The organism is Nonomuraea sp. NPDC049486, assembly GCF_040676925.1.
In the GTDB taxonomy this organism is placed as follows: domain Bacteria; phylum Actinomycetota; class Actinomycetes; order Streptosporangiales; family Streptosporangiaceae; genus Nonomuraea; species Nonomuraea ferruginea.
This window is the reverse complement of sequence record NZ_JBFAPV010000021.1, coordinates 54,202-108,720: the sequence shown is the minus strand read 5'-3', so window position 1 is coordinate 108,720 and position 54,519 is coordinate 54,202. Positions and strand designations below refer to the sequence as shown.

General features: G+C 72.4%; 54 protein-coding genes (2 of these 54 cut by a window edge). 27 read left to right on the top strand and 27 right to left on the bottom strand.

Annotated features, from left to right (window positions below; translation table 11 throughout):
* Both AB0K05_RS40230 and AB0K05_RS40225 read left to right on the top strand, forming a co-directional pair.
* Positions 1–107 carry the end of a universal stress protein gene (locus AB0K05_RS40230; RefSeq protein WP_364236537.1) on the top strand. It extends 736 nt beyond the left edge of the window, so 107 of the gene's 843 nt are visible here — the last part of the coding sequence; its start codon lies off the left edge, out of view; it ends in the stop codon at positions 105–107.
* Positions 108–184: 77 nt separating this feature from the next.
* The gene (locus AB0K05_RS40225; RefSeq protein ID WP_364236534.1) at positions 185–838 is read left to right on the top strand and encodes a CBS domain-containing protein; all 654 of its coding nucleotides are present in this window, start codon (positions 185–187) and stop codon (positions 836–838) included.
* A 52-nt stretch (positions 839–890) separates the two neighbouring features.
* Here AB0K05_RS40225 and AB0K05_RS40220 read toward each other — a convergent pair whose 3' ends face one another.
* Positions 891–3,497, bottom strand: a complete 2,607-nt coding sequence (locus AB0K05_RS40220; RefSeq protein ID WP_364236532.1) for a GNAT family N-acetyltransferase — start codon at positions 3,495–3,497, stop codon at positions 891–893.
* A complete protein-coding gene (locus AB0K05_RS40215; protein WP_364236530.1) occupies positions 3,490–4,452 on the bottom strand; it encodes a nitroreductase family protein in 963 nt (320 codons plus the stop codon). The genes AB0K05_RS40220 and AB0K05_RS40215 overlap by 8 nt, the downstream gene beginning before the upstream one ends.
* A 183-nt stretch (positions 4,453–4,635) precedes the next feature.
* On the opposite strand from AB0K05_RS40215, the gene AB0K05_RS40210 reads away from it, so the two are divergent.
* The 5 genes from AB0K05_RS40210 to AB0K05_RS40190 all read left to right on the top strand — a co-directional run bounded on the left by AB0K05_RS40210 (position 4,636) and on the right by AB0K05_RS40190 (position 10,476).
* Positions 4,636–6,009: a cytochrome ubiquinol oxidase subunit I gene (locus tag AB0K05_RS40210; RefSeq protein WP_271278798.1), complete on the top strand. Its 1,374-nt coding sequence runs from the start codon at positions 4,636–4,638 to the stop codon at positions 6,007–6,009.
* 10 nt (positions 6,010–6,019) lie between these two features.
* Entirely contained in the window at positions 6,020–6,979 is a 960-nt protein-coding gene (gene cydB / locus AB0K05_RS40205; RefSeq protein ID WP_364236527.1) for a cytochrome d ubiquinol oxidase subunit II, read from the top strand.
* 86 nt (positions 6,980–7,065) lie between these two features.
* Positions 7,066–8,052 (top strand): nitroreductase family protein, encoded by a 987-nt coding sequence (locus tag AB0K05_RS40200; protein WP_148031867.1) that lies wholly within the window; start codon positions 7,066–7,068, stop codon positions 8,050–8,052.
* Between the two features lie 127 nt (positions 8,053–8,179).
* Positions 8,180–8,707: a hypothetical protein gene (locus tag AB0K05_RS40195; protein ID WP_364236525.1), complete on the top strand. Its 528-nt coding sequence runs from the start codon at positions 8,180–8,182 to the stop codon at positions 8,705–8,707.
* Between the two features lie 80 nt (positions 8,708–8,787).
* Positions 8,788–10,476: a GAF domain-containing protein gene (locus AB0K05_RS40190; protein ID WP_148031865.1), complete on the top strand. Its 1,689-nt coding sequence runs from the start codon at positions 8,788–8,790 to the stop codon at positions 10,474–10,476.
* Here the strand turns inward: AB0K05_RS40190 and AB0K05_RS40185 are convergent.
* Positions 10,424–10,873, bottom strand: a complete 450-nt coding sequence (locus AB0K05_RS40185) for a pyridoxamine 5'-phosphate oxidase family protein (RefSeq protein WP_148031864.1) — start codon at positions 10,871–10,873, stop codon at positions 10,424–10,426. The two genes, AB0K05_RS40190 and AB0K05_RS40185, sit on opposite strands and share 53 nt — an antisense overlap.
* 52 nt (positions 10,874–10,925) lie before the next feature.
* The gene (locus tag AB0K05_RS40180) at positions 10,926–11,567 is read right to left on the bottom strand and encodes a response regulator transcription factor (protein WP_148031863.1); all 642 of its coding nucleotides are present in this window, start codon (positions 11,565–11,567) and stop codon (positions 10,926–10,928) included.
* 179 nt (positions 11,568–11,746) lie between these two features.
* Between AB0K05_RS40180 and AB0K05_RS40175 the strand changes: the two genes are divergently transcribed.
* Together AB0K05_RS40175 and AB0K05_RS40170 are read left to right on the top strand one after the other, a co-directional pair.
* The gene (locus tag AB0K05_RS40175; RefSeq protein WP_364236521.1) at positions 11,747–12,595 is read left to right on the top strand and encodes a universal stress protein; all 849 of its coding nucleotides are present in this window, start codon (positions 11,747–11,749) and stop codon (positions 12,593–12,595) included.
* An 80-nt stretch (positions 12,596–12,675) separates the two neighbouring features.
* Complete coding sequence (locus AB0K05_RS40170; RefSeq protein ID WP_364236519.1) at positions 12,676–13,584, top strand: sigma-70 family RNA polymerase sigma factor; 909 nt, start codon at positions 12,676–12,678, stop codon at positions 13,582–13,584.
* Positions 13,585–13,596: 12 nt separating this feature from the next.
* Here the strand turns inward: AB0K05_RS40170 and AB0K05_RS40165 are convergent, their stop codons facing one another.
* Together AB0K05_RS40165 and AB0K05_RS40160 are read right to left on the bottom strand one after the other, a co-directional pair.
* Entirely contained in the window at positions 13,597–13,833 is a 237-nt protein-coding gene (locus tag AB0K05_RS40165; protein WP_364236517.1) for a DUF4342 domain-containing protein, read from the bottom strand.
* 19 nt (positions 13,834–13,852) lie between these two features.
* Positions 13,853–14,344 carry a hypothetical protein gene (locus AB0K05_RS40160; protein WP_148031860.1) on the bottom strand — a complete coding sequence of 164 codons (492 nt, stop codon included), beginning with the start codon at positions 14,342–14,344 and terminating at the stop codon, positions 13,853–13,855.
* A 204-nt stretch (positions 14,345–14,548) separates the two neighbouring features.
* On the opposite strand from AB0K05_RS40160, the gene AB0K05_RS40155 reads away from it, so the two are divergent.
* The 4 genes from AB0K05_RS40155 to AB0K05_RS40140 all read left to right on the top strand — a co-directional run bounded on the left by AB0K05_RS40155 (position 14,549) and on the right by AB0K05_RS40140 (position 19,723).
* The gene (locus AB0K05_RS40155) at positions 14,549–15,748 is read left to right on the top strand and encodes an MFS transporter (protein ID WP_364236514.1); all 1,200 of its coding nucleotides are present in this window, start codon (positions 14,549–14,551) and stop codon (positions 15,746–15,748) included.
* A gap of 604 nt (positions 15,749–16,352) precedes the next feature.
* The gene (locus AB0K05_RS40150; protein WP_364236512.1) at positions 16,353–16,946 is read left to right on the top strand and encodes a DUF6461 domain-containing protein; all 594 of its coding nucleotides are present in this window, start codon (positions 16,353–16,355) and stop codon (positions 16,944–16,946) included.
* Positions 16,947–17,259: 313 nt separating this feature from the next.
* Positions 17,260–18,363 carry a type IV toxin-antitoxin system AbiEi family antitoxin domain-containing protein gene (locus AB0K05_RS40145; protein WP_364236510.1) on the top strand — a complete coding sequence of 368 codons (1,104 nt, stop codon included), beginning with the start codon at positions 17,260–17,262 and terminating at the stop codon, positions 18,361–18,363.
* A 478-nt stretch (positions 18,364–18,841) separates the two neighbouring features.
* Complete coding sequence (locus AB0K05_RS40140; protein ID WP_364236507.1) at positions 18,842–19,723, top strand: hypothetical protein; 882 nt, start codon at positions 18,842–18,844, stop codon at positions 19,721–19,723.
* A 4-nt stretch (positions 19,724–19,727) separates the two neighbouring features.
* On the opposite strand, the gene AB0K05_RS40135 is transcribed toward AB0K05_RS40140, so the two are convergent.
* The 3 genes from AB0K05_RS40135 to AB0K05_RS40125 form a co-directional block, all read right to left on the bottom strand.
* On the bottom strand, positions 19,728–21,161 hold the full coding sequence (locus tag AB0K05_RS40135; protein WP_364236505.1) for a serine/threonine-protein kinase: 1,434 nt from the start codon (positions 21,159–21,161) through the stop codon (positions 19,728–19,730).
* Between the two features lie 367 nt (positions 21,162–21,528).
* Positions 21,529–22,002 carry a hypothetical protein gene (locus AB0K05_RS40130; protein ID WP_364236503.1) on the bottom strand — a complete coding sequence of 158 codons (474 nt, stop codon included), beginning with the start codon at positions 22,000–22,002 and terminating at the stop codon, positions 21,529–21,531.
* Between the two features lie 254 nt (positions 22,003–22,256).
* The gene (locus AB0K05_RS40125; RefSeq protein ID WP_271278794.1) at positions 22,257–23,459 is read right to left on the bottom strand and encodes a transposase; all 1,203 of its coding nucleotides are present in this window, start codon (positions 23,457–23,459) and stop codon (positions 22,257–22,259) included.
* Positions 23,460–23,495: 36 nt separating this feature from the next.
* Between AB0K05_RS40125 and AB0K05_RS40120 the strand changes: the two genes are divergently transcribed.
* A complete protein-coding gene (locus AB0K05_RS40120; protein ID WP_148031854.1) occupies positions 23,496–23,654 on the top strand; it encodes a toxin-antitoxin system HicB family antitoxin in 159 nt (52 codons plus the stop codon).
* 79 nt (positions 23,655–23,733) lie between these two features.
* Here the strand turns inward: AB0K05_RS40120 and AB0K05_RS40115 are convergent, their stop codons facing one another.
* Together AB0K05_RS40115 and AB0K05_RS40110 are read right to left on the bottom strand one after the other, a co-directional pair.
* The gene (locus AB0K05_RS40115; protein WP_271278793.1) at positions 23,734–24,465 is read right to left on the bottom strand and encodes an ABC transporter permease; all 732 of its coding nucleotides are present in this window, start codon (positions 24,463–24,465) and stop codon (positions 23,734–23,736) included.
* The gene (locus AB0K05_RS40110; protein ID WP_271278792.1) at positions 24,462–25,145 is read right to left on the bottom strand and encodes an ATP-binding cassette domain-containing protein; all 684 of its coding nucleotides are present in this window, start codon (positions 25,143–25,145) and stop codon (positions 24,462–24,464) included. Before AB0K05_RS40110 ends, AB0K05_RS40115 begins: the two co-directional genes overlap by 4 nt.
* A 111-nt stretch (positions 25,146–25,256) precedes the next feature.
* On the opposite strand from AB0K05_RS40110, the gene AB0K05_RS40105 reads away from it, so the two are divergent.
* Positions 25,257–26,576, top strand: coding sequence for a histidine kinase (locus tag AB0K05_RS40105; RefSeq protein ID WP_271278791.1), 1,320 nt, complete (start codon positions 25,257–25,259; stop codon positions 26,574–26,576).
* A complete protein-coding gene (locus AB0K05_RS40100) occupies positions 26,573–27,637 on the top strand; it encodes a response regulator transcription factor (protein WP_345482565.1) in 1,065 nt (354 codons plus the stop codon). Before AB0K05_RS40105 ends, AB0K05_RS40100 begins: the two co-directional genes overlap by 4 nt.
* A 342-nt stretch (positions 27,638–27,979) precedes the next feature.
* Here AB0K05_RS40100 and AB0K05_RS40095 read toward each other — a convergent pair whose 3' ends face one another.
* Positions 27,980–28,333 (bottom strand): helix-turn-helix domain-containing protein, encoded by a 354-nt coding sequence (locus tag AB0K05_RS40095; RefSeq protein ID WP_219545834.1) that lies wholly within the window; start codon positions 28,331–28,333, stop codon positions 27,980–27,982.
* Between the two features lie 77 nt (positions 28,334–28,410).
* Here AB0K05_RS40095 and AB0K05_RS40090 point away from each other — a divergent pair, with 77 nt between their 5' ends.
* Entirely contained in the window at positions 28,411–29,304 is an 894-nt protein-coding gene (locus AB0K05_RS40090; protein WP_271280326.1) for an NAD(P)-binding domain-containing protein, read from the top strand.
* On the opposite strand, the gene AB0K05_RS40085 is transcribed toward AB0K05_RS40090, so the two are convergent.
* Positions 29,301–29,864 carry a TetR-like C-terminal domain-containing protein gene (locus AB0K05_RS40085; protein ID WP_271280327.1) on the bottom strand — a complete coding sequence of 188 codons (564 nt, stop codon included), beginning with the start codon at positions 29,862–29,864 and terminating at the stop codon, positions 29,301–29,303. The genes AB0K05_RS40090 and AB0K05_RS40085 overlap by 4 nt on opposite strands.
* Positions 29,857–30,693: an alpha/beta hydrolase gene (locus tag AB0K05_RS40080; protein WP_271280328.1), complete on the bottom strand. Its 837-nt coding sequence runs from the start codon at positions 30,691–30,693 to the stop codon at positions 29,857–29,859. Before AB0K05_RS40080 ends, AB0K05_RS40085 begins: the two co-directional genes overlap by 8 nt.
* A 107-nt stretch (positions 30,694–30,800) precedes the next feature.
* Between AB0K05_RS40080 and AB0K05_RS40075 the strand changes: the two genes are divergently transcribed.
* The gene (locus AB0K05_RS40075) at positions 30,801–31,364 is read left to right on the top strand and encodes a GPP34 family phosphoprotein (RefSeq protein WP_271280329.1); all 564 of its coding nucleotides are present in this window, start codon (positions 30,801–30,803) and stop codon (positions 31,362–31,364) included.
* Between the two features lie 38 nt (positions 31,365–31,402).
* The gene (locus AB0K05_RS40070; protein WP_364236494.1) at positions 31,403–32,134 is read left to right on the top strand and encodes a TetR/AcrR family transcriptional regulator; all 732 of its coding nucleotides are present in this window, start codon (positions 31,403–31,405) and stop codon (positions 32,132–32,134) included.
* 4 nt (positions 32,135–32,138) lie between these two features.
* Here AB0K05_RS40070 and AB0K05_RS40065 read toward each other — a convergent pair whose 3' ends face one another.
* Entirely contained in the window at positions 32,139–33,035 is an 897-nt protein-coding gene (locus tag AB0K05_RS40065; RefSeq protein ID WP_364236491.1) for an SMP-30/gluconolactonase/LRE family protein, read from the bottom strand.
* Positions 33,036–33,063: 28 nt separating this feature from the next.
* The gene (locus AB0K05_RS40060) at positions 33,064–33,627 is read right to left on the bottom strand and encodes a TetR/AcrR family transcriptional regulator (protein WP_219545841.1); all 564 of its coding nucleotides are present in this window, start codon (positions 33,625–33,627) and stop codon (positions 33,064–33,066) included.
* A gap of 50 nt (positions 33,628–33,677) precedes the next feature.
* On the opposite strand from AB0K05_RS40060, the gene AB0K05_RS40055 reads away from it, so the two are divergent.
* Positions 33,678–34,850 carry a hypothetical protein gene (locus AB0K05_RS40055; protein WP_364236488.1) on the top strand — a complete coding sequence of 391 codons (1,173 nt, stop codon included), beginning with the start codon at positions 33,678–33,680 and terminating at the stop codon, positions 34,848–34,850.
* Here AB0K05_RS40055 and AB0K05_RS40050 read toward each other — a convergent pair.
* The 3 genes from AB0K05_RS40050 to AB0K05_RS40040 all read right to left on the bottom strand — a co-directional run bounded on the left by AB0K05_RS40050 (position 34,831) and on the right by AB0K05_RS40040 (position 36,992).
* A complete protein-coding gene (locus AB0K05_RS40050) occupies positions 34,831–35,313 on the bottom strand; it encodes a GNAT family N-acetyltransferase (protein ID WP_364236486.1) in 483 nt (160 codons plus the stop codon). The two genes, AB0K05_RS40055 and AB0K05_RS40050, sit on opposite strands and share 20 nt — an antisense overlap.
* 55 nt (positions 35,314–35,368) lie before the next feature.
* Complete coding sequence (locus AB0K05_RS40045; RefSeq protein ID WP_261808579.1) at positions 35,369–36,274, bottom strand: alpha/beta hydrolase; 906 nt, start codon at positions 36,272–36,274, stop codon at positions 35,369–35,371.
* Positions 36,275–36,359: 85 nt separating this feature from the next.
* Entirely contained in the window at positions 36,360–36,992 is a 633-nt protein-coding gene (locus tag AB0K05_RS40040) for a TetR/AcrR family transcriptional regulator (protein WP_364236483.1), read from the bottom strand.
* A gap of 90 nt (positions 36,993–37,082) precedes the next feature.
* Between AB0K05_RS40040 and AB0K05_RS40035 the strand changes: the two genes are divergently transcribed.
* Positions 37,083–38,057 carry an aldo/keto reductase gene (locus AB0K05_RS40035; RefSeq protein WP_364236480.1) on the top strand — a complete coding sequence of 325 codons (975 nt, stop codon included), beginning with the start codon at positions 37,083–37,085 and terminating at the stop codon, positions 38,055–38,057.
* A gap of 7 nt (positions 38,058–38,064) precedes the next feature.
* Here AB0K05_RS40035 and AB0K05_RS40030 read toward each other — a convergent pair whose 3' ends face one another.
* Both AB0K05_RS40030 and AB0K05_RS40025 read right to left on the bottom strand, forming a co-directional pair.
* Positions 38,065–38,703, bottom strand: a complete 639-nt coding sequence (locus AB0K05_RS40030) for a response regulator transcription factor (protein ID WP_364236478.1) — start codon at positions 38,701–38,703, stop codon at positions 38,065–38,067.
* Between the two features lie 112 nt (positions 38,704–38,815).
* Positions 38,816–40,306, bottom strand: a complete 1,491-nt coding sequence (locus AB0K05_RS40025; RefSeq protein WP_364236476.1) for a sensor histidine kinase — start codon at positions 40,304–40,306, stop codon at positions 38,816–38,818.
* 388 nt (positions 40,307–40,694) lie between these two features.
* Here AB0K05_RS40025 and AB0K05_RS40020 point away from each other — a divergent pair, with 388 nt between their 5' ends.
* From AB0K05_RS40020 to AB0K05_RS40005, 4 genes are all read left to right on the top strand, one after another.
* Positions 40,695–41,618 carry an ATP-binding cassette domain-containing protein gene (locus AB0K05_RS40020; protein ID WP_271279129.1) on the top strand — a complete coding sequence of 308 codons (924 nt, stop codon included), beginning with the start codon at positions 40,695–40,697 and terminating at the stop codon, positions 41,616–41,618.
* A complete protein-coding gene (locus AB0K05_RS40015; RefSeq protein WP_364236473.1) occupies positions 41,615–43,141 on the top strand; it encodes an ABC transporter permease subunit in 1,527 nt (508 codons plus the stop codon). The genes AB0K05_RS40020 and AB0K05_RS40015 overlap by 4 nt, the downstream gene beginning before the upstream one ends.
* Entirely contained in the window at positions 43,138–43,899 is a 762-nt protein-coding gene (locus AB0K05_RS40010; protein WP_364236470.1) for an ABC transporter permease, read from the top strand. The genes AB0K05_RS40015 and AB0K05_RS40010 overlap by 4 nt, the downstream gene beginning before the upstream one ends.
* A 63-nt stretch (positions 43,900–43,962) precedes the next feature.
* Complete coding sequence (locus AB0K05_RS40005; RefSeq protein WP_364236468.1) at positions 43,963–44,601, top strand: GNAT family N-acetyltransferase; 639 nt, start codon at positions 43,963–43,965, stop codon at positions 44,599–44,601.
* Positions 44,602–44,616: 15 nt separating this feature from the next.
* Here AB0K05_RS40005 and AB0K05_RS40000 read toward each other — a convergent pair whose 3' ends face one another.
* A complete protein-coding gene (locus AB0K05_RS40000) occupies positions 44,617–45,813 on the bottom strand; it encodes a cytochrome P450 (RefSeq protein ID WP_364236465.1) in 1,197 nt (398 codons plus the stop codon).
* A gap of 148 nt (positions 45,814–45,961) precedes the next feature.
* On the opposite strand from AB0K05_RS40000, the gene AB0K05_RS39995 reads away from it, so the two are divergent.
* Positions 45,962–49,120, top strand: coding sequence for a BTAD domain-containing putative transcriptional regulator (locus AB0K05_RS39995; protein WP_364236463.1), 3,159 nt, complete (start codon positions 45,962–45,964; stop codon positions 49,118–49,120).
* On the opposite strand, the gene AB0K05_RS39990 is transcribed toward AB0K05_RS39995, so the two are convergent.
* The 4 genes from AB0K05_RS39990 to AB0K05_RS39975 all read right to left on the bottom strand — a co-directional run bounded on the left by AB0K05_RS39990 (position 49,104) and on the right by AB0K05_RS39975 (position 52,464).
* Positions 49,104–49,865, bottom strand: a complete 762-nt coding sequence (locus AB0K05_RS39990) for an ABC transporter permease (RefSeq protein WP_219545854.1) — start codon at positions 49,863–49,865, stop codon at positions 49,104–49,106. The two genes, AB0K05_RS39995 and AB0K05_RS39990, sit on opposite strands and share 17 nt — an antisense overlap.
* Positions 49,862–50,806 carry an ATP-binding cassette domain-containing protein gene (locus tag AB0K05_RS39985; RefSeq protein WP_364236459.1) on the bottom strand — a complete coding sequence of 315 codons (945 nt, stop codon included), beginning with the start codon at positions 50,804–50,806 and terminating at the stop codon, positions 49,862–49,864. The genes AB0K05_RS39990 and AB0K05_RS39985 overlap by 4 nt, the downstream gene beginning before the upstream one ends.
* Positions 50,807–50,881: 75 nt before the next feature.
* Positions 50,882–51,376: a signal peptidase II gene (locus AB0K05_RS39980; RefSeq protein WP_148031827.1), complete on the bottom strand. Its 495-nt coding sequence runs from the start codon at positions 51,374–51,376 to the stop codon at positions 50,882–50,884.
* A gap of 143 nt (positions 51,377–51,519) precedes the next feature.
* On the bottom strand, positions 51,520–52,464 hold the full coding sequence (locus tag AB0K05_RS39975) for a chlorophyllase (protein WP_364236456.1): 945 nt from the start codon (positions 52,462–52,464) through the stop codon (positions 51,520–51,522).
* A gap of 145 nt (positions 52,465–52,609) precedes the next feature.
* Here AB0K05_RS39975 and AB0K05_RS39970 point away from each other — a divergent pair, with 145 nt between their 5' ends.
* Positions 52,610–53,194: a TetR/AcrR family transcriptional regulator gene (locus AB0K05_RS39970; RefSeq protein ID WP_219545857.1), complete on the top strand. Its 585-nt coding sequence runs from the start codon at positions 52,610–52,612 to the stop codon at positions 53,192–53,194.
* Positions 53,195–53,207: 13 nt separating this feature from the next.
* Here the strand turns inward: AB0K05_RS39970 and AB0K05_RS39965 are convergent, their stop codons facing one another.
* Positions 53,208–54,519, bottom strand: partial view of a family 43 glycosylhydrolase gene (locus AB0K05_RS39965; RefSeq protein WP_364236453.1) — the 3' portion only. It continues 140 nt past the right edge of the window; only the last 1,312 of its 1,452 coding nucleotides appear in the window; the start codon falls outside the window, past its right edge; the stop codon is at positions 53,208–53,210.

Genomic DNA, 54,519 nt, shown 5'->3' with positions numbered 1-54,519 from the left:
TCGTCGGCTCGCACGGCCGCGGCGCGGTGGCCTCGGCGCTGCTCGGCTCCGTCAGCCGGGGCGTGCTGCACCAGGCCCGCTGCCCCGTGGCGGTGGTCCGGTCCTAGGTCCCGGCGGGATGGGACCTTCGCCGCTGCCGGTGGCCGGCCCCATGGCCGATCGTGGAAGTGGAAGGAGAGGCATCATGACCATTCACGTCAGGGACGTCATGGGGCGGGTCGCCATCGCGGTGCTCGAGGACGCGTCCTTCAGCGACATCATCGGCGCCATGAAACGCTACGCCGTGGGCGCCGTCACCGTCATCGACGCCGACCGCCGCCCCGTCGGCGTGGTGTCGGAGGATGACCTGCTGCTCAAGGAGATCGACCCGGTACGGCACAGCGTGTCCATCTTCGAGGGCCCGCGGCAGCGGCTGGAACACCAGAAGGCCGCCGGGGTCAGGGCCCGCCAGCTGATGACCTCCCCGGCCATCACCGTCACCCCCGGCATGACCGTCAGGGACGCCGCCCGGGTCATGCACGACCGGCGCATCAAGCAGGTGCCGGTGATCGACCCGGTCACCGGCCGCATCGCCGGCACCCTGCACCAGCGCGACGTGCTGCGGGTCTTCACCCGCCCGGCCGCCGACGTCGAGGCCGACGTACGCGCCCGGCTGCCGGAGGGCGACTTCACCGTCCGCGTCGAGCAGGGTGTCGTCACCCTCGGCGGCCGGGTGCGGTGGACCTCCGAGGCCGTCGCGCTCGTGGCGGCCGTCCGGGCCGTGGAGGGCGTCGTGGACGTCGTCTCCGAGCTCGAACACGACAGGGGAGACCTGATGGCAGTCCCGCCGCTGATGTGAGAGGAAACGCGGAAGGGGGGCCGCCCGGCCGGGCGGCCCCCCTTCTGATGGGTCAGCGCATGCGGCGCAGCAGTGGCGACGGCGGCGCCTGGGCCGGAGCGACCCGGATCCGGACGTCCACCGCCGCCGCGTCGTCCGGCGTCACGATGACCGGGTTCAGGTCCAGCTCGGCGACCTGGGGCAGGTCCTCCAGCAGGCGGCTGATCCGGGCGATCTGCCCCGACAGCGCCTCCACGTCGGCCGGCGGGGAGCCGCGGTAGCCGTACAGCAGCGGCGCGCACCGCAGCTCCCCGATCAGCTCGCGGGCGGCGGCCGCGCCCACCGGCGGCACCCGGAACGCGCGGTCGGCCAGCAGATCGGCCGTCACCCCTCCCATCCCGACCATGACCAGCGGCCCGAACGTCGGATAGTTGACCCCGCCGACGATGATCTCCACCCCGGCGGGGAGCATCCGCTGCACGATCGCGCCGGTCATCTCCGCCCCGATCCGGGCGGACATGTCCTGGTAGGCGTCGCGCACGTCCGCGGCCGTCTTCAGGCCCAGCCGGACGCCGCCGACGTCGCTCTTGTGCACCGGCCCCGTCACCTTGAGCACCGCGGGCAGCCCGACGCGGCAGGCGGCCTCGGCCGCGGCGTCGGCGTCGTGCACCGGCACCGCCTCGGCCACGTCGACGCCGTAGCAGGCGAGCAGCCGGTTGGCCGCGGCGGGGGAGAGCCACCCGCCGTCGGGGTTCTCGTGCAGATGCGCCCGTACGATCTCCTCGGCGGACTCCACGTCGGCGGCGGGCGGCTCCTCGTGCTCGGGCAGGGGGCGCTCGCGCCACTCGGCGTACCGCGCGGCCTGGGTCAGCGCCTTGATGGCCTGCTCGGGGAAGGCGTAGCTGGGCACCCTGCCGTCGATGACGCCGTCGTGACCGACCACGCAGGCCAGCACGGGCTTGGCGGAGCCGGCCGCGGCGGCCGCGATGGCCTCGCGCGTCTTCTCCAGCCCGGAGCCGAACGGCGGCGTGTAGACCACGAGGACCGCGTCCACCGCGTCCGAGCCCGCGGCCGCCTCGATGGCCGCGCCGAGCTCCGCCGCGCTCGCGTCGGCGGTGAGGTCGACGGGGTTGCCGACGGCGGCGTTGCCGCGCGCCTCGATCAGCCCGGCCGGCAGCTCCGGCACCGACAGCCCGGCCGCCTCGCACGCGTCGGCGGCCATCGCCTCCGGCCCGCCGGAGTTGCCGACGATGGCCACCCGCCGCCCGGCGGGCAGCGGCTGCGTGGACAGCAGCCGGGCGGTGTCGATCAGCTCGTGCACGCTGTCGAGCCGGATCACGCCGGAGGCGCGCACCAGCGCGTCCACGGCCACGTCCGGGGTGGCGGCGGCCGCCGTGTGGGAGCGGACCGCCCGGTCGCCGGCGCCCGTGCGGCCGCTCTTGACCAGCAGGATCGGCTTCTTGCGGCCGACCCGCCCGGCGATGCGGGCGAACTTGCGCGGGTTGCCGAACGACTCCAGGTACAGCGCGACGACGTCGGTGTTCGGGTCGTCCTCCCAGTACTCCAGCAGGTCGTTGCCGCTCACGTCGGCCTTGTTGCCGACGGACACGAACATGGACACGTCCAGCCGCTCCAGCAGCGCGGCCGCCACCGCGCCCGACTGCGACACCAGCCCGACCCGGCCCTCGGTCGGGGTGACGGGCAGGAAGCTGGCGTTGAGCCGGGCGTGGCTGTTGACCACGCCCAGGCAGTTCGGGCCGATCAGCCGGATGCCGGCGCCCCGGCACACGCGCAGGATCTCCACCTCGGCGCCCGGCCGGCCCGCCTCGGCGAACCCGGAGGTCAGCACGATGAGCCCGGCCACCCCCGCCTCGGCGCAGTCGCGGGTCACGCGCAGCACGTGCTGGGCGGGCACCGCCACGATGGCCAGGTCGACGGGGCCCGGCGCGTCCAGCACGCTCGGGTAGGCGGTCAGGCCGGCGATCTCGCCGGCGCTCGGGTTGACCGGGTAGACGGGGCCGGCGAAGCCGCCGTCGACGAGGTTGCGCAGCGCCGTGTGCCCGACGGACGACGGGTCGCGGGAGGCGCCGATCACCGCGACGGAGCGCGGCCGCAGCACCCGGTCCAGCGAGGCGCGCTCCGCCGCGTGGTCGCGGGCCTCGATCTCGGCCCGCAGCCGCGGCGTGACGCGCGCGTCGACGACCATGTGCAGGCTGCCGCCGGCGAACTCATGGGTGGTGTCGAGCCCCAGGTCGCGCAGCACGTTGATCATCGGGCGGTTCTCGGCCAGCACGTCGGCGACGAGCGTGCGCACCCCGTTGGCGGCGGCGTTGACCGCCAGGTGCTCCAGCATGAGCGTGCCGAGGCCGTTGCCGTGCACCGCGTCGTCCAGCAGGATCGCCAGGTCGGCGCTGCCGTCACCGGCCGGGATGTACTCGGCGACCGCGACCAGCCGATCCCGGACGGTCGCCACCAGCGCGTGCCCGGCCCATTCCGGGCCGGTGACGCGGTCCATGTAGGCGTGCGCGGTGGCCCGGCCCCCGGTGAAGAAACGCAGGTACGCCGAGCGCTCGGACGAGCGGTCCACCAGCTCGTGCAGCGCCTCCCGGTCGCCGGGGCGCAGCCGGCGCAGGTGGGCGATGCCGCCGTCGCGGAGCAGGACGTCGTATCCGTCAAGCATCTTGCCTCTCCAGTTCGCTTGCTGGGCGGCGCGGGCTACCCGGCACCTGAGGTCCGTAACCCAGCCTAATGATCATCTGGGCGTGGCCCCGACGGTGGTGCGGGTCCCTGCGCCGGCGCATGTCGCGCAGGTCGAGCGGCTGGTTCAGGAACGAGGCGGACAGCCCGTGCCTGGTCGCGGTCAGCAGCACTCTCTGCAGTGCCTGCCCGGCGCGCAGCCAGTCGATCGGCCGGTCGCCCTGCGTGGTCAGCACCACCAGCTGCGGGTGCTCCTCGAACCGCGCGTCCCGCTCGTGCCGGCCGAAGTCGCGCACCGGCGCCGGGTCCCTGGCCGGGCGCGGGCCGTGCGCGTAGGCGGGCACCCCGTCGAAGCGGGCACCCGGCATGGTCCACGCCGCCAGCTCCGCCTGATAGTCGTGGTCGCGGGACAGCTCGTCCTCGGCCAGCGCCACGTGGTCCAGCATCTCGGCCACGCCCTCGGCGTCCAGCGGCACCAGGCTCGCGCCCTCGCGTGAGGCGGCGATGCGCAGGTCGCCGAGCACCGACGGCGGCACCGGCCGGTCCGAGAACGGCTCACGGCTGGTGCGGCGCACCGGGATCAGCTCGTACAGCTCGCGGTTCTCGCCCCGGACCGGGCGGCCGTCGGCGGTGCGCACGGCGGCCATGAGCAGCGGGTGCTCCTCCGGATCCGGCAGCAGCCACACGATGGGACGGCGGCCCACGTAACGCACCGCCAGCCGCAGGTTGAACAGCGCGGCCCCGCAGCTCACCATCATGGAACGGCCGCGCGGGTCGGCGACCCGCAGCCTGCGGTCGGGGTCGGCCAGCAGCTCGATGCGCCGGCCGGGCACGACGTGGAAGCGCCACGGCTGGGTGTTGTAGACCGAAGGCGCCTGACCGGCCGCGAAGAGCAGCCGCCGGACGCCGAGGTCGGCGCTGACGAGGGTAGGGGACATGACGCACCTCCTGCCTCCGAATCTGGCGGAGCCCTCGTGCCGTCAGGCAGAGCCGGAGGACCTTCGCGCGGGTGTCCAAAGTCCCTGCCCCCGGCGAGGGCCGTTCGGCCTGGCCGAAGGTCCTCGCGGGCGAGGCCGGCGGACCCTACACAGCGCCTCTGACCTGCCGCGATGCTGGCCCGCATGGATGTGCTCGATCTCTCCCGGTGGCAGTTCGGCATCACGACCGTCTACCACTTCCTGTTCGTGCCGCTCACCATCGGTCTGTCGATCCTCGTGGCGGGATGGCAGACCGCGTGGTACCGCACGAAGAAGCCGGAGTATCTGCGCCTCACCAAGTTCTTCGGGCGCCTCTTTCTGATCAACTTCGCCATGGGCGTGGTCACCGGCATCGTGCAGGAGTTCCAGTTCGGCATGAACTGGAGTGACTACTCCAGGTTTGTCGGGGACGTCTTCGGGGCGCCGCTGGCGATGGAAGGGCTCATGGCGTTCTTCCTGGAGTCGACCTTCCTCGGGCTGTGGATCTTCGGCTGGGACAAGCTGCCGCCGAAGGTCCACCTGGCCACGATCTGGACGGCCGCCATCGGCACCAACATCTCCGCCTACTTCATCCTGGCGGCCAACTCCTGGATGCAGCACCCGGTCGGCTACACGATCAACAACGGCCGCGCCGAGCTCACCGACATCTGGGCCGTGCTCACCAACCCGACCACGCTGGTGACGTTCCCGCACGTGATCTTCGGCGCGTTCCTCACCGCCGCCGCGTTCGTGCTCGGCGTCAGCGCCTGGTTCCTGCTGCGCAAGAGGGAGACCTCCCTGTTCCGTCCGGCCATGCGCCTGGGGATGGCCGTCGCCCTGGTCTCGGCCGCCGGCGTGTCCTTCACCGGACACTGGCAGGCCCAGCTGATGACCGAGCAGCAGCCGATGAAGATGGCCGCCGCCGAGGCGCTGTGGGAGGACGAGAAGGCCGCCGGCTTCTCCCTGTTCGCCGTCGGCGACGTGGAGAACGGCCGCAACCACGTCAACCTGCAGATCCCGTACGGGCTGAGCATCCTGGCCACCAACACCCCCGACGGCGAGGTCGAGGGCATCAACGACATCCAGAAGCGCTACGAGGCCATGTACGGGCCCGGCGACTACGTGCCCGCGGTCGGGATCGCGTACTGGTCCTTCAGGCTCATGATCGGGTTCGGCATGCTGGCCGCCGGGCTCGCCCTGCTCGGGCTCTGGCTGACCAGGAAGGGACGGCTGCCCGAGCGGCCGTGGTTGTACCGGCTGGCCGTCCTCGGCATCGGGCTGCCGTTCCTGGCCAACACCATGGGCTGGATCTTCACCGAGATGGGCCGCCAGCCGTGGACGGTGTTCGGCCTCATGCGCACCGCCGCCGCCGTCTCGCCCGGCGTCGACGTCACCTCCGTCGCCATCACGCTGGTCGGCTTCACCCTGGTGTACGCGGTCCTCGCCGTCATCGAGGTCCGGCTGCTGGTCAAGTACATCAAGCTCGGCGCCGAGGAACAGCCGGAAGCCGAGCCCGCGGCCCCCACCCTGAGCTACTGAGGATCACCCCATGGAAACGTTCTGGTTCCTGCTCATCGCCGTTCTGTGGACGGGCTACTTCGTCCTGGAGGGCTTCGACTTCGGGGTCGGCATCCTGATGCCGTTCGTGGCCCGCGGCGAGGCTCAGCGGCGCACCGTCGTGCGGACCATCGGGCCCGTCTGGGACGGCAACGAGGTGTGGCTGCTCGTGGCCGGCGGCGCCACCTTCGCCGCCTTCCCCGAGTGGTACGCCACCCTGTTCTCCGGTTTCTACCTGCCGCTGTTCCTCATCCTGCTGGCGCTGATCCTGCGCGGTGTGGCGCTGGAGTACCGGAACAAGAGCGACAGCCAGAAAGGGTGGGACCGGGCCTTCTTCTGGGGCTCGCTCGGCCCGGCCGTGCTGTGGGGCGTGGCGTTCGCCAACATCGCCGCCGGGGTGCCGCTGGACGCCGACCACGAGTACACCGGCACCCTGTTCACCCTGCTGAACCCGTTCGCGCTGCTCGGCGGGCTGGCCACGCTGCTGCTGTTCGCCCAGCACGGCGCCGTGTTCCTGGCCCTGCGGACCACGGGCGAGCTGCGCGAGCGGGCCAGGAGGATCGCCCGTGTGCTCGGCCCGCTCACCGTCGTGGCCGCGGCCGCGTTCCTGGTGCTGCTCGGCAGCGACAAGCCGGCCTACTGGGCGATCACCGGCGTGGCCGCGGCCGCGCTCGTCGCGTCGCTCCTGGCCACCGTGCGCGGCCGGGACGGCTGGGCGTTCACCGGCAGCGCGCTGGCCATCGCCGCCCTGGTGGCGGCCCTGTTCACCGCGCTGTTCCCGAACGTCATGCCCGCGCTCGACCCGGCCAACAGCCTCACCATCACCAACGCCGCCTCCAGCCCCTACACCCTCACCGTGATGACCTGGGTGGCGGTCATCTTCACCCCGGTGGTGCTCGTCTACCAGGGCTGGACGTACTGGGTGTTCCGCCGCAGGCTGACCGGGGCGTGAGACGGTGCGCAACGGCGGGACCTCAGGCCCTGCCCGGCCGCCTCCCGGTGTGATGCGCTGGGTTATCGTCAGTTGGAGGTGGAGTCATGAACCGTCCGGCCAGCCGCTCGCCCAAGGCGGCCGTGGAAGCCGCGGTCGAGGCCGCCCGCTGGGCGCCGTCGGTGCACAACACCCAGCCGTGGACCTTCGCCGTCACCGGTGAGGAGATCAGCCTGCGCGCCGACGCCGAGCGCCGGCTGCGCTTCGGCGACGCCGAGGGCCGCGAGATGATCGTCAGCTGCGGCGCGGCCCTGTTCACCATGCGGACCGCGATGCGCCGGGCCGGGTACGAGCCGGACGTGCGGGTCATGCCCGACCCCGACCGGCCCGCGCTGCTGGCCGTCGTCCGGGTCGGCGCCGAGTCCGACCCCGACGAGCGCACCTCGGTCCTCGCCGCCGAGATCGAGCGGCGGCGCACCCACCGGGCCGGGTTCACCGGCCTGCCGGTGCCCGACCGGCTGGTCGAGGCGCTGGTCAAGAGCGCCGCCGCGGAGGGCGCCCGGCTCACCCCCGTGGTCGCGCCCGACGCGGTCACCGTGGTCGCCGCGCTCACCCAGGCCGCGCAGGGCGTGCAGGCGCAGGACCGGCGCTTCACCCTGGAGCTGATCCGCTGGGCCCGCCCGCCGGGCAGCACCCGCACGGACGGCGTGCCCGCGGGCGCCTACCCCCGCGATCCGGTCCGCACGCAGCCGCACTTCGCCCAGCGCGACTACTCCTGGCGCCACCAGTGGGGCAGCGAGACCGGCGACCCCGGCGCCACCGGCACCGGCGTCGTGGCCCTGCTGACCACGCCGGGCGACACCCGCGAGGACTGGTTGGCCGCGGGCCAGTCGCTGCAGCGCGTCCTCCTGCACGCCTCCGCGTACGGGGTCAGCGCCGCCTTCCACACGCAGGTGCTGGAGATGCGCCATCTGCGGGAGTTCCTGCGCGAGGAGCTGTGCTCCGGCGAGTACCCGCAGATGATCATGCGGCTGGGCATCACCTTCGACGACAAGGACGCCGTACGGCGCCCGGTGGAGGACCTGCTGGGCTGAAGTGCCCGCCGGGCGGGGGACCAAGGTCACCACGCGGGAGGCCGTCCGGCACTGCCTGGGAAAGGGTTCGAAACGGTGTGATGGGGATGTGAGGGAAAGACCCAGCCCGACCTGAAAGGGGCCCGTCATGGCCACCACCACCCCCGCCAAGCCCGTCCACACGACCCTGACCGCCGACGGCAGACGCCCCGTCGACTACGTCTGGGCCATCGCCAGGATCGCGCTGGGCTGGACCTTCCTGTGGGCGTTCCTCGACAAGACCTTCGGCCTCGGCTTCGCCACCACCGCCGAGAAGGCGTGGCTGGCGGGCGGTAGCCCCACCACCGGCTTCCTGAAGGGCACCGAGGAGAACGCGCTCGGCGGCCTCTTCACCGCACTCGCCGGTCAGCCCTGGGTCGACTGGCTGTTCATGGCCGGACTGCTCGGCGTCGGCGCCGCGCTCATGCTGGGCGTGGGCCTGCGGGTGGCCGCCGTCGCCGGCGGCCTGATGCTGATGCTCATGTGGGCGGCCGCGCTGCCCCTGACCACCAACCCGTTCATGGACGACCACATCATCTACACGATCGTCCTCGCCGGTCTGGCCCTGGCCAACGCCGGCACCACCCTCGGCCTGGGCAACCTGCCGATCATCCAGCGGAACCCGTACCTGCGCTGACCTCCCGCCTCATCAGCACCGCCGCGCCCGCCCCCACCGGGGGTGGGCGCCCGTCGTGTGCGGGTGCGAGACTGACCCTTATGAGGGAGAGTGAGCAGAGCCCGTTGCTGCCCAGCATGCGTCTCGACGACCTCCTGGCGGAGCTGCAGGTGCGCCTGCAGGCGGTGCTGGCCACCCGCGACCGGGTGCACGCCCTGATGGAAGCGGTCGTCTCGGTGGGCAGCGACCTCGACCTGGAGACCGTGCTGCGGCGCATCGTGGAGACCGCCACCAGGCTCGTCGACGCCACCTACGGGGCGCTGGGCGTGGTCGGCCAGGAGAGCACTCTCATCCAGTTCATCCCGGTCGGGCTGAGCGAGGAGGAGATCGCCAAGATCGAGCACTGGCCCCACGGGCTCGGCCTGCTCGGCCTGCTCATCAAGGACGCCAGGCCGCTGCGGCTGGGCCGCATCTCCGACCATCCCGAGTCCTACGGCTTCCCGCCCGGCCACCCGCCCATGGGCACCTTCCTGGGCGTGCCCGTACGGGTGCGCGACGAGGTGTTCGGCAACCTCTACCTGACGGAGAAGCGCGGCGGCGGCGAGTTCGACGAGGAGGACGAGGCCATCGTCATCGCGCTGGCCACCGCGGCCGGCGTCGCCGTCGAGAACGCCCGCCTGTACGAGGAGACGCGCCGGCGCGAGACCTGGCTGCAGGCCTCCTCCGAGATCACCACCCGCCTGCTGTCCGGCGCCGCCCCGCACGAGGTGCTCAGCATGATGGCGACCCGCGCCCACCAGATGACCGGCGCCGACCTCGTCCAGGTCCTGCTGCCGGGTCCCGACGGGAAGCGGCTGCACGTCGAGTACGCCGAGGGCGACGGCGGCCAGGAGACCACCGGCATCACCTTCGGCCTCGACGACAGCCCGGCCGGCCAGGTGTTCCGCACCGGCCACGCCGCCACCGCCGACGACCTGCACGACCGCGACTCCGAGCTGCGCGAGCTGGGCTACGGCCCCGAGCTGCTGATCCCGCTCGGTTCCGGCCAGACGGTGCGCGGCGTGCTGGCCCTGGCCAAGTGGAGCGGGCGGCTGCCCTTCAGCGCCGCAGACCTGCGCATGCTGGAGGCGTTCGCCGGCCAGGCCGCCATCGCGCTGGAGCTGGCCGAGACGCGCCGCCACGCCGAGCGGCTCGGCCTGCTCGAAGACCGCGACCGCATCGCCAAGGACCTGCACGACGTCGTCATCCAGCGGCTGTTCGCGATCGCGATGACGCTCATGAGCACCGTCCGCCTGGTCGACCGGCCCGAGGCGTCCAACCGGCTCCAGCAGGCCGTCAACGAGCTGGACGAGACCATCCGCCAGATCCGCTCCACCATCTTCGCCCTCCAGGCCACCCCCGAGACCACCGGGCCCACCCTGCGCGGCCGGATCGTCGACCTGGTCGAGTCGGCCCGCGGCCACCTCGGCTTCATGCCCGGCCTGCGGATGGAGGGCCAGATCGACAACCAGGTGCCGGAGGAGGTCGCCGAGCAGGTGCTCGCCGTGCTGCGCGAGATGCTCTCCAACATCGTCAGGCACGCCAAGGCCAGCAGGGCAGGCGTGGCGGTGGAGGTCACGGGCGACGGGCTGACGCTGACCGTGCACGACAACGGGGTCGGCATCCCCGCCGAGGGCCGCCGCAGCGGCCTGCGCAACCTGGAAGAGCGCGCCACCCGGCTGGGCGGCACGTTCGAGATCAGCTCTCCGGACGAGGGAGGGTCGTCGCTGCGCTGGCGTGTCCCCCTATGATGCGCCGGCCGCTGATCCGCTCGGCCTCGACCACGATGTAGTGGTCCTTGCTGCCGGGCGCCCACGGGGTCAGCGGCAGCGAGGCCAGGCGCGACATCTCGCCGGGGTCGGTCACGGCGCGCGCGTGCCCGACGGCGGTCACGGACCAGCCGGTGCGCAGCTCCGGGTCGAACTCGTCGACCTCGAAGGCCACGACGGCCTGCCGGGTGGCGGCGGCCAGCTTGGAGCCGATGCCGGTACGGATGACGATCCGCTCGCCGTCCAGCAGGAACGCCACGGGCTGCACCGCGGGAAGGGCGCGATCGGTGAAGACGATCCGCCCGATGGGCGTCGACGACATCAAACGCAGGCACTCCTCCCGGGAGAGCACCTGCAGGCCGGACGAATCGAGTTGCATGGGATCCAGCATTCCCCATCAGGAACGCACGTCATTAGGGGCGAAGGTCCCTTCATTCGCCCCGACCGGCACGAAGGCGTGCCGCCAGCGCCGCGGCTTGGGTGCGCCGCTGCATGTTGAGCTTGGACAGCAGGTTGGACACGTAGTTCTTGACCGTCTTCTCGGCCAGGAACAGCCGCTCGCCGATCTGCCGGTTGGTCATCCCCTCGCCGATCAGGTCGAGGATGTGGCGTTCCTGCTCCGACAGGGCGGCCAGCGGGTCCTGCTTGGCGGCCTGGTCGCGCAGCCGCTGCAGCATCGCCGCGGTGGTCTGCGGGTCCAGCAGCGACTGGCCGGAGGCCACGGTGCGCACCGCGCCCACCAGGTCGGAGCCGTGGATCTGCTTGAGCACGTAACCGGCGGCTCCCGCCATGACCGCGTTGAACAGCGCCTCGTCGTCGGCGTACGACGTCAGCATCAGGCACGCCAGGCCGGGCACCTTGGAGCGGACCTCGCGGCACACGTCGACGCCGTTGCCGTCGGGCAGGCGCACGTCGAGCACGGCCACGTCCGGCCGGAGCGCCGGGATCCTGGCCACCGCCGACTCGGCGGTGCCCGCCTCGCCGATGACCTCGATGTCGTCCTCCGAATCGAGCAGGGCGGCGACACCGCGCCGGACCACCTCGTGATCGTCGACGAGGAACACGCGAATCATGCCTCCGACGTTAGCACCCTCACCCTGGACCGAAAGAGGCTTAGGTCCCCTTCGACCCAGGCAGTACGGCCCTGTCCATCGCTCCGGACCTCGTCGGACCATGAAAGCAAGGGCCCGCGTCCCGGCTGAGGATCTTGCCGGGGATAAGGTCGGGACCAGGGGAGAGGAAGGACACGTACATGATCATCGTGGGGGTCGACGGGTCGAGGGCCGGGCTGGAAGCCGCGGCGTGGGCCGCCAGGGAGGCGGCGCTGCGCGAGGTGCCGCTGACGATCGGGCACGCCATCGCCGGCTGGGCGGTCGAGACCGGCGCCGGCGGCCGCTACGCCGAGGTCGCGGCGTGGATGCGGCAGGGCGGCGAGTCCGTGCTGGCCACGGCCGCCGAGCGGGCCCGGCGCGAACGGCCGGGCATCTCCGTGAAGACCGTCCTGCTGCCCGGCGACCCGCGCGGCGCCCTGATCGACGCCGCGCGCGAGGCCCAGCTGCTCGTCGTCGGCAGCCACGGGCTCGGCGCCGTGCGCGGCCTGCTGGTCGGCTCGGTCGCGCACGGCGTGGCCGGCCAGGCCACCTGCGACGTCGTCGTGGTCCGCGAGCTGCCCGCGCAGCCGCGCGACGAGGTCGTGGCCGGCGTCGACGGCTCGCCCGCCTCCAGCCGCGTGCTCGCTTTCGCCTTCGCCGAGGCGGAGCTGCGCGGCCACGCCCTGCGCGTCGTGCACGCCTGGTCCTGGACCGGCCTCGAGCCGTCCGACGGCGAGGGACCCGAACGGGCCGTGCTGCGCGACGCGCTCGCCGGCCACCGCGAGAACCACCCTGGCGTGCACGTCATCGAGGAGATCGTCCAGGGACACCCCGTCGAGGTGCTCAGGGAGGCCGCGACCGGCGCCGGACTGCTCGTCGTCGGCACCCACGGCTACGGCACGTTCGCCGGCATGGTGCTCGGGTCGGTCAGCCAGGCGATGCTCCAGCACTCCCCGGCACCCCTCGCCGTGGTCCGGTGCCGCACCGAGGCCCAAGGTCCCCGCCCCTGAGGACCTTGGCCACCACCGCCGGAGGCCGCCGCCCGTCAAGGTGGAGGTGATCTCAGGACTCCGAGGACGGGGGAGCGGCGGTGTCAGCGCAGGCGAAGGCCGGGCCGGACCATCACGACCAGCTCAGCGGCTACCTGGCCGGGATCGGCGGCACCCCGCTGCTGACCGCCTCGGAGGAGGTCGAGCTGGCCAGACGGATGGAGGCGGGTGCCTACGCCGCCCACCTGGTCGCCGAGCGCGGCCCCGACCCCGAGCTCGCGGCCGTGGCCGCCGACGGCTGGGCCGCCCGCGACCACATGATCCGCGCCAACCTGCGGCTGGTCGTCGCCATCGCCAAACGGTACGCCCACCGCGGGTTGTCGTTCGCCGACGTCATCCAGGACGGCAACCTGGGCCTGATCCGCGCCGTCGAACGGTACGACCACACCAAGGGCTACCGGTTCTCCACCATCGCCGCCTGGTGGATCCGCAAGGCCATCCAGCAGGGCATCGAGCACGCCCACACGGTGCGGCTGCCCATCGGCCTGCAGGACCGCCTGATCGCCGTCACCCGGGCCGAGATCGAGGCCACCCACCAGCTGGGCCGCCTGCCCACCGAGGCCGAGGTGGCCGCCAGGGCCGGCGAGGAGACCGCCAGGCTGGCGGCCCTGCGGCGCACCCCGCAGGACTGCGTCAGCCTCGACCTGGTCGTCCAGGACGGCCAGCACGCGATGACCCTCGGCGACATGATCGAGGACCCCGACGGCGAGCGGGCCGAGCAGGCGGTCGAGCGCGCGGAGCTCAAGCGGGTGCTCGCCGCCGCCCTCAGCGGGCTCGCGCCCCGCCAGCAGCTGATCCTCAGGCTCCGGTACGGGCTCGACGGGTACGAGGAGCACACCACCCGGCAGATCGCCGCGCGGATGGGGCTCACCTCTCACTGGGTGCGCCGGCTGGAGAAGGAGTCGCTCACCAGGCTGCGCCGCTCCATGCGGCACCGCTGGACGCACTGAGGAAGGGCCGGCTCAGTCGTCCTCGTCAGATCGTTCGATCTTGATGGTCCACTGGGCGGCGAGCGCGCCCATCGCGCTCAGCGCGGTCACGACGGGAGCGAGGACCAGCGCCCCCACGCCGACCGTCACCGGCACCTGCATGACGGTGTGACCGCGCGTGTCCCTGACGATGATCATGCGGGTGTTGCCCTCGTGGATCACGTTCTTGATCCGGTCGGTCAGCTCCGGCTTCTCCTCGGTGACGCTCATGCGCCGTGGCTCCTCCCACTCACGGTACGGCGATCGCCGCACGGTGAGGCTTCCCCTCGGCGAGAGCCTTGACCGTGGCGAGCTGTCCTCGGACGGCCAAGAAGTCCGACGTATCGGACAGCAGCAGGTAGATCAGCCCGAGCACCCCCGGACGGCACAGGATCCGCTGCCGCAGGACCAGCCGCGTGTGGCCGTCCTGCTCCCGCAGCTCCACGGCCCAGGTCACGGTGACGTGGAAGGCGTGCACGGCCATCACCAGCGTCCGGCCGGGCTCCTCCTCCACGACCTCGGCGCCCCGCCCGGCCAGCTCCGGCAGCAGGGGCCAGACGTCCTCGGGCGCGGCGGCGATGGTGACGGCCCGGGTGGCGATGACGTGCGGGCGCGGGATGACGGCGTCGCCCGGCATCGGGGCGCGCGCCTCTCCGGCGGTGGCCCCCCAGCGCAGCAGCCGCGGACGGACCAGCAGCCGGAAGGCCGCCAGCCCGGCGAGCGTCAGAACCGTCCACCTCATGGCATTCGTCCTCATGCCTCCATTCCATCAGGCGCGGGAGGCCGAGCTGCAGGGCCTTCCGTCCCTTCTTCGGCCGGAAAACCCGGTGCGGCCCGCCACGGGTCATTGCTAGCCTCCGCGGCATGCGTACCGCTCCGATCGAATAGCGCCCGGCACGAGGTTTCAGCCGCCTTGTGTCCGTACGCGCTAACGGAGTGTAACCATATGAACACCGCCCTCAGGCGGAACAAGAACTTCGCCCTGCTCCTGTCCGGCCAGATCGTCTCCAACGCCGGCGACCACATCCAGGACTTCGCCTTCCTCCTCCTCGTGCTGGCCATGACCGGGTCGGCCGCGCAGAGCGGGCTCGTCCTCGGCGTCAACACCGCCGCCTACCTGCTCGTCGGGCTGGCCGCCGGCGCGCTCGTGGACCGCTGGGACCGCCGGCGCACCATGATCTGGTGCGAGCTCGGCCGCGCCGCCCTCGCCGCCGGCGTCGCCGCCGCGCTCTGGCTGGACCGGCTCACCTTGCCCCACCTGTACGCGGTCGCGGCGCTCGGAGGCGTGCTGCACGCGCTCTTCCAGTCGGCGAGCACGGCCGCGCTGCCCACCATCGTCGGCCCCGCCCAGCTCGCCCGCGCCCTCGCCGTCACCCAGGGGACGCTCAACACGCTGCGGGTCAGCGGCGCCACCCTCGCCGCGGCCGTCCACGGGCTGGGCCGGACCGTGCCGTTCGCCGTGAACGCCGTCTCGTTCGTCGCCTCGGCCGCCAGCCTGCGGCTCATGCGGGCGTCCTTCCAGGAGGAGACCCGCCCGCCGGGGCCCGGCCGCCTCGTCGCGGAGATCCGCGAAGGGCTGACCTGGCTGTGGCGGCAGCCGGTGATCCGCCTGTTCGGGCTGCTCCAGACCGGCGACATGCTCAGGTACGGGGCCGGCTACCTGGTCATCATCACCTTGGCACAGGGCGTGGGCGCCTCACCCCAGCAGATCGGGCTGATCTTCAGCGCGGCCGCCGCCGGGTCGCTGCTCGGCTCACTGCTGGCGGCCCGGCTCGCCGGCCGCTTCCCGATCGGCCGCCTCGCCGCGGCCATGCTGTGGGTGGAGGCCCTCGTCTTCCCCCTGTACGCGGCCGCGCCCGACGCCCTGCTCCTCGGCCTCGTCGCCTTCGCTGAATCGGTGCTGCCGCCCGTCTACTCGGTGGCCATGACCAGCCACCGCCTCGCCATCACCCCCGACCACCTGCGCGGCCGCACCTCGGCCGCCCTGGAGACGCTCACCATGGGCGCCCTGTCGGCGGGCACGATGGCGGGCGGCGCCATGATCGCCGCCTGGGGACCCAAGCCCGCCACCCTGACCCTGGCGGCCTGGCTCCTCCTCCTGGCCATCACCGCCACGACGGCCCCATCCGTCCGCCGGATCCGGTGACCCCTCGCCTCACTGGTTCGAATCCGGTGCTGTACACCATGGATATCCTCCGCACCCACCCGTTGCCCCGGGCTTCCCTTGACCCCGCACGCCCGCCCGTCCACGAAGGGCCTCGCCGTGCTCGGGCGTTCTTTGGTGCCGGGCCTCGCCCAGCCGGGACGGATGGCTCGAATTCCTTGACTCGGCGCGATGACGGGTGCGTCATCCGACGTCGTGCCGCTGACGCCGGGCGGCTGAACTTGATAGCCGTGCCCGCCTTCACCGGGCGACGTACTCTGCCAGCACGTTCGCCGCGCCCTCCGGATCGCGGCGGGACACCGGGCCGGGCACCGCACGCCTGCCCCGCCGTACCAGTCGAACGCTCGGACCGGGGTTGCCGCGCCGCCGCACAGATGCAGCCCTACGATCGCCACTGCATGGCTGAACCCCGTACGTGCTTGGGGGCGGTCGACGATCCAGGGTTCGTTTTCTCACCCTGGCTCACCGGAGAACGTGGCTCCAACTCCGTCCGTGCCTATTGTCGCTCAGGCGTATGTCGTCGAGGTGCTGCCCCTGTCGGTGACGGCTGCCATCATGCATGTGACTGATCACGGGAGTTACGGTGATGGACGTACACGAAGAATTTGGCTGGCTCGCAAAGCATGGCCCGTTCTATGACGTCTCCTGTGTCACCTTTGCCCGATCCCTCAGCCCTCGTGAGGCGTTGACGCGTCTAGGTGCAGACTGCAACGGGATCGGAGAGGTGACCTTCGAAGAGCACCAAGAACGAACGATGAGGTACATCGACTCGGACAACATGCGCACCAGCTATGTGGGCGCGCTGGAGATGAACGGCTGGACCGTTCTGATCCAGCTCTGGACTGGATCGATCGGCCTCAACAAGCGCCTACTCCGCAGCCTCTCTCAGGCGACTGAGGTGGTGTCGATCTATCGCAACCTCCATGCCACGGACTATTTCGTCTACGCGGTCGACAGTGAAGAGGTCACGAGCTTCGATCAATTGGTTCCTGATACACGCTGGGGCAGTGATCCCGACCGCCTGGCCAGCGAGATGCGCGAAGTCGGCCTGTCCTGGGAGGGGCCCGGTATCGACGCCCCCTTCCCCCGGTCTTTCGCTCTGGCGAAGAAGATCACTGGCTTTTCTTTCTCGGAGGACATGCTCAGCACACCATTCCTCGGTGCCGCGATCCGTGACTGATGACCGGATCCAACGCCCCTACAGTCGGTCGCGGTGGCAGGTCGATGAGAACGTGTCATCCGTGCCATTAGCGTGCCATTAGCTCCGACCGGGCGACATGACGATTGCTCGCCGGGGACGAGCGAGAGGGGAGCTGGGGCAGGTGTCGCGTTCGCCATGCTCCCGGTCCGTTTTCCCGACCTCCCGACGAACCCCTGAGGAGCCGCACCACGCCGCGTTCTGCCAAATCCGCCATCTGGCGCATCACGCCGACCGCAGTCTGTGTCAGGCCCGAGGGTCGACGTTCGGGTCTACTCTGGGGAAGGAGGACGACATGATCGACAAGAGCGACCAGGCGAACCCCGGCGCAGACGACACCGACGGGCAGCGCTGGAGGCAGCGGACCTTCAGCCCCGAGGTGGTCGAGCGAGCCCACGAGGAGATTCGCCGCCAGGAGGCGGAGCGCCGTCGGCGATTGTTCGGCGACCGGCAGCCGTTCGCGGTTCCCGAGGACATCATCGACTTCGACTTCGAGCCGGAGGCTGGTGTGCCCGTCGACTACGCCTTGAATACCGCGGCGGCAACGGACGCCACGGGAGGGCGCATGTCGCACGAGCGGTACTACGAGCTGTCGATCGCGGCGGCGCGGCAGCAGGGTTTCCTGACCCGTGCCCAACTGGCCCGGCTCGGGGTCGACGACGGCGAGCTGGACCGTCTCCGGGAAGCCGGGCTGCTGACCGAGCTCGACCACGGCGTCTACCAGCACGCCGCCAGCTCGGTGGCACTCAAATACGGCTATTCCTACGCCGCGTGGCTGGCGCTGGCTCCCGACCGGTTCAGCTGGGAGCGGCCGCAGACCGCGACCGACGACGCCGTGCTGTCGCACGAGTCGGCGGCCCGGCTGCTCGGCCTCGGGGCGCTCGCCGTGCCGCGGACGATCTTCACCGCGCCGGCCGAGCTGCCCGCGCCACGGGCCACGATCATCCATGTCGAACGGCTGGCGGCGGCGGACGTCACCGTCGTCGAAGGCATTCCGGTGACCACGCCGTTCCGGACGATCCTGGATCTGATGCGGGGCGGCACCGACCACGACGACTTCGGGCGCGCGCTCCAGGAAGCCGTCCGGCGCGATCTGGTGGACCTTCAGGAGGTCCATGACGCCATGCTGCCACTCGCTCCGGCCCACAGTTTCCCGACCGCCGGACCGGATTTCGTCGCCTACTTCCTGCCGGACCTCGACCCGTCCGGACTGACGCCGAGAAACTTGCGGGCCTATGCAGAGCTGACGGCTGCCGACAGCGTCGCTGAAGCGCAGAGCCGGGTCGCCGTCCTGTTGGCCGAGCTGCGTTATCCGACCGGTGCTCAGCACCCTGCCGACGACGGGCTGAGCCGGCAGATCGCCGCCGAGATCGTCGGGCGGCTGCGCCGGTCCCGGTAGCGTCGACTCCCTGAAAGGCGAGGCAGACTCAACTCTCTGAGTCTGCCCGTGCCGCTCCGTCGCCACCGCTACCGCACGCCGACCGGCCGCTCGCTGCGATGACGCGGGCGACTGACTCGCGAAGGTCAGCCGGCTCGGCCGCACTGAGCTGGAAGAGCAACTCGTCCCGGCCGCGGACCGCTCGCGCAGTCCCGGGTCGCCGCACAAACCCTCAAGCGCCGCCACCACCGCCGCGCCGCGCTCCTCGGGCGCCGCCGCGTAGGCCCGCACGAGGAGGTCGGCCTCGGACGGTACGCCGCGGTCGGTGTGCAAGGTGAAGTACGGATGCACGAGCGTGTTGTTGGGGATCTCCGGGTCTCGGTAGAGGCCGGGGTCCAGGACGCCGAGAGGTGATGGGAAACGGCCTTTCCCACGGCCTTCCGGCGCGAGGATAGTTGCGGGCAATCGGCTTGTAAGCGGGCTCCGAAGAATGGGTGACATGACAGATTTCTCTGTGGTGCGCAGAGTCGCCCCCGGCCGCACCAGTGCCGTCCTCGTACTCATCCTGCTTGTGCTCTCGGGATGCGGCTTCGCCGGTGGCGAGACCGGGGGCGCTGAGACCGCTCCAGCACCCGTGACCAGCCATACGACCAGCGTGCCCACGGAAAGCGCACCCGCTCAGGCGGAGAGCGCGCCGGCCCAGGAAGCGAATGACGAGCCTTCGACGGCGGTCGAGCCGGGCGGCACCCTGACCGACGGCAGCACGGTCTCGGCCGAACTGACCCGGGCGGGGCAGAAGGACAAGTTCACCCTGGACCTGGGCGACGCCAAGGAGTTCTACGTCGCCGACATGCAGGGTGCCGACATCCAGTTACAGGTGTTCTCCGAAGTCGACGGCGAACCGCTGGGCCCGTCCAGCGTCGCGATGAGCTTCGGCACCTCGCTCTTCAAACTGACCAAGGTGGGCGGGCACCGGCTGGAGGTCTGGGGGAACACGAACGTCATAGGCGCGTACAGCTTCCGGATCGCGACCGTCAAGGTCCGCACCTTCCCCGTGGCGGTCGGCCTGCAGATCGGTGAGGGCAGCCCCGACGGGGCCGGGCGGCTGGACGTTCCCGGACAGATCGACCGCTTCGAGTTCGACTCCGACGGCGCGACGGCTGTCAAGGTCCTCGGGGGCGCGGGGGCGTGCACGGCCATCCAGCTGGAACTGTACGACGCCGCGGAGAAGAGCGTCGCCGAAGCCCGGCAGCCTATCCCGCTGTGCGGCTACGAGTTCGACATCCCACTGTCGGGCGGGGACGGGCGCTATGCGCTGGTCGTCAGGTCGGGTGAGGCCAAGACCGGGGCGTACTCCTTCCAGATCGCGCGCGCCGGCTGAACGGTCAGGAACGGCGCAGGCTCCCGCGGTACTCCAGCGAGCCCGCGCCCTCCTGCCGTACGAGGTCCAGTGTCCCGGCGGCGTTCAGCGTGAGCGTCATGTCTCCGCCCACGCACCGATCCCGCTGCGCCACGGCCATGTCGAGCACGGTGTCGCTCCTGACGCGAGTCAGCGTGGCCTGCTGGTCACAGTCGCCGGCGGCCCACGTCCCGGCGCTCTGCCCGCCCGGCAGGGTGACCGTGACCTCGACGCTCTTCTTACGGTCGTCCTGCGAGATGACCTGTCCCGTCCAAGTCCCCGCGAAGGCTTCGGGGATCCCGCCCGTCCCGGCCGTAGCCGATCTGGACGACGATTCCGGAGATGACGTCGGTGTCCGCCCGGAGGCCGATTCCCGGTCAGCGGGCGGATCGGACGCCGTCTGCGTCGTCGCCTCGCCGCCCTCGGCCGGGACGCCGATCGTCCCCGTCGCGTACAGCACACCGGCCGTCGCGAGAGCCGCCAGGGTGACGGCGATCAACGGCAGGGCCGGCCGCGTCCTCCGCCGGGTGACCGTCTCGCCGTACGAGAAGTCGCCCTGCCCCCGCACCGTCGATCCGTCGACGGCCGGCAGCACCTTGGTCGGGCTCGGGGCCGGCCAGTCCGGGGGGACGTACGCGCTGGGAACCGGGCCGACGTCGGGAACCGTGACGGTGGAGGCCCCGGGGTCGACCAGGCGGATCAGCAGCGACCGGGCAGAAGGGCGGGCCCGGGGATCCTTCGACAGGCAAGCGGCCAAGGTCTCGCGCAGGCTCTGCGGAATGCCGGAAAGGTCGGGCTCCAGGGTGAGAATGCGGTGGAAGACGGCGGCAACGGTGTCGCTGCCGAACGGCGCCCGCCCGGTCGCCGCATAGACCATGGTCGCGGCCCAGGCGAAGACGTCGGCCGCTGAAGACCCGTGCTCTCCCTTGAGCTGCTCAGGCGCCATGTACGGTGGCGTCCCCGACATCGTCGAGGACGCCGTGCCGTCGCCGAGCGGCCGGGCGATGCCGAAGTCGACCACGCGTGGCCCGTCGGGACCGAGCAGCACGTTGGCGGGTTTGAAGTCCCGATGGACGACCCCGGCGCCGTGGATGGCCGCGAGGGCGCTGGCCGTGCCGACCGCCAGCCGCTCCAGGTCGCCGTCCCGCAGGGGACCGCCCGCGCGTACCCGCTCCTGTAATGACGGGCCCGCGACGAATTCGCTCACCACGTACGGCACCGGCCCGTCAGGCTCGGCCTCCAGCACGCGGGCCGTGCAGAAGGGTGCCACACGGCGGGCCGACTCCAGCTCCCTGGCCAGCCGGCGGCGGGTGTCGGGATCGTTTCCACCCCTGAGAACCTTGATCGCAACGCGACCGCCGGACGCGCTCCGCCCTTCGTAGACGACCCCCTGGCCGCCCTCGCCCAAGCGTGCGACCACCTGGAACGCCCCGAGCACACGTGGGTCTCCCGGCTCCAACGGGCCAGCGGACATGATCTCCTCCACGCACGTTGGGCGAGCTGCCACCGGCACGCCGGGATTCTCCAGGATCATGTCAGATTTTAGTGACGATTCGTGGATCAAGCAGAAACGCCGGCGGCCCGCCCGGGAGTCAGGGCAGGCACGCCGCAGTGCTTCCCTGTGTCCCACCTGAGGGCTGCCGGTCCGAGATCAGTGAGCTCCTCAGCGGTCGAGCCTGATGGAGGTGGGAAGACTCAGATTCACCGACCCTCGCCGAGGTTGATCGCCGGACACCTCCGGTGACTCGCCGACCGGCTTCACCCTCGTCCGAAGCCGGTCAGCCCTGTCATCGCTCGGCCGGCTCCTTGACCGCCACCGGAGCCTCGGCGTGCCTGCCCGCCGAGGTGCGGCCGGTGACGTAGGTGGCCAGCAGGAGCAGGAGGGCCGCCTGGGCGAGCATGCCGGGGGCCAGCGGCGGGGCGTCACCGACAGACTTGGTGAACGCGTGCCACCATTGCCCGATCATGGACACTCCGTCGAGCGCGCCCGAGAAGGACCCCACCGTCATGTTGGCCGACACGTGCGCGAACACGCCGAAGGCCGAGGCGAGCAGCACCACGGCGGCGATCACCCGCACCGTGCCGGAGAGCCGGGTGGCCAGCAGCAGGAGAACGCCGACGGCGAGCAGCGCCAGCGCCGCCCACGGCACGAGCTGCTGGACGCTGCGCCAGTGGCGCTCCACGGCGAGCTCGAAGCCGGCGCCGAAGATGGCGATGACGGTCAGCGCGGCCAGGGCGCGCCGCACGAGCGTCGGGTTCACCGCGCACCCGCCGACGCCGTGACGAGGCTCGCACCGGCCGTGTGAGCCATGAGAGGCGCGTTCATTCTCACCGTTTTCATCGTGAAACCGTCTTTCCACGTCAGAGGCCTGCGCAACCCATGTTCGCCGGGCCGCCTGAAGACGACCTCTGTGGAACATGAAGACCATCTGAGAAAACCGGTCAATTGACTGCTCCCCTCCCTGAAGGAAGGGGATTCTTCCCGGCCCTTCAGGGACTTCAGGGGATTTCTGGCTCACGCTGCCTCTTGCCCCAGCGGGACGAGAGGTCTTCCACGATCAGCACCAGCCGGGTTCAGACCAGCCCGGACGAGCATCACGCGGGCGGAGTTCTTGTCCCTGGGAGACACGGTTCCGCACGCGGTGCAGGTGTATGTGCGTTCCGACAGCGGGAGTGCGTGCTTGGTTCTCGCTCCGCACTGTCCGCAGTCCATGGTGGTGTGCGCGGGGTGCACGAGCCGGAGGTCCCTGCCGTGCTTGCGCGCCATGTTGATCAGTTCGTGCTTGGTGGCCGAGATCGCCGCGTCGGCCGCCTTGCGGGCCATGGTGGACTTGGCGAGGAACTTCGGCCGGAAGTCCTCCACGGCCAGCGCATCATGGTCACGCACGACCTTCTTGGCCCACTTGCGGGCAGTGTCGATCCGCTGCCGGGCGACCTTCTTGTGCGCCTTGGCGGCCTGCTGCCTGGCCTGTCGGTAACCGTTCGAGGCCGCCTTCCCTTTTGCGGGCTTCCGCCTGGCCATCTGCCGCTGGTATCGGGCCAGCCGGGCGGCGGCCTTCTTCCCATGCCCGGCGTAGGGCAGGTCATGGTCGCCGCTGGTGGTGGTCGCGGTCTCCGTGACGCCCCAGTCAATGCCGATCACGGCACCGGTCTGCGGGAGGGGCCGCATCTCAGCCCGCACGACGAAGGAGGCGTACCAGTGGCCGAGGCTGTCGCGGTAGATGCGCACGCTGGACGGCTCCTCGGGCAGATCCCGCGACCACACCACCGTCAACACGATCCCCCCGGCCACGTGCAGGCGACCGTCCCTCAACCGGAAACCGCGCCGCGTGTAGCTCAGCGTCGGCTTCGCCAGGTGTTTCATTTTGAACTCCGGCATCCCCGCGCGCTGCATGACGGGCAGCCGGGCCTTGATGTCCTTCAACGCTTTCGCCCGGGACTTGGCGAAATCCCGGATGATCTGCTGCTGCGGCACGCACGCGCCTTCGCCTAGCCAGGCGTTCCCAGCGCGCCAACCGGTCAGCATCTTGTCAAGCCGGGCGGGGCCGCACTCTTCACGAGCCTTGTGGGCGGCGCGGGAGGTGGCCACGCACTGGTTCCACGCCCACCGGCACCGGTCCCACTCGGCCAGTAGCGCCGCGAGTGCGTTGGACGACACGCGAAGCCGGTAGGTGTACCGGGCATGCTCGGCCCCCTCGGCATCATTTGGTGTCGTCATGGTGTCATTATGCCTCTGGCATGCCACCATGAACGCATGGAAACCGAGGTGCGCATCACCCTTCGACTACCCGCCGACCTCCACGCCCGGCTTACCGCTCAGGCGAAGACCGACCGGCGATCCCTCAATGCCGAGATCGTGCACCTACTGGAGGCCGCAATCGGCACTCCCCGGGTGAACAGCGATTCACCTTGAAGGCGAATCGCTGCTTCCTGGCCCCGCTACGCGGACAACCGGATTCCTCCCCGGCCTTAAGGCCGGAGCATCCTCCGGTTTATCCGGTGATGTCACGCCGCAGAGTGATGAACCGGGCGGCGAGCACCGCGGCGGCGATGTAGCCGGCGAACAGCAGGCCGCCTCCCCAGGCAGGCAACAGCTCGCCGCCCGAGTCGAGCCGCATGCCGCCGAGCGCCCTGGCCGCCCCGGTCGGCAGCCACCGGAACACGTCGGGCACCAGCCAGGCCAGGAACGCGTCACCGTACATGAACAGCAGGCAGGCCAGGGCGATCGCGCCCACCTGGTGGCGGATCAGCGCGCCGAGCCCGACCCCGAGCAGCGCGTACAGGGTGCTGCCCAGCACCGCGCCGGTCAGCACCCACGGCACGTCGGAGCTCAGCGCGGGATGCCCCTGCGACGACAGGAGCGCCGCCCCCGCGACCAGCGTCGCGAGCGCCGACAGCGCCGAGACGGCCAGCCCCACCAGCCCGTAGACGGCCAGCTTGGCCAGCACCACCCGGCCCCGGCGGGGGCTGGCGAGGAAGCTCCAGGTGATCGTCCCGTGACGGAACTCGCCGCACATCCCCAGGATGCCGATGATCATCGTGAACACGTACGCCTGCTGCGCCATGTTGTAGACGTTGGCCATCCGGACGGCGTCGGACGCGGCCGGCATCAGCGCGGGCAGGCAGGCCCACAGCGCGCAGAACAACGGCGTGACCGCCACCAGCACCCTGGTCGTGCGGCTCGCGCGGGCCTTGAGCAGCTCGGCCCTGATGAGGGGGATCATCCCGCCACCTCCAGGTAGAGGTCTTCCAGACCGGCTCCGGCCAGGGGGCCGCTCCAGCGCAACCGCCCGGCGGCGATGATGACGACGTGGTCGGCGATCTGCTCGACCTCGGCCAGCACGTGGGTGGAGATCAGCACCGTGTGGCCCTCGTGGGCGTACGCGCGCAGAAAGCCGCGCAGCCAGCGCATGCCGGCCGGGTCGAGCCCGTTGGCCGGCTCGTCCAGGATGAGCGTGTCAGGCTCGCCGAGCAGGGCCGTGGCCAGGGCGAGCCGCTGGCGCATGCCCAGGGAGAAACCGCCGACCCTCCGGTGAGCGGCCGCTTCGAGGCCGACCTGCTCCAGCACCCGGGCGACCCGGGCCGCAGGAAGGCCGGCCGCGATCCGTACGGCTTCCAGATGGGTGGCGGCGGTGAGGCCGGGATGGAAGGACGTGGCCTCCAGGACCGCGCCCACCCGCTCCAGCGGGCGGTCGAGCTCGTGGTAGGGCACGCCGCCGAGGACGGCCTCGCCGGACGTCGGCCTGACCAGCCCGAGGAGCATGCGCAGGGTGGTGGTCTTGCCGGCGCCGTTGGGGCCGAGGAAGGCGGTGATCGTGCCCTCGGGCACGGTGAAGGACAGGTCGTCGACGGCCAGGAGCTTGCCGAACGACTTGCGCAGACGATGGACGCGGATCGAGGTCATGCGTTTACGATCGGTGATCGCGGGGTCGTCGCGCATGGGCGCAGGGGTTGATTTCCGTTCTCCAACCACGGGTTGATGTGCGGGGCGCGGCCCGCGATTACCTTGGGGGACGTGGCATTTCTCCGCAGCCGGGCGGCCCGCGTCACGGGGCTCGCCCTCGTGGCCCTCTATCTGCTCTGGGGGCCCATCGCGATCGCGCACTCCAGGGCGACGGCCCAGGAGACTCTGCTCGCGCTGCTCGTCGGGGCCACCACCTGGGGCTGCGCGATCTGGCTGCTCCGCTCCCGCGCCGTCTCCGGCCACAACGTGCCACCGCTCCTGGTCACCGTCGTGGGGGCGGCGGCCATGCAGGCGATCGAGCCCTACACCGGCCTGGGCTTCGCCTTCTTCGCCGCCATCGCCGCGCCGCACAGGGTACGGCTGCGCGCCGCCGTCCCGCTGACCGCGCTCCTGTTGGCCGCCCTGCCGCTGGTGTCCTACCTGACCGGGTTCGACATGGCGGCGGCGTGGGGGATGACGGCGGGGATGGCCTACACGGTGGTGTTCTCGTTCCTGATCTGGCACGTGTCCACGACCAAGCGGCAGGCGGTCGAGGTGGCCGAGGCCCGCGCGGGCGAGGCGGTGCTGCAGGAGCGTGCCCGCCTGGCCCGTGAGGTCCACGACATCCTGGCCCACGCGCAGTCCGCGCAGATCGTCCATCTGGAAGGTGCCCGTGTCCTGCTCAGGACGGGCGCCGACCCGGCGCTGGCGCTCGACCGGGTGGAGCGGGCCGTCCACCTGGCCAGGGTGGGCCTGGAGGAGACCCGTCGCGCTCTCGACACGCTGCGCGGCAGGGACCTGCCGCTGCCGGAGCGCCTCGAACGGCTCGCCGCCGAGTTCCGCGCGACCACCGGGGCGTCGTGCGTGCTCACCGTCGATCCTGGGGCAGCCGGGCTGTCGGCGGAGGCCAAGCTCGCCGTCGCCCGCACCGCCCAGGAGGCGCTCACCAACGTCCGCAAGCACGCTCCCGGCGCGCCGGCCGAGGTGTCGCTGCGCCTGCTCGGCCGCTGGTGCGAGCTGGAGATCCGCGACGGCGGCGCCCCTGCGGCCCGCCTGCCCGGTCCCGGCCTCTTTGACGCGGGAAGCCCTCCGGGCAACGGTCCTGCCCTGAGCAACGGGAGCGCTCAGCAGGGGAACGGCATCGGGCACACGACTGACTGGCCCCACTCGTCAGGCAGTGACGGCCCACGTTCGTCAGGCGACGCCGACATCGGGGGTGTCAGGGATGGGGTTGGTGAGGGAGCCGTGGAGCCGGGCGGGCGGATGGCCGCGAGAAGTGGTGCGGGTTACGGGCTGATCGGCATGCGTGAGCGGGCGGAGCTGATCGGGGGGTCGCTGACGGCGGGGGCCGACGACGGAGGGTTCGCGGTGGTGCTGCGGGTGCCGGCATGACGGTGCGCGTGCTCGTGGCCGACGATCAGACCGTCGTGCGCGAAGGATTGGTGCTGCTCCTGGGGTTGCTCCCGGACACCGAGGTGGTGGGCGCCGCCGGTGACGGCGAGGAGGCGGTCAGGCTGGTGGCCGAACTGGCCCCGGACGTCGTGCTGATGGACCTGCGCATGCCTCGCATGGACGGGGTCGCGGCGACGCGGATCATCCGACGGGAGCACCCCCGTACCGAGGTCGTGGTGTTGTCGACGTACTCCGACGACGAGTCTGTCTTCGCAGCCTTGAGGGCCGGGGCTCGGGGTTACCTGACGAAGGACACCGACGCCGAATCCCTGGCCAGGGCCATCTCGGTGGTGGCTGACGGCGAAGCACACTTCGCGCCTCCGGTGCAACGCCGCCTGGCGGAGACCGTGGCGGGCGGTCCTGGGGATCGCGAGGTTCTGAGCTCTGGAGCGGGACCAGGTATCGAGGAGAGGTGGGGGTACGCGGCGCCTGGGAACGCCCACGCTGGTGGGGATGGGCGGGGATTCGGCGCGGGTGGGGGTGTTGATATTGGACGGGGGTTCGGTACTGGCGTGGGGCGGGGTTTCGGCGCGGGCGGGGACACTGATGTTGGACGGGGGTTCGGCACTGGCCGGGGCGCTGATGTTGGACGGGGGTTCGGCGAGGGCGCGGGCGGGGGCACTGACGCCGGACAGGAATCCGGTGCGGGTGGGGGCATTGATGTCGGACGAGGTTTCGACAAAGGCGGGGGCGCTGATGTCGGACAGGGCTTCAGCAGGGGCCGGGACATCAACGGGCGGCGGAGGGGTGCAGCGGGGCGGGGTGACCAGGCCGGGCCGGGGAATGTTCAGCCGAGGCGGCCTGACGGGCTGACGCAGCGGGAGGTGGAGGTGCTCGGGCTGATCGCCCAGGGCCGGTCCAATGCGGAGATCGCCGGGCAACTCCACATCTCCGAAGCCACCGTGAAGACCCACATCAACAACCTGTTCGCCAAAACCCGGGTCCGCGACCGCGCCCAAGCCGTCACCTACGCCTTCCGCCAAGGTCTGGCCCCGCCATGAGGACCGGAGTTCAATACCGCTGGTAGGTCAGTGCTTGATCCCGCTATGGGGACGGGACATCAGGTGCGGGCGTCGTACTGCTGGTGGGTCGGTGGTCTGGTCCGGCACGGGGGCGGGACGTCAGCGAGCGTCGTACCGCTGGTAGGGGCGGTGGTTTGGTTCCGCCGTGAGGGCGGGACGTCAGCGAGCGCCGTAGCGCTGGTAGGTCGGTGGTCTGGTCCTGCGTGGGGACGGGATGTCCGGTGCGGGCGCCGTACCGCTGTCAGGCCAGTGGTCTGGCGATGCCGTGGGACGAGGTGTTGCTTCCGCTCGCGGGTGGCCCGACTGTGAAGCGGGGGGAGTTCAGCGCGGGGACACTTCGCCGGGTTCGTGATGCTCGCTGAGGAGGTGCTTCCGGCCCCAGTCGCCGAGCGGTGCCAGCGCTTCGTTGAGGGAGACGCCGAGCGGGGTGAGGGTGTAGGCGACCCGGCGCACCGCCCCTTCGAAGGCCTCGTCGCGGGAGACGATGCCGTCGTTCTCCAGCTCGCGCAGATGGGTGGTGAGGACTTTCTCGGTGACGCCGGGGATGCCGCGGCGCAGCTCGCCGAACCGGAGCGGGCCTTCGTCCAGGGCCCAGAGGATGAGCACCTTCCACTTGCCGCCGACCACGTCGATGGCCGCGTCGATGCCGCACACGTACGTGTCTCGCCTGGTCATGCACTTACCTTAAGGTAACCACCCACAAAAGAGTGCGTACTTGATCATGGTCCAGGGCGTGCCCGAACCTGGTGGACATGGATACCGGCATCACCTCGAAGACTCCCATCACCCTCCTGGGCCTCGGCGACATGGGGACCGCGCTCGCCCACTCCTGGCTCGCCGCGGGGCATCCGCTGACCGTGTGGAACCGTACCCGGGAGAAGGCCGAACCGCTCGTACGCGGCGGCGCGCGGGCGGCGGACACGGCGGCGGAGGCGATCGCGTCGGCCGCCGGTCCCGTCGTCCTCTGCCTGCTGGACGACGACTCCGTGGGCGAGACCCTGGACGGCGCCGACCTGAACGGCAAGGACGTCGTCAACCTGACCACCGGCACCCCCGCCCAGGCCGGGCGGCGTGCCCGCTGGGTGGGCGAGCGCGGGGCCCGTTTCCTGGACGGCGGGATCATGGCCGTCCCCCCGATGATCGGCCGTCCGGAGACCGGCGGCTACGTGTTCTACAGCGGCGACCGGGAGCTGTTCGACCGCCACCGCGAGGCGCTGGAGGTCCCGGCCGGGGCGGAGTTCGTCGGCGAGGACCCCGGCCACGCGGCGCTGCACGACATCGCCCTGCTCAGCGCGATGACCGGCATGCTCGCGGGCATCACCCACGCCTTCGCCCTGGTGAGCCGGGAGAAGGACCTCGACCTGGCCAGGTTCGCCGGGCTGCTCGCGGAGTGGCTCGGCGCGATGGCGGGCAGCAGCCAGGAGATGGCCGCGCAGCTGGTGAGCGGCGACTACACCGAGGGCGTCACCTCCAACCTCGCCATGATGGCGGCGGGCAACGACTCGCTCCTGGCCACGGCGCGGGACCAGGGCGTGGATTCCCGGCTGCTCGTCCCGTACATGGAGCTGATGCGCCATCGGGTGGCCCAGGGGCATGGCGACGAGGGCCTGGCAGGCCTGGTGTCCCTGCTTCCGGCGGCTCACTAGGAGCGGGGCGGCTCTCGCCGGAGGCCCGCGATGACCATGTCGATGAGCAGCTCGTAGCTTTCGTCCAGGTCCTCCGGCAGCTGGAAGGCACCGCCGGTCTCCAGCACCGCGAACCCGTGGGCGGCGGCGCGCAGGCAGCGCGCGGCGTGGATCGCCTGCGATCCCTCCAGGTCGTACGCGCGCAGCGCGGCCAGCAGGATGTCCACCAGCCGCTCGGCGATCGCGGCGGTGGCGGGCTCCGGGGACTGGAGGATGGCGGCGTAGCGGTGCGGGTTGCGGACCACGTACGCGCGCCAGGCCCGCATGAGCGCCCGCAGCGCGTCGTCGCCCGAGCGGCCGAGCACGGCCGCGTTCCCGTGCTCGGCGAACTCCTCCATGACCTGGCCGGACACCAGCACCCGCAGCTCGGCGAGGTTGCGCACGTGCTTGTAGAGCGACGGCGGCGCCACCCCGGCGCGGGCGGCGACCGCGGCGAGCGTGAGCGCGGCCGGCCCCGACTCGTCCACGATCTCCAGTGCGAGGCCGACCACCGCCTTGGACGAGAGCGCGGCCCTAGCCATCCAGCCGCTCCTTCAGGAAGGTCAGGATGGCCCCGGCGACCTCGTCGGGATACTGCGCGTGCGGGTAGTGGCCCGCGCCCTCGATCATGACGACCTGGCCGATCCCGTCGGGCATCCCGGCGACCACACCCTCGGCCTCGGCGCGCGGGTCGTTCCAGTCGGGGTCGGCCGTGCCCATGACGACCAGCGCGGGGGAGCGGACGCCGGCCAGCTGGGCGCCGGCGTCCTTGGGCGCGGCCATGCCCATCTTGCTGATCACCGCCATCCGGCCGGGCCTGCTCAGGTCGCGGCCCAGCTCGTCCAGGTAGGCGGCGAAGTCGGCCGGTTTGCGGCCCGGGTAGGCGTGGTCCAGATAGCGCTTCCACAGGCCGAGGCTGCGCAGCGTCCCGGTGGCCATCAGGAGTGACATGCCCTTGCGGTAGGCGGGGTTGCGCACGAGCCCGCCCAGGTCCGGCTGCTGGGGGCGGGTGAACGGGGCGATCTCCACCACGGCGCGCACCAGCTCGGGCTCCCGCGCGGCGGCGATGGTGGCCGCCCCGCCGGAGAACGAGTGACCCACGATCACGGCGGGCCCGCCCAGGTGGCGGATCAGGGCCAGGAGGTCGTGCGCGGTGTCGGTGCGCGAGTAGGAGGACCAGCCGAGCGTCGAGTCGCCGTGGCCGCGCAGGTCGGTGACCGCCACCCGGTATCCGGCGGCGGTCAGCCGCGGTGCCAGGAACCGGTAGGCGGCGCGGTCGTTGCCCATGCCGGGCGCCAGCACGACGAGCGGGCCCTCCCCGGACACCTCGTATCCGAGCCGCCCGCCTTCCAGTTCCAGTGTCTCTGTCATGGTCCCGCCTCCAGCTACGATATATAGCTTGAAAGCTAATGTCATTAGCCAGCGATGTCAAGGATCCGGGTCTGTCTCGGTCGCCCGGCCCGGCGTAGGCTACGGGCATGTCGCGGCTGGCGATGGCGGACGAGCTGCTGATCCTGGCCCTGTGCGCGTCCTCCGACGGATGGGTTATGGGTCGCGACGGCAAGGTCAGGCTGCCGCCGCACCTCGACCTCGGGCTGGCGGCGGCCGAGCTCGCCCGGCACGGCCCGCAGCCGGGCCTGCCGCAGCGGATCGTCAGCGTCGCGGCGGGCCGCCCCCACCTGCGGCGCATCGCGGCGCTGCGCGAGCAGGGCAGGGTCGTCGTCTGCGAGCGGCCGGCGCGCGGGCTCTTCCACGACCGGACGGTGACGCGGCTGTCGGCGCCCGAGTACGGAGCCGAGTACGCGATCGTCGACAGGCTGCTCACCGCCCTGCGCGGCCTGCCCGCGCACCACGACACGGTGGCCCTGCTGGCCATCATGCGCGCCTGCGACCTGCACCGCCGGTGGTTCCGCGACCTGCCCAGGCGGGAGCGGGCACGCAAGATCGACGGGCTCACCAGGGACCACTGGCTGCGGGTGGCCGTCGAGTCGGCGATCGTCGCCGAGCTCGCCTGGCCCGCCGCCGCCAACGGCACGCTCTAGCGGCTCTCCGCTGATCAGCCGCGGCTAAGCTGGTCGCCATGGAACTGCCGCCGGTGGTGGCGCGGATGTGGGGGCGCGAGCCGGTGCCGCGCCGCGGCCCGAAACCGCGGCTCGACCTGGCGCGCATCGTGGCCGCCTGCATCGAGATCGCCGACGCCGAAGGGCTGGGCGGCGTCTCCATGGCCACCGTCGCCTCCCGCGTCGGCGTGGCCACCATGGCGCTCTACCGCTACGTCGGCAGCAAGGCCGAGCTGCTGACGATCATGGCCGACAGCGCCGCGCCCGACCCTCCCGAGCGTGACGGCCTGCCCTGGCGCGACTACCTCGCTCGGTGGGCCCGTGCCAACCGCGACTTCCTGCTGGCCCGGCCCTGGCTGCTCTCCGTCGACCGGTCCGTCCCGCCCGCCGGCCCGCGCGCCATGCTCTGGCTGGACCGGGCGCTGGCCGCGCTCGGCGACGCCGGGCTGGACGCGGGGGAGCGGGTCCGCGCCGCCACCACGCTCTCCGGGTACGCGGCCTCCGACGCCATGCTCACGTACGCGATGCGCGCCCCCGCCCCGGACGGCTACGACGGCCTCTCCGGGGCCGCAGACTACGGCCATATGCTGGACGCGCTGCTCGACCCCGCGACCTACCCGGCGCTGTCGGCGGCCGTGCGGGAGGGCGCGTTCCGCGGGGCGGAGGGCTGGACGGACGACGCCGACTTCACGTTCGGCCTGGACCTGCTGCTCGACGGCGTCGAGGCGCTCGTCGCGCGCCGCGCCCGCTGACCTGTCAGTGTCCCGGCCAGCCCGCCCGCGGGGCCGGGGCGTCGACGGCCAGCACCTGGCCGGTGCGCGGGCCGCCGAACGGGTCGGACGGGTTCCACTCGGCGGCCACGACATACAGCGTCCGCCCGTCCGGGCCGCCCAGCATGCACGCGAACGGGCCCCGGTCCAGCTCGACCCGCTCCAGCACCTCGCCGCCCTCGCGCACCCGCACCACCTCGTTGCCCCCGGTCGAGGTCCACACCGCGCCTTCCGCGTCCATGCAGATCCCGTCGGGGCCCAGCCCGGCGGCCCAGGTGCGGCGGTTCGACAGGCTCCCGTCGGACGCGACGTCGAACGCCGTGAGCTTGCCGGTGAACGACTCGGCGATGATCAGCGTACGGCCGTCCGGTGAGACGACCATGCCGTTGGGGAACGCGATGTCGCCGGCCACCTGCCGGGCCCGCCCGTCGGGGGTGATCAGCGCGATGTAGCCGGGCACGAAGTCCGGTCGCTCGTGCAGCGGCGTGTCCATGCCGTCGGCCATGGCCTTCTCCAGGAAGGTGAGGAAGTCGAAGTCGGCGCCGTTGACGTAGACGTTGCCGCGGCCGTCGACCACGATCTCGTTGAAGCCCGAGGGCAGGCCGCTGAGGTCGGCGTGCGGGACCAGCGAGCCGTCGGCCTCCCGGCGCAGCAGCCGGCCCCGGTCGGTGTTCTTGGGCACGATCAGCATCCGGCCGTCGGGCAGCCAGTCGATCGAGTGGGCGCCGACCCCGGGCTCGGAGAACACGACCTCGGCCCGGCCGTCCGGGCTCAGGGCGATCACCTCGTCGTCCCCCCAGTTGCAGAACCAGAGCCGGCCGTCGTGCCAGCGCGGCGACTCGCCGATGCCCAGGCCGTCCATCAGGATGCGCGGTGCCGTCATGGTCTCGTCCCTCTCGTGGTCGTGGGTCTCACTCCCTACACGAACGGCTCCCGCCCGGATCGACACACGCGCCGATGACGTCCAGGAGAATCTCGAAATCGGCGTCCCGCACCTCCCGCGCGTGGTGGCCGAACCGGCCGGCGGCCTCACTGGCGGCGTACCCGAGCACGGCGGTGCTGATCAGCCGTTCGGCGCGGGCGGCCCGCTCGTCGTCGAGCCCGGCTTCGCGCAGCGCCGCGAGCACGCCGTCGCGCACCCGCCGTGCCTGGTCCGTCTCGGCGGGCCGCCGCAGCAGCAACGGGAACACCGCCGGATGGCGGCCCGCCGAGGCCCTGACCGCGGTGGCCGTCAGAGCCAGCCGCTCGCGCCACGGCAGGCCGGGGTCCGGCGGCGGGAACTCGGTCAGCAGCGCCTCCACCAGCCCGTCGAGCAGGTCGTCCTTGCTTCGTACGTGCCGGTAGAGGGCCATCGCGGTGACGCCGAGCCGGGCGGCGACGGCCTGCATGGTCACCGCGTCGAGGCCGTGCTCGTCGGCGACCTCCAGCGCGGCGGCCAGGACGGCGGGACGACTGATCTGCGCGGGTCTGCCCATGACGTAAGTATATGACGTACGCTTACTTCATACACAAACGGGAGGCGGCCATGCGGATCCTGCTGTCGGACGGGTCGGGCGTCACCTCGCGGCAGTGCGCCACCGTGCTGTCGCGGGCGGGGCACCACGTCGAGGCGCTCTCGCCCGATCCGCGCTGCCTGTGCGCGTTCACCCGGCATGTCCGCCGCGTGCACCGGGTGCCCTCCTACGGCGCCGACCCGTACGGCTGGCTGGAGGCCGCCACCGGCGTCTACCGGCGGGGCGGGTTCGACGTGCTGCTGCCGACGCAGGAACAGGTCGCGGTGCTGTCGCGGGAAGACGGAGCCGGCACCGCCACCGCCGTGCCGCCCTTCGCGGCGCTCGCCGCGGTGCAGGACAAGGTGTCCGCGCACGCCACGCTGGCCCGGTTCGGGCTGCCGCAGCCGGCGTCCGCCGTCGTACGCGACCTGGCCGGGTGGGACGGCTATCCCGCGTACGTGAAACGGCCGATCGGCACCGCCGGCAGCGGCGTGCGGCGGCTCGCCGGGCCGGGGGAGCCGCTCGGCCCCTCGTGGGACGGCGAGCCGGAGCTGCTGGTGCAACGTGAGGTCCAAGGGCCGCTGGCCATGGTGCAGTCGGTGTTCGACACCGGGGCGCTCGTGGCCTTCCACGCCTGCCTGCGGGTGCGGGAGGGCGCCAGGGGCGGCGCCGGGCACAAGCGCGGGGTGGCGCTGCCGGAGGTGCGCGAGCACCTGCGGGCCCTGGGCGAAGGGCTTGGCTGGCACGGCGCGCTGTCGGCGGACGTGGTGCTGGGCGCGGACGGGCCGGCGTTCATCGACGTCAACCCGCGCCTGGTCGAGCCGGTCAACGCCCTGCTGTCGGGGGTCGACCTGATCACGCCCCTGCTCGACCTGGCGCTGGGGCGGGCGGCCCGGCCGCAGCCCGCCGCGGTTCCGGGCGTGCGGACGCACCAGCTGCTGCTCGCCGTCCTGGGCGCGGCCTCGCGCGGCCGCGCCGCGGTGCTGGCCGAGCTGGCGGGCGCCGTGCTCCGCCGCGGTCCCTACGAGGGAGGCACGGAGGAGCTCACGCCGGGCTTCGACCCGCGCGCCATGGCCCTGGTGGCCGCCGCGGCCGGGGCCACGCTGGTGCGCCCGGCCGCCTGGCGGTGGTTCGCCTCGGGCAGCGTGACCGCGTACGCCCTCGAACCTGAGGGCTGGCGGCTCATCACGGGCGCGGCTCCGTGAACCGCAGCCGTATGGCCGGGTCGTGGGTGCGTACGAAGCCCAGCGAGGCGTAGAGCGGCTCGCCCTCCGCGGAGCTGCGCAGGTCGACCGTGACGATGCCGCGCTCGCGATACCACTCGACCAGGGCGGTCACGCAGGCCCGCGAGTAGCCGCGCCGCCGGTGCTCCGGGTGGGTGGCGACGTTGAAGACGTAGCCGACCAGGCCCTCGGGGGCGCCCGGCCCGCCGAGCCGCTCCTCGACCGTGCCGGTCGCGCACGCGGCCAGCCCGCCGCCCGGCGCGTCCACCACGAAGGCGAGCATGCGCGGGTCCGGCTCGTCCAGCCGCGCCCGCAGCCTCCGCTCGGCGGCCTCGCGCCACCCGTCGTCCGCCGGTTCGCGGCCGGTCATGCTCGCCAGCATCACCGCTCGCAGCCGTACCAGCTCCGCGGCGTCCGCCGCCGTCGCCTTGCGCGCTCTGACCATCCCCCCGACGTTAGCGAGGCCGCTCGCCGCCGGGCAACGGGCTTTACCGGGTGGCTCACCCGGCCAGGGCGCGGCGCAGGGCGGCGCCGAGTTCGGCGATCTGCCGCTGTGACACCTCGGCCGACAGGATGGCCTGCGAGCCGTGGAAGGTGCCGGACCACTGGTGCAGCTCGACCGACACGCCGGCCTGGAGCAGGCGCAGCGCGTACTCGATGTCCTCGTCGCGGTTCGGGTCGAGCTCCGCCGTGGCGATGTAGGCCGGCGGCAGGCCGGACAGGTCGGTGGCCCGCGCCGGTGCGGCGTACGGCGTGGCGGGCGCGGAGCCCAGGTAGTGTCCCCAGGCCGCGGTGACCTTGGCGCGGTTCATCCAGGGCGTGTCGGTGAAGTTCCGCGCCGACCACGTCTGCTGCCGGTCGTCGAGGCCGGGCTGGTTGAGCAGCTGGAAGCGGATCGGCGGCCCCTGCTGGTCACGCGAGCGCAGCGCCATCGCCGCCGCGAGCCCCGCCCCGGCGCTGTGACCGCCGACCGCGATCCTGGCCGGGTCGAGGCCCAGCTCGGCGGCGTGCTCGGACGCCCAGGCCAGCACCGCGTAGCCGTCGTCCAGGGCCGCGGGGAAGGGGTTCTCGGGGGCCAGGCGGTAGCCCACCGAGATCACCGTCGTGCCGGAGACGTCCGCGAGCCTGGCCGCCCACGGGTGCTCGGTGTCCACGTCGCCCATGACGAAGCCGCCGCCGTGCAGCCAGATGATCGCGCCCTGCGCCCCGTGCGGGCGGTAGAGCCGTACGGGCACGCCGGGGTCGGCGGGCACCGTGTGGTCCTCGACGTCCATGTTCGAGGTGTCGGGCGCCGGGACCGAGGTGGCGAGTTCGGCGAAGCTCTTGCGCTCGACGACCGGGTCAGTCAGGTCGGCGCGGGGGAACAGCGGGATGAACGCTTCGAGTTCGGGATCCATGCCAGCCATACTCGCGTCCTCGCCGCCGGGGATCAGCCGCCAACCGTCGGGCATCGTGACCGGATCGTGCGCCGATCGGCGCGGCCCGCCCGGGTCAGGGCTGTCCGGCGGCGCGGCGCGCCAGGTAGCCGGCGATGTGGTCACGGGCCGCCGTCCGGGCGCGCGCGGCGTGCGCGTCGGCGTCGCGGGGCAGGCGGCCGCCCTTCGCCAGCAGGGTCGCGTAGCCGTGCGCCGTCGACAGGTGCACGTACACGAAGTCCAGCAGCTCGGCCCACGGGGTGTCGGCGGGCAGCACGTCCGCGGCCAGCCGGGTCAGCGTGTCGGTGAGCCGGCGGCTCTGCTCGTGGACGGTCTGGCAGTGCTCGGCGGCGAAGTCGTGGGTATAGACGAGTTCGACGCCGGCGCGATGGTCCAGCGCGTAGCGGGTATAGGCGCTCGCGGTGGCGGCGAGCCGGTCGGCCGGGTCGGGCCCGGCACGCTCGGCCGCCTCGGCGAGCAGGTCGGTGATCTCGCCGATGACGGCGGCCGCGCAGGCGGCGAGCAGCGCCTCCCGGTCGGGGAAGTGGCGGTAGGGCGCGGCCGACGACACGCCCGCCCGCACCGCGACCTTGGCCACGGAGAAGCCCGCGACCCCGGTCTCGGCCAGGAGCGCGATGCCTTCGCGGACCAGGCCGGCGCGCAGGTCGCCGTGATGGTAGCGGCGGCGCGGCGCCGTGGGACTGCTCACGGTGGACGATCCCCCCTTTCCGGATGTTAGAGTACTCTCACATTCTGATGTTAGAGTGCTCTTACATTCACCCACGGGAAGGTGAGCATCATGCGGCAGCGGAGCCTCGGACGGCAGGGCCTGACGGTCTCGGCGATCGGCTACGGAGCGATGGGCGTCTCCTTCGCCTACGGCCCCTCGGACAAGAAGGAGGGCGAGGCCACCATCCGCCGCGCCCACGAGCTGGGCGTGACGTTCTTCGACACCGCCGAGCTCTACGGCCAGGGCGAGAACGAGCGGATCGTCGGCGCGGCGCTCGCGCCGGTGCGCGACGAGGTGGTCATCGCGACCAAGTTCGGCTTCGACTTCACCGGTACGAGACAGGGCGGCGTCGACAGCAGGCCCGAGCACATCCGCGAGGTCGTCGACAACAGCCTGCGCTACCTCGGCGTCGACGTCATCGACGTGCTCTACCAGCACCGCGTCGACCCCAGCGTGCCGATCGAGGACGTGGCGGGCACCGTCAAGGAGCTGGTCGACGCCGGCAAGGTCCGCTACTTCGGGCTGAGCGAGGCCGGGGCCGGCACCATCCGCCGGGCGCACGCCGTCCATCCCGTCTCGGTCCTGCAGACGGAATACTCCCTGTTCGAGCGGGAGGTGGAGGCGCTCTTCCCGGTCCTGCGCGAGCTCGGCATCGGGTTCGTCGCCTACTCGCCGCTCGGCCGCGGCTTCCTCACCGGCCAGGCCAAGCCCGGCGCCGAGTACGACGAGAGCGACATGCGCAGCTGGGACGCCCGCTTCCAGCCGGGCAACTACGAGAAGAACCTGGAGGCCACCCGCCTGCTTGGTGAGCTCGCCGCGGGCAAGGGGGCCACCGTGGCCCAGCTCGCCCTGGCCTGGCTCCTCGCCCAGGGCGACGACATCGTGCCCATCCCCGGCACCCGCAGCCCCGAGCGGCTGGCGGAGAACGTCGCCGCCGCCGACCTCGTCCTCGACGACGCCGACCTTACGCGGATCGCCGAGATCCTGCCGACCGGCGGCTACGGCGCCCGCTACCCGCAGGGCATGCTCCCCGTCTGGGAGTGACCTCGGATCACCGGCGGGTGCGCGGCACCACCAGGCCCGACTCGTACGCGGCCACCACGGCCTGCGTACGGTCGCGCAGCCCGAGCTTGGCCAGCACCCGGCTGACGTGCGTCTTCACCGTCTCCTCGGTGACCGTGAGCCGGGCGGCGATCTCCGGGTTCGACAGCCCTTCGGCGAGCAGGCGCAGCACCTGGGTCTCGCGCGGGGTGAGCGCGGCGATCGGCACCGCCTCCGTCTCCGGCCGCAGCCGGGCGAACTCGCTGATCAGCCGCCTGGTCACGGCCGGGGCCAGCAGCGCGTCCCCGGCGGCGACCACCCGTACCGCGTCGAACAGCCGCTCGGCGGTGACGTCCTTGAGCAGGAACCCGCTGGCCCCGGCCCGCAACGCGTCGTAAACGTACTCGTCCAGGTCGAACGTCGTCAGGATGAGCACCCTCGGGCCCGAGCCGGCCAGCCGCCTGGTGGCCTCGATGCCGTCCATGCGCGGCATGCGCACGTCCATGAGCACCACGTCCGGCCGGACCTCGCCGCACACCCGCACCGCCTCCGCGCCGTCGGCGGCGGTGCCGGCCACCTCGAAGTCCGGCTGCGTGTCGAGCAACTCCCCGAACCCGGTACGCACCACCAGATGATCGTCGGCCACCACGATCCGAACCCGCCCGCCACCTTTCCCGGCCGGGGGTGCTGGTCCGGGGGCGTGTTCGCCGCTCACGTCGTACTTTCCGGTCGGCGGCGTTTCACCGGGAACGCGGTCGCCTTCATGCCGTCGCCTCTCGTGGTAGGTGGGCTTCCACCAGGAATCCGCCGCCCTCGGCGGGGCCGGCTCGGAGGTCGCCTCCGGCGGCGGTGGCGCGCTCGCGCATGCCGGCCAGGCCGAAACCGCCGTCCGGGCCGGTGGGGAGCGTGCCGCCGTTGTCGCGGACAAGGAGGCGCAGGCCGTCGCCGCCGTAGCGCAGTTCCACGTCGACCGCGGCGCCGGGGGCGTGACGGCGGGCGTTGGTGAGGGCCTCCTGCACGATGCGGTACGCGGCCAGTTCGACGCCCGGGTCCAGCGGGACCGGCGTGCCGCTGAGTATGAGCCTCGTGGCGGACCCGGAAGCGTCCCTTGACTCGTCGACCAGTTCGATCAGCTCCTCCAGCGTCAGCCCCGGCTGCGGGCGGCGCTCCGCCTCGGTGTCCTCGCGCAGCACGCCGAGCAGCCGCCGCATCTCGGTCAGCGCGGCACGGGCCGTGTCGCCGATGGCGGACAGCCGTTCGGCGCCGGCGGCGGGCATCCCGGGGACGGCCAGCCTTGCCGACTCAGCTTGCACGGCGACCATGGAGACATGGTGGGCCACCACGTCGTGCAGTTCACGGGCGATGCGGGCGCGCTCGCCGCGGGCCGTGTGCTCCAGCAGGGTCCCGGCGATCTCCTGACGCGCCGCGCTCCCGGCCGCGGCGTCCGCGTGCGCCCGCCGCGCCGTCCCCGCCAGCGCCGCCGCAGGAGCGAGCGACCCCAGCACCAACACCAACCCCGCCGCCCCTCCAGCGGAGTCCGATCCTCGCCTGAAGTCCGCCCCTCCCGCAGAGGCCGACCCCCGCCTGAAGTCCGCTTCTTCCGCGTAGTGTCGCCCTCCCGCGGAGTCCGCCGCTCCCGTGAAGTGCGGCGCTTCCGCGGAGACCGGCCCTCCCGCGGAGTGGGGCGCTTCCGTGAAGTGGGGCGCTCCCGTGGAGTGCGGCGCTCCCGTGGAGGTCGGCCCGAGTGACGGCGTGAGCCTTTCGTGTGGTGTCAGTTCTGTGGTGGATGTGGGCTCTCCTGATGGTGAAAGCCCTGGGGTCGGGGGTTGCGACGGTGCTGGGGTCAAGATTTGTGCCGGGACTCGTACGTCGGTCGTGGTCAGGGCAGGGAACAGGGCCAGCAGGGGAAAGGGGGCCGCGAGCAGTACGGCGAGTCGCCAGGAGCCGTGCCGCCCGAGCCGGTACCCGCAGGCGAGCTGGGCCGCCGCCCCCGCGACGGTCAGGGTCTGGAACGCCGTCAGGGACAGCAGCACCGACACGGTCACCACCGCGGCGGCCACGGCCGGTTGCCCGGGCAGCAGAGCCAGCGGGGCCGTGGTCGCCAGCCCCACCAGGAAGAGCATCGCCAGGGTGAGCGGCCGGGCTCCCTCCGCCCGCAGGGCGATCTCGCCGACCGCCAGCACCGCCGCCGACACCCCCGCCACCACGGGCGCGTGCCCCATGACCCATCGCCCGTACGTTCCTCCACCCACGACGGCCATTCTCTCGGCTCACCAGAAGGCTGACATCCCTCGTACGAGGGACGAAGAGGGCGTACGGCGGGACAGAACCTTCAGCCCGCACGGAGGAGAAGGGTGGGTAGGAGCCGGGGAATCCCCCGCATGAGAGATCCACGACCGTCCGCCTCGCGGGGAAGTGAACGCGGGCGCGGCTCCCTCCGGTGCCCCAAAACGTCGAGGCGCCGGAATCCCTCGTGTGGGGAACGTCGGTGCCCGGAGGTGCCGGAGTGTGGGGAACGTCGGTGACCGGAAACGCCGGAGTCCCCCGTATGAGGGAGGCCGGGTCGCTGGAGGCAGGGAGGGAGAGGATCGCTCGGCGGCGTGACGACCCGGGGTGCCGCCGCTGCCTAGGCTGCGCGGCATGGAAGCGACGATCGAGGTAGCCGGGCTGCGCAAGCGGTTCGGCCGGACCGTGGCGCTGGACGGGATGACGTTCAGGGTGCCGCCGGGCCGGGTCACCGGGTTCGTGGGGCCGAACGGCGCGGGCAAGTCCACCACGATGCGGGTGATCCTCGGCCTGGACGCCCCCGACGAGGGCCGGGCGCTGGTCGGGGGTGTGCCGTACCGGAGTCTGGAGGAGCCGCTCACCCACGTGGGCGCGCTGCTGGACGCGGGCGCGCTGCAGCCGAGCCGTACGGGCCGCGACCACCTGCTGTGGCTGGCCCACTCCCAGGGGCTCGGGGCGGCGCGGGTGGACGAGGTGATCGGCCTGGTGGGGCTGGGCGCGGAGGCGCGCAGGCGGGCGGGCGGCTACTCGCTGGGCATGCGGCAGCGGCTCGGGATCGCCGCCGCGCTGCTCGGCGACCCGCCGGTGCTCATGCTGGACGAGCCGTTCAACGGCCTCGACCCGGACGGCATCGTGTGGATCCGCGGCCTGCTGCGGTCGCTGGCCGCCGAGGGCCGGGCGGTGCTGGTGTCCAGCCATCTGATGAGCGAGCTGGAGGGGACCGCCGGTCAGCTCGTCGTGGCCGGGCGGGGCCGGGTGGTGGCCGACATGGGCGTGGCCGAGCTGATCGAGGCGGCCTCCCACGACCGGGTGACCATCCGCACCACGGCCCGCTCCCGTGCGATGGAGACCCTGGCGGGGGCGGGCGCCACGGTCGCCGTCACGGGCGGCGACACCGTCACCGCGTCGGGGCCGTCCGCCGAGCGGGTGGTGGAGCTGCTGACCGGAGGCGGGGTGCCGTTCTCGGAGGTGACGGCCCACCGGGCCACGCTGGAGGAGGCGTACATGGAGCTGACCAGGGACGCCGTCGAGTTCCGCGCGGACGGGGCGGCCCGATGAGCCCGGCGGCCGGGTTCGCACGGACGCTGCGCGCGGAGTGGACGAAGTTCCGCACGGTCCGCGGCTGGGTGCTCGGCACGGTGGTCGCGGCGCTGCTCGTCCCGCTGCTCGCAGCGGTCTCCGCGGCGGGCAGCCACGCCTCGTGTGACAGGAACGGGGTCGAGACCGCCTGTCCCGAGCCGCCGCTGGGCCCTGACGGCCACGCTGTGCGTGACAAGTTCTTCTTCGTGCACCGGACGCTGGACGGCGACGGCTCCATCACCGTGCGGCTGACGTCGATGTCCGGCATCATCACCTACCCGCCGCCGGACCACGACGAGATCGTGCCGGGGCTGGTGCCGTGGGCGAAGGCCGGAGTGATCGTCAAGGCGAGCATGGAGCCGGGCTCGTCCTACGCGGCGGTCATGGTCACCGGCGAGCACGGCGTGCGGATGCAGCACGACTACACCGGGGACGTGGCGGGCCGGCCCGGCGGGGCGCCGCGCTGGCTGCGGCTGACCCGCGCGGGAGAAACCCTCACCGGGTACGAGTCCGCCGACGGGCGGCAGTGGGCCGAGGTCGCCGTCGTCCGCCTGCCGGATCTGCCCGCCGAGGTGGAGATCGGCATGTTCGCCGCCTCGCCGGGTGACCTGACCGTGAAGCAGGCCGATCTGGGCGGGCTGATCGAGCAGATGCGTTTCACCGAGACCACCGCCGTGTTCGACCAGGTGAAGGTCGAGGGCGCGGCGCCCGGGGCGTGGCGGCACACCGACGTGAGCCCCACGCCCGGCACGAACCCCGGAGAGGTCCACCACCCGGGCAGCGCCGTGGAGTCGGGCGGCACGTTCACCGTGGTCGGGAACGGCGACATCGCGCCGGTCGGCACCGACGGCGGCATGGCGGTGGAGCTGACGCTGACCGGGGTGCTGTTCGCGCTGGTGGTGGTGGTCGTCGTGGCGGTGCTGTTCGTGACCGCCGAGTACCGGCGCGGGCTCGTCCGCGTCACCCTGGCGGCCTCGCCGCGCCGGGGCCGGGTGCTCGCGGCCAAGGCCCTGGTGATCGGCGGGGTCGTGTTCGCCGCAGGGCTGGCCGCGAGCGCGGTCGCGATGCCGGTCGGCAAGCATCTGCTGCGGGGCAACGGCAACCACGTGCTGCCGGTGCCCGCGCTCACCGAGGTGCGGGTGATCGCGGGGGTGGCCGCGCTGCTGGCCGTGTCCGCCGTGCTGGCGCTGGCGCTCGGGACGCTGTTCAGGCGCAGCGCGGCGGCGGTCGTCACCGCGCTGGCGATGATCCTGCTGCCGCACGTGCTGGCCACCGCCTCCGTGCTGCCCGTCGAGCTGTCGCTGTGGCTGCTGCGGGTCACGCCCGCCGCCGCGTTCGCCGTCCAGCAGAGCATCCCCGAGTATCCGCAGGTGCTCGACTTCTACGTGCCGCAGGGCGGCTACTACCCGCTGCCGCCGTGGGCCGGGCTGGGCGTGCTGTGCTGCTACGCCGCGCTCGCGCTCGGCCTGGCCGTGGTGAGGCTGAACAGGAGGGATGCGTGAACCGGGCGCTGCATGCCGAGTGGACCAAGCTGCGCACCGTGGCGGGGACCGGCCCGCTGCTGCTGCTCGCCGCCGTGCTGACGGTGGCCGTGGGCGCCGCCCTGGCCGCCACGCTGACCTGCCCCTGGGGACGGTGCGCGCAGGACTCCGTCAAGCTCACGTTCAGCGGACTCCAGGCGAGCCAGGCATGCGTCGCCCTGCTGGCGGTGCTGGCCGTCGGCGGCGAGTACGGCACCGGCATGATCGGCACCACCCTGACGGCGATACCGCGCCGCGGGCGGGTGCTGGCGGCCAAGGCGGCCGTCGTCGCCGGGCTGACCGCGGTCGCGGGGACCGTCGCCGTCCTCGCGTCGGCGCTGGCCGGGCGGCTCATCCTGCCCGGCCGCGGCTACCCGGCACTGTCACTCGCCGACGGGCCGACGCTGCGCGCGGCCGCCGGCTCGGTGCTCTACCTCGCGCTGGTCGCGCTGCTCGGCGTGGGGATCGCGATGGCCGTACGCGATCCGGCGGCGTCGATCGCGGCCGTGCTCGGGCTGCTCTACCTGTTCCCGCTGCTGGCGCACATGGTGTCGGATCCGGGCTGGCACCGGGTCCTGTGGAGCCTGGCGCCGATGAACGCCGGCCTCGCCGTGCAGACCACCGTGAACGTGGCGAGCCTGCCGATCCCGCCCTGGGCGGGTCTCGGCGTGCTCGCGGCCTGGTCGGCGACGGCGCTGCTGGCCGGCGGGCTGCTGCTGCGGGCCCGCGACGCGTCGTGATCCGCGTCGTCGACCGGCGCCATCGATTACTCTGTACGACATACACAGTTTTGAGGAGTGCCGATGGAGATCCGGACGTTCAGGGAAGACGATCGAGCCGAGCTGCGCGAGCTGTTCGCGCGCGCGGGGGAGGGGTCGCCCACCGGCTCGCTGTGGGGGCACGCGGAGTCCGAGCGTGACATCTACCTGGAGCCCTACATGGACCAGGAGCCGGACTCGCTGTTCCTCGCCGCCGACCGGGGCGTCCTCGTCGGCTACCTGACCGGTTGCCTGGACGGCGCGGCGTTCCCCGGCGAGAGCGAGCGGATGACGCGGGCGATCAGAAGGCACCGGCTCTACCTGCGGCGCGGCCCGGCGGCCTTCTTCGCCCACGCCATGCTCGACGCGGCCGGGGCGGCGATCCGCCGGCAGCCGGCCCCTGGCGACTTCGAGGACCCGCGCTGGCCCTCCCACCTGCACATCAACGTCGCCCCTGAAGCCCGCGGCACCGGCGCCGCCCAGGGGCTCATGGAGTCGTGGCAGCGGCGGCTCAAGGAGGCGGGATCGCCGGGCTGCCACCTGCAGACGCTGGTGGAGAACACCCGGGCGGTGCGGTTCTTCGAGCGGGCCGGTTTCACCGCGCACGGCCCCGCGCCCCTGGTGCCGGGCCTGCGCCACCAGGGCGCGCGTGTCCACCAGCGGACGATGGTGTGGAGCCCCTGACGCGCGCCTCACGGGTCACACGTTCCAGGCGACCGGCAGGCTCTTCAGCCCGTAGATGTCCGCGGTCTCCGGGCGCAGGCCGACCTCCTCCGGCGGCACGGCCAGGCGCAGCGTGGGGAAGCGGTTGACCAGCGCGGGCAAGGCGACCCGCATCTCGACGCGGGCCAGCTGCTGACCCAGGCACTGGTGGATGCCGTGGCCGAACGCCAGATGCCCGCGGGCCTCCCGCCCCAGGTCCAGCACGTGGGGGTCGGCGAACCGCTCGGGGTCGCGGTTGGCGGTGTTGTACGACAGGATGACCGTCGTCCCGGCCTCGATGGTCCGGCCGCCCAGCTCGACGTCCTCCAGCGCCGTCCGCATGAACGTCTTGGCGACGCTCAGATACCGCAGCAGCTCCTCCACGGCCCGGTCGGTGAGCGCGGGGTCGGCGCGGAGCGCGGCCAGCTGCGCCGGGTTGCGCAGCAGCGCGAAGGTGCCCAGCGCCAGCATGTTCGCGGTGGTGTCGAGCCCGGCCGCGAGCAGGATGAGAGCGATGCCCCGCAGCTCCTCGTCGGTCAGGTCGCCGTCGGTGAGGTCGCTGAGCACGTCGTCGGTCGGGTTCGCGCGCTTGGCGGCCACCAGCTCCCCGAGATAGCGCTGGGTCGCCGTGTAGGCGGCGATCATGTCCTCGTCGCTCGTCTCCCCGCTGAGGAACGAGTCGACCTGCTCCTGGAAGGAGCCCCGGTCCTCGTACGGCACGCCCAGCAGCTCGCAGATGACGATGGTGGGGACGGGCTTGGCGAACGCGGTCACCAGGTCCACCGGCGGCCCGGCCTTCTCCATGGCGTCCAGGTGGTCGGCGGTGATCTGCTCGACGCGCTCGGTGAGCTGCCGCATGCGCCGCACGGTGAACTTGCCCACCAGCGGTTTCCGGTAGCGCCCGTGCTGCGGCTCGTCCATGAGGAGGAACTCGCCGGGCGGCGCGGGAGGGATCTCCATGCCGCTGATGTCGATGGACGGGTGGAGCATCAGCTCCTTGCGTGAGCTGAACCTCGCGTCGGCCAGGACCGACCTGACCAGGTCGTATCCGGTGATCAGCCAGCCGGGCCTGCCCCCGGGGAAGGTGTAGCGGCTGATCGGGCCGTGCTCGCGGGCCTGGATCAGCTCGCCGGGCGGGTCGAAGGGACATCCGGGCCGGCGCGCGGTCGGCATCGTGGCGACGGTGTGTTCCATGGTCATCCGCCTTGGTGTCGTGGTCGGTCAACGCGTCCACCTTCGCCGGGCGCCCTGACAGCGGGCCGTCGCCGTGCTGACGCCGCCGCTGACACGACACCGCGTCCCGTCGCCCCGGCGGTCCGGGACGCCGCCGGGGTTCGGCACAATGACCCCTGTGCGAGTTGGACTGCTCGGGCCGTTCGAGGTCCGCAACCCCGACGGGGCCGTGGTGGAGGTCCCCGGGGTCCGGCTGCGCGCGTTGCTCGCCGCGCTCGCCCTCGAACCCGGCCGGATCGTCCCCCGTACGAGACTGGTCGACTGGATCTGGGGGCGGCGACCGCCCGCGGACGCGGTGAACGCCCTGCAGGCGCTGGTGTCCCGGCTGCGCAGGGTGTTACCCGACGGGGTGATCGAGGCGGATTCCGGCGGCTACCGGCTGGCCGTCGCCCCCGATGCCGTGGACGCGTGCCGGTTCGAGCGCCTGACCGGTCAGGCCCGTGCCGCCGAGCCCGCGGCCCGGGCGGAGCTGCTGCGCACGGCCCTGGCCTTGTGGCGCGGCACGGCGATGGCGGACCTCGCGCTGCGGGACAGCGAGCTGTTCGACGCCGCCGTCAGGCGGCTGGACGAGCTCCACGTGGCCGCGCTCGGGGACCGGGTGGACGCGGACATCCGCCTCGGTCGCGGCTCGGAGCTGGTCTCCGAGCTGACCGACCTGGTCGCCGCGTACCCGCTGCGCGAGGGGTTCGTGGCGGCGTTGATGCGGGCGCTCGCCGAGGCGGGGCGCACGCCCGAGGCGCTGACCGTCTACCAGCGGACGCGTGAGCGGCTGGCCGAGGAACTCGGCGCCGACCCGTCGGCCGAGCTGTCCGCGCTGCACGTCGCGCTGCTCCGCGGCGAGGTGGGCGAGCGGGCGGAGCAGCGCAGGACCAACCTGCGCGCCGAGCTGACGAGCTTCGTCGGCAAGGACGAGGACGTCTCCGCGGTCGCCGCCCTGGCCGTCAGGCACCGGCTGGTCACCTTGACCGGGCCGGGCGGCTCGGGCAAGACGAGGCTGGCCGCGGAGACCGCGCGGACGATGCTGGCCGAGCTGCCGGACGGGGCGTGGCTGGTCGAGCTGGCCCCGGTGCGGGCGGGCGGTGAGCTGGCGCAGGCCGCGCTCACCGCGCTCGGCCTGCGCGAACAGGCCCTGCTCGGCGGCGTGCGGGGCGGGGACCGGACGGACCGGCTCATCGCCGCGGTCCGGGAACGCGCGATCCTGCTGATCCTGGACAACTGCGAGCACGTGATCGAGGAGGCCGCGGCCTTCGCCGATCGGCTGCTGGGGGAGTGCCGGAGCCTGCGGATCCTGGCCACCAGCAGGGAGCCGCTCGGGATCACCGGGGAGGTGCTGTGGCAGGTCGAGCCGCTCGCGCTGCCCGCCGAGCGGGCGGACCCGGCCGAGATCGGGTCCTCGCCCGCGGTGCGGCTGCTGCGCGACCGCGCGCGCCTGGTGCGCCAGGACCTCGGCGCCGACGCGGCCGCCCTGCCGGCCATGGCGCGGATCTGCCGGGCGCTCGACGGGATGCCGCTGGCGATCGAGCTCGCCGCGGCACGGCTGCGCACGATGTCCGTCGATCAGCTGGCACGCGGGCTGGACGATCGGTTCCGGCTGCTGACCAGCGGCAGCCGTACGGCGCTCCCCCGGCACAAGACGCTGCGCGCGGTCGTCGACTGGAGCTGGGACCTGCTGAGCGAGGCCGAGCGACGCGTGCTGCGGCGGCTCTCGGTGTTCTCCGGCGGGGCGAGCCTGGAAGCGGCCGTACGGGTGTGCGGGGACGAGGCGTCCGGCGGGGAGCAGGTGTTCGACGTGCTGACCGCGTTGATCGAGAAGTCGCTGCTGCTCGCCGACGGCGGGGGCGCGATGCGCTACCGGATGCTCGACACCATCAGGGAGTACGCGGCCTACCGGCTCGCCGAAGCCGGGGAGACCGAGCCGGCGCGCCGGGCGCACCTCACGTACTTCACCGAGCTGGCCGAGACGGCCGATCCGCACCTGCGCCGGGCCGGGCAGCTGGAATGGCTGGCCACGCTCGATGCCGAGCACGACAACATCACCGCGGCCCTGCGCCGGGCGATCGCCGGGGGATGGGCCCAGGAGTCGATGCGGCTGGTCGCGGCCGCGGGCTACTTCTGGTATCTCGGCGGGCACCGAGCCGAGGGCGCCGAGCTGAGCGTCGCGGCGGCCTCGCTGCCCGGCGAGGTGTCCGACGAGGTGCGGGCGATGGCGTACCTCATCGTGACCATGTTCGTGACCGCCGGGATCGGCGGTGACCAGTATCAGGCGCGGGAGTGGATCCAGGAGGCGCACCGGTTGGCCCGGCGCAGCGGGTCCCGCCGCCCGCTGCTCGGCTTCGTCGAGCTGCTGGAGCGGACGCTGCGGGGCCCGGCGGAGTTCATGCCCGCGTTCGAGCCGCTCATCGCCGGCGCCGATCCGTGGGTGCGCGCGCAGGCCAGGCTCACCCGGGGCCGGTTCCGGCTCACGCTCGGCGGCGACGAGACCGACGTGGACCTCGACGCCGAGACCGCGCTCGCCGAGTTCCGCGCGCTGGGCGACCGGATGGGCATCGCGCTGGCGCTGACCTTCCTGGCCGACCGGCTCGCCACCCGCGGCGAGTTCGCCCGCGCCTGCGAGCATCACGAGGAGGTCGTCGGGGCGCTGACCGAGGTGGGCGCCGTCGAGGACGTGGTCGGCGTGCGGGCGCGGCAGGCCCAGCTGTACTGGCTGCTCGGCGACGAGCGGTCCAGCGCGTCCGCCATGGCGGAGGCGCAGCGGTGCGCGGGCGGGATCGTCTGGCCGGACGCCCTCGCCGAGCTGGCGCTGTCGAAGGCGCAGCTGGCGCGCTGGCGCGGCGAGCCGGGCCAGGCGCACGAGCACCTGGCCACGGTGCGGGCGGTGATGGGCGAGCCGGGCATGCCCGGCTCGGTCCACGCCATGACCATGCACCTGTACGGCTACCTCACCGAGGACATCGAGGAGGGCCGCGCCCACCGGAAGGAGGCGTTCCGCGCGGCCGCGGCCACGGAGCACCCGCACCCGCCGATGATCGCCGAGATGCTGATCGGGATCGCGGACCTCGCGCTGCGCCAGGGGGAGTACGAACAGGCCGTGCGGCTGCTGGCGGCGAGCGACGGCGTGCGCGGCACGCCGGACCGTTCGCAGCCGGACGCCGCCAGGATCGCCGCGGCCACGCGGAGCCGCCTCGGCGAGACCGTGTTCGCCGAGGCGTTCCGTGCCGGTCAGCGGCAGGACTGGCGCGAGCTGGCCGGGATCACGCTCGCTTCGTGAACGTCCTGCGCGCCCACAGGTAGCCCACCAGCGTGAGCCCGGCGCACCAGGCGACCGCCGTGATGGCTGGGCCCGCCGACGGCGTGCCGGACAGCAGCCCGCGCAGGGTCTCGATGATCGAGGTGAACGGTTGGTACTCGGCGAACTGCCGCGCACCCGGCCCCATCGTCTCGGCCGGCACGAAGGCGCTGCTCAGGAAGGGAAGGAGCATCAGCGGGACCCCGGCGAGTCCCGCGCCTTCCGGTGTCTTAGCGGCGAGCCCGGACGCGACGGTCAGCCAGCCGATCGCCAGCACCGTCAAGGCGACGATGCCGATCGCGCCGAGCCACTGCGGGAGACTCGCCGCCGGCCGGAATCCCAGCAGCACCGCCACCCCGATGATGATCGCGATGGCCACCATGGTCCGCAGCATGATCGCGATCACGTGCGCGTTCAGCACCGCGGCCCTGGACACGTCCATGACGCGGAGCCGGTTGATGAATCCGGTCGTCATGTCCGAGTTCACCGCGGTCGCGGTGGGCCCGATGCCGTAGCCGATGGTCATGATGATCAATCCAGGCGTCGCGTAGTCGACGTAGTCGGCCCCGACGTCGAAAGCGCCGCCGAACACGTGGACCATGAGGAACATCACGAACACCGGCACGAACACGGCGTTGAACAGCGTCAGCGGATTGCGCATCGTGTGCCTGAAGTCGCGCCGCACCATGGTGGCGGAGTCCGCCAGGAAAGCAGAGAAGGCGTTCATCGGGCACTGACCTCCTTGTTCCCGTGCCCGGTGAGGGCGAAGAAGACGTCATCCAGATCCGGCGTGTGCACCGACAGTTCGCCGACCTCCACCGCATGCGTGTCGAGCCGTTCGAGCAGCGCCCGGAGCGACCGCACCCCGCCGTCGCCGGGCACCCGCAAGGTCAGGTCCTCGTCGTCCCTCGTGGACCCGGGCAGGACCCGCGCCGCGGCGTCGAGTTCGTCCCGGCTGGTGAACCGCAGCCGGACATGACCGCCGGGAACCCGGCGCTTGAGCTCGTCGGCGGTGCCCTCGGCGACCAGCCGGCCCTGGTCGAGCACGGCGATCCGGCCGGCGAGCTCGTCGGCCTCCTGGAGATACTGAGTGGTCAGGAAGATGGTCGTGCCGTCGGCCACGAGTTCCCTGATGATCTGCCACATGGTGCGGCGGCTGCGCGGATCGAGTCCCGTCGTGGGCTCGTCCAGGAAGATGATCCGCGGCTTGCCGACCAGCGTCATGGCCAGGTCCAGCTTGCGGCGCATGCCGCCTGAGTAGGACGCCACCAGCTTGCCCGCCGATCCGGCCAGGTCGAACCGGTCGAGCAATCGGCCGGCGATCCTCCTGCCCTCCGCCCTGGGCAGGTGCAGGAGGTCCGCCGTCATCAGCAGGTTCTCCTCGCCGGTGAGGAGGTCGTCGACCGAGGCGAACTGCCCGGTGACCCCGATGGCCGCGCGCACCGCCTTGGTCTCCGTGGCCACGTCGTGCCCCCCGACGACGGCCTTCCCGGCGTCGGGGGCCAGCAGCGTGGTCAGCACGTGCACCGTCGTGGTCTTCCCGGCGCCGTTGGGCCCGAGCAGGGCGAAGACCGTGCCGGTCCGGACGTCCAGGTCGACGCCGTCGAGCACGACCTTGTCCTTGTACGCCTTGCGCAGCCCGGAGGCGGCGATGGCTGAATCGTTCATGGCGCCCACCATCGCCGGCCGCTCTGACACGGGGCCGTCGCCGGGCTGACGCGGCCGCTGACACGGCCCGCCCGGCTACGAGCTCGGGCGCTCCCCGGCGTCCGCGCCGGCCAGGGGGATGCCGCGCACGGTGAGCACCATGAGGACGACGCAACTGGCGGTCAGCGCGATGTCGGCGACGTTGCCGACGAACAGGCCGCCGTAGTCGATGAAGTCGACGACATGACCCTGAGCGAAGCCCGGCGGGCGGAACAGGCGGTCGAGCAGATGGGAGGTGGCGCCGCCGAGCAGCGCGCCCAGCACGACGGTCCAGGCGGGCGAGCGCAGCCGCCGCCCGGTGTAGAGGATGCCGGCGACGGCGGCGGCCGCCGTCAGGGTGAACACCCACGTCGCGCCGGCCCCTATCGAGAACGCGGCACCGGGGTTGAACAGCAGCCGCAGCTGGATCAACTCCGGGATCACCGTGACGCGCTCGCCGCCGGAGAGCGCCGAGACCGCCCAGAGCTTGGACGCCTGGTCCACGGCGAGCACCGCCGCGGCGAGCACCAGCATCCATCCGTAGGGCCGCATGCCCCGTCCCGGCTCCCGGGACCCTCGTCCGATCGGCACCTTCGACCTCGCCATCCGATGACCGTTTCGCCCAATCTAGCGGCCACGCGAGGGGGAGACGCCCGATACGGCCGGGGTGACGAGGAGGGCCGGCGGGCGGGGCTTCAGTCGGAGTCGACGCGACCCAGCGGGTAGGCGCTCTCCAGCAACGCCGCGAGCGCCGCCGCCCAGCCGGAATCCTCCGGGTCGAGCGCGCTGCGCAGGTAGGCCGTGGTGAGCCGCTGGATCAGGGCGACCCGTTCGGGGTTCTCGTCCGTCGTCTCCGTGACGTCGCGGCCGACGATGCCGCCGAGCCCGTGCTCGGCCCCGAACAGCGTGAGCAGGCTCTTGCCGCCCGGGCTCAGGGTGTACGGGTCGGTGAACCAGTCCGGCCCCCGGACGCTCAGATGGGACTGGTCCCGGTCACCCGCGACCACGAGGGCCGGTGTGGTCATGTGGCTGAAGTCCGGGTTCATGAAGGGCATGTGCTCGGCGGCGAACGGCGTCAGGTCGGCGCCGCCCCGGCCGGGCGCGGCGAGCAGCACACCCGCCTTGACCCTGGGGTCGGACAGGTCCTGCCCCGGCCCGCCTTCGGGATCGACGATCCGCGCGCCCAGCAGCATGCTCGCCGTCTGGGCGCCCCAGGAGTGCCCGGCCACGGCGACGCGGCTCCGGTCCAGACGCCCGCTCAGGCCGGGGACGGCGGCTTCGACCAGGTCGAGGTGGTCGAGTACGCGCTTCAGGTCCTCGACCCGGAACCGCCAGATCAGCGGTGTGCGGGGATCGTCTGGCGGAAGGTTCAGCGTCCTGGAGTCGAGATGGGTGGGCTGGACCACCGCGAAGCCGTGGGCGGCCCAGAAGCCGGCCAGCGGGTCGTACCCGTCCATCGACCAGCCGAAGCCGTGCGAGAAGACGATGATCGGCAGGTCGCGCCCGGCGGCGGGCGCGGACACGCGCACCTGGAGGTCCTCACCCCGGCCGGGGGCCGGCAGCACCACCGGCCGCGCCGAGAGGACCGGGATGGGCGCGCCCTGGGCCGCGTGCGCGGGCGCGATGACTGATCGGCTCATAAGAAGGTCTTCCTCGTTCGTGGGTGAAGTGGCCGGCGTGGTTGGCCGGCGGGCGCCCGCTCTGGCATCATGAAAGAAGCGGGACAGCGTCCCGTTTGACGATACGGGACACTGTCCCGTTTAGCAACACCGGAGGCGTGGCGCGATGAACGACGGCGAGCGGGGCGCGGGGCGCGCGGCCCGGCCCAAACGGGCGGACGCCCGCCGCAACGAGAAGAACCTGCTCGACGCCGCCGGAGAAGTCTTCGTCACGTCGGGCGTCGACGCGCCGATACGCGACATCGCGGCCAAGGCGGGCGTCGGCACGGCCACGATCTACCGCCACTTCCCGACGCGGGCGGACCTGATCATCGCCGTCTACCGGCACCAGGTCGAAGCCTGCGCCGAGGCCGGTCCGGCCCTGCTGGCGACCAGTGCCACGCCGTACGCCGCCCTGGAGCGCTGGATCAACCTCTTCGTGGACTTCCTGGTCACCAAGCACGGGCTCGCCGCTGTCCTGCAGTCCGACAACGCCGGCTTCGACGCCCTGCACGCCTACTTCCTCGACCGGCTCGTGCCCGTGTGCGCCCGGTTGCTCGAAGCGGCGGCCGCCGCCGGCGAGATCCGCCCCGGCCAGGACGCCCTCGAACTCATGCGGGGCATCGGGAACCTCTGCGTCGGCGCCGGCGATCCCCGCTACGACGCCCGCCGCATGGTCGGGCTCCTCGTCGCGGGGCTGCGCCTCGGCTAGGACCGTCTCCTGGTCAGGAGACGGTCCACTGCTGGGCGTTGTTGCCGTTGCAGGTCCACTGCCGTACTTCGGAGCCCGGGGCGGTGCCGAAGTTGTAGTTGTCCAGGCACAGGCCGCTGTGCCGGTTGGTGAGGGTGGAGTAGCCGCCTCCCACGGACGTGACGCGCCATTGCTGGACGGCCAGGCCGTTGCAGGTCCACTGGCGTACCTCGGAACCTGGGGTGGTGCCGAAGTTGTAGTTGTCCAGGCACAGGCCGCTGTGCCGGTTGGTGATCGTGGAGTAGCCGTCGGCGGCCGGGGTGATCTGCCAGTCCTGCGTGGCGAGGCCGTTGCAGGTCCACTGGCGGACCTCCGCGCCCGGCGTGGTCACCCAGTTGTAGTCGTCCAGGCAGAGGCCGCTGTGCCGGTTGCGGATCCGCGCCGTGGCAGGGGTGGGCTCGCCCGAGGGGCCGGGGATCACGGTCGAGGTCGAGACGGGGACGCCGAGGTCGGGCGTGCCGTCGGCGTTCCAGGAGATCTTCTGCACCCGGGTGGTGCGGGTGGTGCCGCAGCCCTGGCTCGACGAGGAGTTGGCGTGGTAGGCGATCCAGGTCTCGGTGCCGTCGGGCGAGGTGAAGAAGGAGTGGTGGCCGGGGCCGTAGACGCCGTTCGCGTCGTTGCGCTGGAAGATCGGGCTGGCGAACTTGGTCCAGGACGCGGCCGACAGCGGGTCACCGCCGCGGTACTCCAGCATGCCGAGCTTGTAGTTGGGGCCGTTGCAGTGGCTGGCCGAGTAGGTCAGGAAGGTGCGGCCGCCCCGCTGCAGCGCGAAGGAGCCCTCGTTGACGGCGCCGTTCTGACGCTCCCAGTCCAGGGTCGGGGCCGAGATCCGCCTGCCGAACGCGCTCGCCGTCCACGGGTTCGACATCGGCGCGATGAACAGCGACTGCAGGCCGTCGGACGCGAACGCCGAGAACGTCATGTAGAGGTTGCCGTCGAGCTTGAGCAGGCTGGCGTCGATCGCCCATCCGTTGTCGGGCATCAGGTTGACGATCCCGCGGACGGTGTAGGGCCCCATCGGGTCGGACCCGGCGCTCTCGGCGACGTGGGTGCGGCGGGGCAGGCTGCCCTGCTCCACCGAGTAGTACAGGTACCAGCGGCTCCCGACCATCTCCAGGTGCGGCGCCCACATCGTGTTGCCGCCTGTCCGTACGACGACCTGCTCGGGCGCGCTGCGCAGCCCGGCGATCGTCGCCGAGCGGCGCATGACCACGTCGGAGTTCCACGTCGTGGCGACGTAGTAGTAGAAGCCGTTGTGGAAGACCAGCGTCGGGTCGGCGCTGTTG

Bases quoted from the DNA above. Each gene is read 5' to 3' on its own strand.
- AB0K05_RS40225 (WP_364236534.1), top strand. From the start codon at position 185: ATGACCATTCACGTCAGGGACGTCATGGGGCGGGTCGCCATCGCGGTG.
- AB0K05_RS40220 (WP_364236532.1), bottom strand. From the start codon at position 3,497: ATGCTTGACGGATACGACGTCCTGCTCCGCGACGGCGGCATCGCCCAC.
- AB0K05_RS40215 (WP_364236530.1), bottom strand. From the start codon at position 4,452: ATGTCCCCTACCCTCGTCAGCGCCGACCTCGGCGTCCGGCGGCTGCTC.
- AB0K05_RS40210 (WP_271278798.1), top strand. From the start codon at position 4,636: ATGGATGTGCTCGATCTCTCCCGGTGGCAGTTCGGCATCACGACCGTC.
- cydB (WP_364236527.1), top strand. From the start codon at position 6,020: ATGGAAACGTTCTGGTTCCTGCTCATCGCCGTTCTGTGGACGGGCTAC.
- AB0K05_RS40200 (WP_148031867.1), top strand. From the start codon at position 7,066: ATGAACCGTCCGGCCAGCCGCTCGCCCAAGGCGGCCGTGGAAGCCGCG.
- AB0K05_RS40195 (WP_364236525.1), top strand. From the start codon at position 8,180: ATGGCCACCACCACCCCCGCCAAGCCCGTCCACACGACCCTGACCGCC.
- AB0K05_RS40190 (WP_148031865.1), top strand. From the start codon at position 8,788: ATGAGGGAGAGTGAGCAGAGCCCGTTGCTGCCCAGCATGCGTCTCGAC.
- AB0K05_RS40185 (WP_148031864.1), bottom strand. From the start codon at position 10,873: ATGCAACTCGATTCGTCCGGCCTGCAGGTGCTCTCCCGGGAGGAGTGC.
- AB0K05_RS40180 (WP_148031863.1), bottom strand. From the start codon at position 11,567: ATGATTCGCGTGTTCCTCGTCGACGATCACGAGGTGGTCCGGCGCGGT.
- AB0K05_RS40175 (WP_364236521.1), top strand. From the start codon at position 11,747: ATGATCATCGTGGGGGTCGACGGGTCGAGGGCCGGGCTGGAAGCCGCG.
- AB0K05_RS40165 (WP_364236517.1), bottom strand. From the start codon at position 13,833: ATGAGCGTCACCGAGGAGAAGCCGGAGCTGACCGACCGGATCAAGAAC.
- AB0K05_RS40160 (WP_148031860.1), bottom strand. From the start codon at position 14,344: ATGAGGTGGACGGTTCTGACGCTCGCCGGGCTGGCGGCCTTCCGGCTG.
- AB0K05_RS40155 (WP_364236514.1), top strand. From the start codon at position 14,549: ATGAACACCGCCCTCAGGCGGAACAAGAACTTCGCCCTGCTCCTGTCC.
- AB0K05_RS40150 (WP_364236512.1), top strand. From the start codon at position 16,353: ATGGACGTACACGAAGAATTTGGCTGGCTCGCAAAGCATGGCCCGTTC.
- AB0K05_RS40145 (WP_364236510.1), top strand. From the start codon at position 17,260: ATGATCGACAAGAGCGACCAGGCGAACCCCGGCGCAGACGACACCGAC.
- AB0K05_RS40140 (WP_364236507.1), top strand. From the start codon at position 18,842: ATGACAGATTTCTCTGTGGTGCGCAGAGTCGCCCCCGGCCGCACCAGT.
- AB0K05_RS40125 (WP_271278794.1), bottom strand. From the start codon at position 23,459: ATGACGACACCAAATGATGCCGAGGGGGCCGAGCATGCCCGGTACACC.
- AB0K05_RS40120 (WP_148031854.1), top strand. From the start codon at position 23,496: ATGGAAACCGAGGTGCGCATCACCCTTCGACTACCCGCCGACCTCCAC.
- AB0K05_RS40115 (WP_271278793.1), bottom strand. From the start codon at position 24,465: ATGATCCCCCTCATCAGGGCCGAGCTGCTCAAGGCCCGCGCGAGCCGC.
- AB0K05_RS40110 (WP_271278792.1), bottom strand. From the start codon at position 25,145: ATGACCTCGATCCGCGTCCATCGTCTGCGCAAGTCGTTCGGCAAGCTC.
- AB0K05_RS40100 (WP_345482565.1), top strand. From the start codon at position 26,573: ATGACGGTGCGCGTGCTCGTGGCCGACGATCAGACCGTCGTGCGCGAA.
- AB0K05_RS40095 (WP_219545834.1), bottom strand. From the start codon at position 28,333: ATGACCAGGCGAGACACGTACGTGTGCGGCATCGACGCGGCCATCGAC.
- AB0K05_RS40090 (WP_271280326.1), top strand. From the start codon at position 28,411: ATGGATACCGGCATCACCTCGAAGACTCCCATCACCCTCCTGGGCCTC.
- AB0K05_RS40085 (WP_271280327.1), bottom strand. From the start codon at position 29,864: ATGGCTAGGGCCGCGCTCTCGTCCAAGGCGGTGGTCGGCCTCGCACTG.
- AB0K05_RS40080 (WP_271280328.1), bottom strand. From the start codon at position 30,693: ATGACAGAGACACTGGAACTGGAAGGCGGGCGGCTCGGATACGAGGTG.
- AB0K05_RS40075 (WP_271280329.1), top strand. From the start codon at position 30,801: ATGTCGCGGCTGGCGATGGCGGACGAGCTGCTGATCCTGGCCCTGTGC.
- AB0K05_RS40070 (WP_364236494.1), top strand. From the start codon at position 31,403: ATGGAACTGCCGCCGGTGGTGGCGCGGATGTGGGGGCGCGAGCCGGTG.
- AB0K05_RS40065 (WP_364236491.1), bottom strand. From the start codon at position 33,035: ATGACGGCACCGCGCATCCTGATGGACGGCCTGGGCATCGGCGAGTCG.
- AB0K05_RS40060 (WP_219545841.1), bottom strand. From the start codon at position 33,627: ATGGGCAGACCCGCGCAGATCAGTCGTCCCGCCGTCCTGGCCGCCGCG.
- AB0K05_RS40055 (WP_364236488.1), top strand. From the start codon at position 33,678: ATGCGGATCCTGCTGTCGGACGGGTCGGGCGTCACCTCGCGGCAGTGC.
- AB0K05_RS40050 (WP_364236486.1), bottom strand. From the start codon at position 35,313: ATGGTCAGAGCGCGCAAGGCGACGGCGGCGGACGCCGCGGAGCTGGTA.
- AB0K05_RS40045 (WP_261808579.1), bottom strand. From the start codon at position 36,274: ATGGCTGGCATGGATCCCGAACTCGAAGCGTTCATCCCGCTGTTCCCC.
- AB0K05_RS40035 (WP_364236480.1), top strand. From the start codon at position 37,083: ATGCGGCAGCGGAGCCTCGGACGGCAGGGCCTGACGGTCTCGGCGATC.
- AB0K05_RS40020 (WP_271279129.1), top strand. From the start codon at position 40,695: ATGGAAGCGACGATCGAGGTAGCCGGGCTGCGCAAGCGGTTCGGCCGG.
- AB0K05_RS40015 (WP_364236473.1), top strand. From the start codon at position 41,615: ATGAGCCCGGCGGCCGGGTTCGCACGGACGCTGCGCGCGGAGTGGACG.
- AB0K05_RS40005 (WP_364236468.1), top strand. From the start codon at position 43,963: ATGGAGATCCGGACGTTCAGGGAAGACGATCGAGCCGAGCTGCGCGAG.
- AB0K05_RS40000 (WP_364236465.1), bottom strand. From the start codon at position 45,813: ATGGAACACACCGTCGCCACGATGCCGACCGCGCGCCGGCCCGGATGT.
- AB0K05_RS39995 (WP_364236463.1), top strand. From the start codon at position 45,962: ATGACCCCTGTGCGAGTTGGACTGCTCGGGCCGTTCGAGGTCCGCAAC.
- AB0K05_RS39990 (WP_219545854.1), bottom strand. From the start codon at position 49,865: ATGAACGCCTTCTCTGCTTTCCTGGCGGACTCCGCCACCATGGTGCGG.
- AB0K05_RS39985 (WP_364236459.1), bottom strand. From the start codon at position 50,806: ATGAACGATTCAGCCATCGCCGCCTCCGGGCTGCGCAAGGCGTACAAG.
- AB0K05_RS39980 (WP_148031827.1), bottom strand. From the start codon at position 51,376: ATGCGGCCCTACGGATGGATGCTGGTGCTCGCCGCGGCGGTGCTCGCC.
- AB0K05_RS39975 (WP_364236456.1), bottom strand. From the start codon at position 52,464: ATGAGCCGATCAGTCATCGCGCCCGCGCACGCGGCCCAGGGCGCGCCC.
- AB0K05_RS39970 (WP_219545857.1), top strand. From the start codon at position 52,610: ATGAACGACGGCGAGCGGGGCGCGGGGCGCGCGGCCCGGCCCAAACGG.